Origin of the sequence: Xanthomonas sp. JAI131 (genome assembly GCF_013410075.1) — a bacterium.
In the GTDB taxonomy this organism is placed as follows: Bacteria; Pseudomonadota; Gammaproteobacteria; order Xanthomonadales; family Xanthomonadaceae; genus Xanthomonas_A; species Xanthomonas_A bonasiae.
This window is the reverse complement of the sequence record NZ_JACCCN010000006.1, coordinates 1-55,998: the sequence shown is the minus strand read 5'-3', so window position 1 is coordinate 55,998 and position 55,998 is coordinate 1. Positions and strand designations below refer to the sequence as shown.

48 protein-coding genes, 1 tRNA gene and 1 pseudogene (1 of these 50 only partly in view) are annotated in these 55,998 nt (G+C 70.0%); 28 read left to right on the top strand and 22 right to left on the bottom strand.

What is annotated here, in order from left to right; genetic code table 11:
• The 3 genes in view from HDC36_RS21635 to HDC36_RS21625 are tightly spaced (at most 9 nt apart) and all read left to right on the top strand, a layout consistent with a single transcriptional unit that may run on beyond the window.
• Positions 1 to 201: the final stretch of an efflux RND transporter periplasmic adaptor subunit gene (locus tag HDC36_RS21635; protein WP_241093151.1), read on the top strand. 921 nt of this gene lie to the left of the window's left edge; 201 of the gene's 1,122 nt are visible here — the last part of the coding sequence; its start codon lies beyond the left edge, outside the window; its stop codon occupies positions 199 to 201.
• A gap of 9 nt (positions 202 to 210) precedes the next feature.
• A complete protein-coding gene (locus HDC36_RS21630) occupies positions 211 to 3,339 on the top strand; it encodes an efflux RND transporter permease subunit (RefSeq protein WP_179570934.1) in 3,129 nt (1,042 codons plus the stop codon).
• A complete protein-coding gene (locus HDC36_RS21625; RefSeq protein ID WP_179570933.1) occupies positions 3,336 to 4,778 on the top strand; it encodes an efflux transporter outer membrane subunit in 1,443 nt (480 codons plus the stop codon). The genes HDC36_RS21630 and HDC36_RS21625 overlap by 4 nt, the downstream gene beginning before the upstream one ends.
• A 153-nt stretch (positions 4,779 to 4,931) precedes the next feature.
• Here HDC36_RS21625 and HDC36_RS21620 read toward each other — a convergent pair whose 3' ends face one another.
• Entirely contained in the window at positions 4,932 to 6,338 is a 1,407-nt protein-coding gene (locus HDC36_RS21620; RefSeq protein WP_179570932.1) for an EAL domain-containing protein, read from the bottom strand.
• Between the two features lie 184 nt (positions 6,339 to 6,522).
• Here HDC36_RS21620 and HDC36_RS21615 point away from each other — a divergent pair.
• Positions 6,523 to 6,678 (top strand): annotated as a pseudogene (locus HDC36_RS21615) (transporter); the annotation flags it as partial.
• A 405-nt stretch (positions 6,679 to 7,083) separates the two neighbouring features.
• Positions 7,084 to 7,476 (top strand): hypothetical protein, encoded by a 393-nt coding sequence (locus HDC36_RS21610; RefSeq protein ID WP_179570931.1) that lies wholly within the window; start codon positions 7,084 to 7,086, stop codon positions 7,474 to 7,476.
• Between the two features lie 126 nt (positions 7,477 to 7,602).
• On the opposite strand, the gene mnmG is transcribed toward HDC36_RS21610, so the two are convergent.
• A complete protein-coding gene (gene mnmG, locus HDC36_RS21605; protein WP_179570930.1) occupies positions 7,603 to 9,492 on the bottom strand; it encodes a tRNA uridine-5-carboxymethylaminomethyl(34) synthesis enzyme MnmG in 1,890 nt (629 codons plus the stop codon).
• Positions 9,493 to 9,992: 500 nt separating this feature from the next.
• The gene (locus HDC36_RS21600) at positions 9,993 to 10,547 is read right to left on the bottom strand and encodes a hypothetical protein (RefSeq protein ID WP_179570929.1); all 555 of its coding nucleotides are present in this window, start codon (positions 10,545 to 10,547) and stop codon (positions 9,993 to 9,995) included.
• A 165-nt stretch (positions 10,548 to 10,712) separates the two neighbouring features.
• Between HDC36_RS21600 and HDC36_RS21595 the strand changes: the two genes are divergently transcribed.
• From HDC36_RS21595 to HDC36_RS21585, 3 genes are read left to right on the top strand one after another with little or no spacing between them, the layout of a single operon-like run.
• Positions 10,713 to 11,672, top strand: a complete 960-nt coding sequence (locus HDC36_RS21595) for a pyridoxal-phosphate dependent enzyme (protein ID WP_179570928.1) — start codon at positions 10,713 to 10,715, stop codon at positions 11,670 to 11,672.
• Positions 11,657 to 12,274 (top strand): YdcF family protein, encoded by a 618-nt coding sequence (locus HDC36_RS21590; RefSeq protein WP_179570927.1) that lies wholly within the window; start codon positions 11,657 to 11,659, stop codon positions 12,272 to 12,274. The genes HDC36_RS21595 and HDC36_RS21590 overlap by 16 nt, the downstream gene beginning before the upstream one ends.
• Before the next feature lie 51 nt (positions 12,275 to 12,325).
• On the top strand, positions 12,326 to 12,754 hold the full coding sequence (locus tag HDC36_RS21585; RefSeq protein ID WP_179570926.1) for a ketosteroid isomerase-related protein: 429 nt from the start codon (positions 12,326 to 12,328) through the stop codon (positions 12,752 to 12,754).
• Positions 12,755 to 12,941: 187 nt separating this feature from the next.
• Here the strand turns inward: HDC36_RS21585 and bioC are convergent, their stop codons facing one another.
• The 7 genes from bioC to bioB all read right to left on the bottom strand — a co-directional run bounded on the left by bioC (position 12,942) and on the right by bioB (position 19,824).
• On the bottom strand, positions 12,942 to 13,832 hold the full coding sequence (gene bioC / locus HDC36_RS21580; protein WP_179570925.1) for a malonyl-ACP O-methyltransferase BioC: 891 nt from the start codon (positions 13,830 to 13,832) through the stop codon (positions 12,942 to 12,944).
• Positions 13,833 to 14,233: 401 nt separating this feature from the next.
• Complete coding sequence (locus HDC36_RS21575; RefSeq protein ID WP_179571200.1) at positions 14,234 to 15,016, bottom strand: SDR family oxidoreductase; 783 nt, start codon at positions 15,014 to 15,016, stop codon at positions 14,234 to 14,236.
• Positions 15,017 to 15,348: 332 nt separating this feature from the next.
• Positions 15,349 to 15,834 (bottom strand): hypothetical protein, encoded by a 486-nt coding sequence (locus tag HDC36_RS21570; protein WP_179570924.1) that lies wholly within the window; start codon positions 15,832 to 15,834, stop codon positions 15,349 to 15,351.
• 421 nt (positions 15,835 to 16,255) lie between these two features.
• Positions 16,256 to 17,017, bottom strand: coding sequence for a pimeloyl-ACP methyl ester esterase BioH (gene bioH / locus HDC36_RS21565; RefSeq protein ID WP_179570923.1), 762 nt, complete (start codon positions 17,015 to 17,017; stop codon positions 16,256 to 16,258).
• A gap of 47 nt (positions 17,018 to 17,064) precedes the next feature.
• On the bottom strand, positions 17,065 to 17,418 hold the full coding sequence (locus HDC36_RS21560; RefSeq protein ID WP_179570922.1) for a hypothetical protein: 354 nt from the start codon (positions 17,416 to 17,418) through the stop codon (positions 17,065 to 17,067).
• A 24-nt stretch (positions 17,419 to 17,442) separates the two neighbouring features.
• A complete protein-coding gene (gene bioF, locus HDC36_RS21555) occupies positions 17,443 to 18,648 on the bottom strand; it encodes an 8-amino-7-oxononanoate synthase (protein ID WP_179570921.1) in 1,206 nt (401 codons plus the stop codon).
• A 120-nt stretch (positions 18,649 to 18,768) separates the two neighbouring features.
• A complete protein-coding gene (gene bioB / locus HDC36_RS21550; RefSeq protein WP_179570920.1) occupies positions 18,769 to 19,824 on the bottom strand; it encodes a biotin synthase BioB in 1,056 nt (351 codons plus the stop codon).
• Positions 19,825 to 19,873: 49 nt separating this feature from the next.
• Here bioB and HDC36_RS21545 point away from each other — a divergent pair, with 49 nt between their 5' ends.
• A complete protein-coding gene (locus tag HDC36_RS21545; protein WP_179570919.1) occupies positions 19,874 to 20,599 on the top strand; it encodes a ComF family protein in 726 nt (241 codons plus the stop codon).
• A gap of 371 nt (positions 20,600 to 20,970) precedes the next feature.
• Entirely contained in the window at positions 20,971 to 21,474 is a 504-nt protein-coding gene (locus HDC36_RS21540) for a preprotein translocase subunit SecD (RefSeq protein WP_179570918.1), read from the top strand.
• A 461-nt stretch (positions 21,475 to 21,935) separates the two neighbouring features.
• Here HDC36_RS21540 and ubiA read toward each other — a convergent pair whose 3' ends face one another.
• Positions 21,936 to 22,838 (bottom strand): 4-hydroxybenzoate octaprenyltransferase, encoded by a 903-nt coding sequence (ubiA, locus tag HDC36_RS21535; protein ID WP_179570917.1) that lies wholly within the window; start codon positions 22,836 to 22,838, stop codon positions 21,936 to 21,938.
• A gap of 266 nt (positions 22,839 to 23,104) precedes the next feature.
• Here ubiA and HDC36_RS21530 point away from each other — a divergent pair.
• Positions 23,105 to 23,181 (top strand) — tRNA-Arg (locus HDC36_RS21530).
• A gap of 526 nt (positions 23,182 to 23,707) precedes the next feature.
• Positions 23,708 to 24,538, top strand: a complete 831-nt coding sequence (locus HDC36_RS21525; protein ID WP_179570916.1) for an alpha/beta hydrolase — start codon at positions 23,708 to 23,710, stop codon at positions 24,536 to 24,538.
• A 284-nt stretch (positions 24,539 to 24,822) separates the two neighbouring features.
• Here the strand turns inward: HDC36_RS21525 and HDC36_RS21520 are convergent, their stop codons facing one another.
• Positions 24,823 to 26,382 (bottom strand): YifB family Mg chelatase-like AAA ATPase, encoded by a 1,560-nt coding sequence (locus tag HDC36_RS21520; protein WP_179570915.1) that lies wholly within the window; start codon positions 26,380 to 26,382, stop codon positions 24,823 to 24,825.
• A 13-nt stretch (positions 26,383 to 26,395) separates the two neighbouring features.
• Entirely contained in the window at positions 26,396 to 26,665 is a 270-nt protein-coding gene (locus tag HDC36_RS21515; protein WP_009595755.1) for an accessory factor UbiK family protein, read from the bottom strand.
• A gap of 176 nt (positions 26,666 to 26,841) precedes the next feature.
• Between HDC36_RS21515 and HDC36_RS21510 the strand changes: the two genes are divergently transcribed.
• Both HDC36_RS21510 and HDC36_RS21505 read left to right on the top strand, forming a co-directional pair.
• The gene (locus HDC36_RS21510; protein WP_003480503.1) at positions 26,842 to 27,180 is read left to right on the top strand and encodes a P-II family nitrogen regulator; all 339 of its coding nucleotides are present in this window, start codon (positions 26,842 to 26,844) and stop codon (positions 27,178 to 27,180) included.
• 1,072 nt (positions 27,181 to 28,252) lie between these two features.
• Entirely contained in the window at positions 28,253 to 30,232 is a 1,980-nt protein-coding gene (locus tag HDC36_RS21505; protein WP_179571199.1) for a beta-N-acetylglucosaminidase domain-containing protein, read from the top strand.
• 307 nt (positions 30,233 to 30,539) lie between these two features.
• Here the strand turns inward: HDC36_RS21505 and speE are convergent, their stop codons facing one another.
• Positions 30,540 to 31,391: a polyamine aminopropyltransferase gene (speE, locus tag HDC36_RS21500; protein ID WP_179570914.1), complete on the bottom strand. Its 852-nt coding sequence runs from the start codon at positions 31,389 to 31,391 to the stop codon at positions 30,540 to 30,542.
• Positions 31,392 to 31,697: 306 nt separating this feature from the next.
• Between speE and speA the strand changes: the two genes are divergently transcribed.
• From speA to HDC36_RS21485, 3 genes are all read left to right on the top strand, one after another.
• On the top strand, positions 31,698 to 33,587 hold the full coding sequence (gene speA, locus HDC36_RS21495) for an arginine decarboxylase (protein ID WP_179570913.1): 1,890 nt from the start codon (positions 31,698 to 31,700) through the stop codon (positions 33,585 to 33,587).
• 236 nt (positions 33,588 to 33,823) lie between these two features.
• A complete protein-coding gene (locus HDC36_RS21490) occupies positions 33,824 to 34,936 on the top strand; it encodes an acyltransferase (protein WP_179570912.1) in 1,113 nt (370 codons plus the stop codon).
• 120 nt (positions 34,937 to 35,056) lie between these two features.
• Positions 35,057 to 35,701: a hypothetical protein gene (locus HDC36_RS21485; protein ID WP_179570911.1), complete on the top strand. Its 645-nt coding sequence runs from the start codon at positions 35,057 to 35,059 to the stop codon at positions 35,699 to 35,701.
• A 336-nt stretch (positions 35,702 to 36,037) separates the two neighbouring features.
• On the opposite strand, the gene HDC36_RS21480 is transcribed toward HDC36_RS21485, so the two are convergent.
• Positions 36,038 to 36,946: a LysR substrate-binding domain-containing protein gene (locus HDC36_RS21480; RefSeq protein ID WP_179570910.1), complete on the bottom strand. Its 909-nt coding sequence runs from the start codon at positions 36,944 to 36,946 to the stop codon at positions 36,038 to 36,040.
• Positions 36,947 to 37,051: 105 nt separating this feature from the next.
• On the opposite strand from HDC36_RS21480, the gene HDC36_RS21475 reads away from it, so the two are divergent.
• The 4 genes from HDC36_RS21475 (at position 37,052) to HDC36_RS21460 (ending at position 39,189) form a co-directional block, all read left to right on the top strand.
• Positions 37,052 to 37,375 (top strand): carboxymuconolactone decarboxylase family protein, encoded by a 324-nt coding sequence (locus HDC36_RS21475; RefSeq protein WP_179570909.1) that lies wholly within the window; start codon positions 37,052 to 37,054, stop codon positions 37,373 to 37,375.
• A gap of 21 nt (positions 37,376 to 37,396) precedes the next feature.
• Positions 37,397 to 37,795, top strand: coding sequence for a tautomerase family protein (locus HDC36_RS21470; protein ID WP_179570908.1), 399 nt, complete (start codon positions 37,397 to 37,399; stop codon positions 37,793 to 37,795).
• Positions 37,792 to 38,361 carry a DUF4865 family protein gene (locus HDC36_RS21465; RefSeq protein WP_179570907.1) on the top strand — a complete coding sequence of 190 codons (570 nt, stop codon included), beginning with the start codon at positions 37,792 to 37,794 and terminating at the stop codon, positions 38,359 to 38,361. Before HDC36_RS21470 ends, HDC36_RS21465 begins: the two co-directional genes overlap by 4 nt.
• Before the next feature lie 72 nt (positions 38,362 to 38,433).
• The gene (locus HDC36_RS21460) at positions 38,434 to 39,189 is read left to right on the top strand and encodes an SDR family NAD(P)-dependent oxidoreductase (protein ID WP_179570906.1); all 756 of its coding nucleotides are present in this window, start codon (positions 38,434 to 38,436) and stop codon (positions 39,187 to 39,189) included.
• A gap of 216 nt (positions 39,190 to 39,405) precedes the next feature.
• Here HDC36_RS21460 and HDC36_RS21455 read toward each other — a convergent pair whose 3' ends face one another.
• The 3 genes from HDC36_RS21455 to radC all read right to left on the bottom strand — a co-directional run bounded on the left by HDC36_RS21455 (position 39,406) and on the right by radC (position 42,784).
• Positions 39,406 to 40,239, bottom strand: coding sequence for an SPOR domain-containing protein (locus HDC36_RS21455; RefSeq protein ID WP_179570905.1), 834 nt, complete (start codon positions 40,237 to 40,239; stop codon positions 39,406 to 39,408).
• Between the two features lie 15 nt (positions 40,240 to 40,254).
• The gene (argS, locus tag HDC36_RS21450; protein ID WP_179570904.1) at positions 40,255 to 41,943 is read right to left on the bottom strand and encodes an arginine--tRNA ligase; all 1,689 of its coding nucleotides are present in this window, start codon (positions 41,941 to 41,943) and stop codon (positions 40,255 to 40,257) included.
• A 166-nt stretch (positions 41,944 to 42,109) separates the two neighbouring features.
• Positions 42,110 to 42,784: a DNA repair protein RadC gene (radC, locus tag HDC36_RS21445; protein ID WP_179570903.1), complete on the bottom strand. Its 675-nt coding sequence runs from the start codon at positions 42,782 to 42,784 to the stop codon at positions 42,110 to 42,112.
• A 97-nt stretch (positions 42,785 to 42,881) separates the two neighbouring features.
• Between radC and coaBC the strand changes: the two genes are divergently transcribed.
• From coaBC to HDC36_RS21430, 3 genes are read left to right on the top strand one after another with little or no spacing between them, the layout of a single operon-like run.
• Positions 42,882 to 44,144 carry a bifunctional phosphopantothenoylcysteine decarboxylase/phosphopantothenate--cysteine ligase CoaBC gene (coaBC, locus tag HDC36_RS21440; protein ID WP_343204367.1) on the top strand — a complete coding sequence of 421 codons (1,263 nt, stop codon included), beginning with the start codon at positions 42,882 to 42,884 and terminating at the stop codon, positions 44,142 to 44,144.
• Entirely contained in the window at positions 44,141 to 44,611 is a 471-nt protein-coding gene (gene dut, locus HDC36_RS21435) for a dUTP diphosphatase (RefSeq protein ID WP_009588584.1), read from the top strand. Before coaBC ends, dut begins: the two co-directional genes overlap by 4 nt.
• A gap of 15 nt (positions 44,612 to 44,626) precedes the next feature.
• A complete protein-coding gene (locus tag HDC36_RS21430; protein ID WP_179570902.1) occupies positions 44,627 to 46,969 on the top strand; it encodes a phosphomannomutase/phosphoglucomutase in 2,343 nt (780 codons plus the stop codon).
• Between the two features lie 595 nt (positions 46,970 to 47,564).
• Here the strand turns inward: HDC36_RS21430 and HDC36_RS21425 are convergent.
• A complete protein-coding gene (locus tag HDC36_RS21425) occupies positions 47,565 to 48,245 on the bottom strand; it encodes a hypothetical protein (RefSeq protein WP_179570901.1) in 681 nt (226 codons plus the stop codon).
• A gap of 15 nt (positions 48,246 to 48,260) precedes the next feature.
• The gene (pyrE, locus tag HDC36_RS21420) at positions 48,261 to 48,920 is read right to left on the bottom strand and encodes an orotate phosphoribosyltransferase (RefSeq protein ID WP_179570900.1); all 660 of its coding nucleotides are present in this window, start codon (positions 48,918 to 48,920) and stop codon (positions 48,261 to 48,263) included.
• A 210-nt stretch (positions 48,921 to 49,130) separates the two neighbouring features.
• On the opposite strand from pyrE, the gene HDC36_RS21415 reads away from it, so the two are divergent.
• The 3 genes from HDC36_RS21415 to HDC36_RS21405 all read left to right on the top strand — a co-directional run bounded on the left by HDC36_RS21415 (position 49,131) and on the right by HDC36_RS21405 (position 51,542).
• Positions 49,131 to 49,931 (top strand): exodeoxyribonuclease III, encoded by an 801-nt coding sequence (locus HDC36_RS21415; protein ID WP_179570899.1) that lies wholly within the window; start codon positions 49,131 to 49,133, stop codon positions 49,929 to 49,931.
• On the top strand, positions 49,928 to 51,244 hold the full coding sequence (locus HDC36_RS21410) for an MFS transporter (RefSeq protein WP_179570898.1): 1,317 nt from the start codon (positions 49,928 to 49,930) through the stop codon (positions 51,242 to 51,244). The genes HDC36_RS21415 and HDC36_RS21410 overlap by 4 nt, the downstream gene beginning before the upstream one ends.
• A gap of 70 nt (positions 51,245 to 51,314) precedes the next feature.
• Complete coding sequence (locus HDC36_RS21405; RefSeq protein ID WP_145706592.1) at positions 51,315 to 51,542, top strand: hypothetical protein; 228 nt, start codon at positions 51,315 to 51,317, stop codon at positions 51,540 to 51,542.
• A gap of 41 nt (positions 51,543 to 51,583) precedes the next feature.
• Here HDC36_RS21405 and HDC36_RS21400 read toward each other — a convergent pair whose 3' ends face one another.
• Complete coding sequence (locus tag HDC36_RS21400; RefSeq protein WP_179570897.1) at positions 51,584 to 52,714, bottom strand: anhydro-N-acetylmuramic acid kinase; 1,131 nt, start codon at positions 52,712 to 52,714, stop codon at positions 51,584 to 51,586.
• A gap of 89 nt (positions 52,715 to 52,803) precedes the next feature.
• Positions 52,804 to 54,273 carry a M23 family metallopeptidase gene (locus tag HDC36_RS21395; RefSeq protein WP_179570896.1) on the bottom strand — a complete coding sequence of 490 codons (1,470 nt, stop codon included), beginning with the start codon at positions 54,271 to 54,273 and terminating at the stop codon, positions 52,804 to 52,806.
• 167 nt (positions 54,274 to 54,440) lie between these two features.
• Between HDC36_RS21395 and tyrS the strand changes: the two genes are divergently transcribed.
• Positions 54,441 to 55,652 (top strand): tyrosine--tRNA ligase, encoded by a 1,212-nt coding sequence (gene tyrS / locus HDC36_RS21390; RefSeq protein WP_179570895.1) that lies wholly within the window; start codon positions 54,441 to 54,443, stop codon positions 55,650 to 55,652.
• The last annotated feature ends 346 nt before the right edge of the window (positions 55,653 to 55,998 follow it).

The following is a 55,998-nucleotide window of genomic DNA, read 5'->3' as shown; positions in this document are numbered from 1 at the left end:
CGGGTCGAGGAGCGCCGCATCCGCACCGGCGACGCGGTCGGCCACGACTGGGTGGTGCAGGCCGGACTCAAGCCGGGCGAACGGCTGATCGTGGTCAACGGCAGCCGCGCCGAGATCGGCAAACCGGTCGTGCCGTATGCGGTCAGCGCCGCGCAGCTCGAGGCCGCGCCCGCGGTGCCGGGCGACGCCCAGGCCGACTGAGGAGCTGCCATGTCGCGTTTCTTCGTCAACCACCCGGTGGTGGCCTGGGTCATGGCCATCGTCGTCGTCCTGGTCGGCATGCTGGCCATCCACGCGCTGCCGATCGAGCGCTATCCGCAGATGGCGCCGCCGACCATCACCGTGCGCGCCACCTACACCGGCGCCTCGGCGCAGACCGTGGAGAACACGGTCACCCAGCTGATCGAGCAGTCGCAGCAGAGCCTGGACCATCTGCTGTACATGACCTCGACCAGCGCCTCGGACGGGACCGCGCAGGTCAACCTGGTGTTCGAGACCGGCACCAATGCCGACACCGCGCAGGTGCAGGTGCAGAACCAGCTGCAGTCGGTGATGTCGGTGCTGCCGCAGGACGTGCAGCAGAACGGCATCGTCATCACCAAGTCCAGCGGCTCGCTGTTCGAGGTGGTGGCGTTCACCTCCGACGACGGCAGCATGGACAACTTCGATGTCGCCAACTACATGGAATCGAACATCGACGACCAGATCAGCCGCGTCAGCGGCGTGGGCAACATCCAGCCGATGGGCTCGGAGTACGCCATGCGCATCTGGCTGGATCCGGAGAAGCTGCGCAAGTACGCGCTGATGCCCTCGGACGTGGAGAACGCGCTGCAGGCGCAGAACACCGACGTGTCGGCCGGCGAGATCGGCGGCCAGCCGGCGCCGCGCGGGCAGCGCCTGGATGCGACCGTGACCACGCGCAGCCGCCTGCACACGCCGGCGCAGTTCGGCGCGATCGTGCTCAAGAGCGGTCCCGGCGGCGCGGCGGTGCACCTGTCCGACGTGGCCAGGATCGGCCTGGGTCCGGAAACCTACGACAGCATCACCCGCTTCAACGGCAAGCCGTCGGCCTCGCTCGGCATCGAATTGAACGCCGACGCCAACGCGGTGGAAACGTCCAGGGCGATCGACGCGCGCCTGCAGGAGCTCAAGCAGTACTGGCCGCACGGCTACACCTACCACATCGCCTTCAGCACCACGCCGTTCGTGACCACCTCGATCAAGGAAGTGGTCATCACCCTGATCGAGGCGGTGCTGCTGGTGGTGGCGGTGATGTACCTGTTCCTGCAGAACTGGCGCGCCACGCTGGTCCCGACCATCGCGGTGCCGGTGGTGCTGATGGGCACCTTCGGCGTGCTGGCCGCGTTCGGCTACTCGATCAACACCCTGACCATGTTCGCGATGGTGCTGGCGATCGGCCTGCTGGTGGACGACGCCATCGTGGTGGTGGAGAACGTGGAGCGGGTCATGAGCCAGGAAGGACTGCCGCCGAAGGAGGCGACGCTGCGCTCGATGCAGCAGATCGGCGGCGCGCTGGTCGGCATCGTGCTGGTGCTGACCGCGGTGTTCGTGCCGATGGCCTTCTTCAACGGCGTCACCGGGGTCATCTACCGGCAGTTCTCGATCACCATCGCCGCCTCGATGATCCTGTCGGTGCTGGTGGCGATGAGCCTGACCCCGGCGCTGTGCGTGACCATTCTCAAGCCGCTGCACCAGGGCGAGGAACCGATCGGTTCGCACGGCCGCCTCGGCCGGTTCTTCGCCTGGTTCAACACGCGCTTCCGTGCGCTGTCCGAGCGCTACCGTGCGCTGGTCGAGCGGGTGCTGGGCCGGCGCGCGCTGGGCCTGCTCGCCTACGCGCTGCTGCTGGGCGTCACCGGCGTGCTGCTGTGGCGCCTGCCCGGCGCGTTCCTGCCCGACGAGGACGAGGGCATGCTCAACGTGCTGGTCAAGCTGCCGGCCGGCTCCACCCTGGAGCAGACCCTGGCGGTGACCGACCGCCTGACCAAGGCCGCGCTGCACGAGCCGGGCGTGCGCTCGGTGCTGTCCTCGGCCGGCTTCAGCGTGACCGGCGCCGGCCAGAACGTCGGCATGGCCTTCGTCCGCCTCAAGGACTGGGACGACCGCGAGGACGACGCCGACACCATCGCCGCGCATCTCAACAAGGCGCTGGCCGACGTGCCCGACGCGGAGCTGTTCGTGACCTCGCCGCCGGCCATCAGCGGGCTCGGCGACGCCTCCGGCTTCACCTTCGAACTGATGGACTACGAAGGCGCCGGCCACGCCGCCCTGGTGAACGCGCGCGACAAGCTGCTGCGCCTGGCCGGGCACGACCCCAAGCTGCGCGACGTGCGCTACGCCAGCCTGGAGGACGCGCCGGTCTATGCGGTCAAGATCGACGACGACAAGGCGCAGGCACAGGGCGTGGACCCGGGCGACATCAACGCCACGCTCAACAGCGCGCTCGGCGGCGACTTCGTCAACAACTTCATCTACAAGGGCCGCATCAAGAAGGTGTTCGTGCAGGGCGACGCCGAGGCGCGCATGGCGCCGCAGGATCTGCAGCGCTGGACGGTGCGCAACGCCAGCGGCGACATGGTGCCGATGTCCGCCTTCACCACCTCGCACTGGACCAGCGCGCCGGCCGCGCTGGAGCGCTACAACGGCGTGTCGGCGATGGAACTCACCGGCCAGGCGGTGGCGGGCGTCAGCTCCGGCGCGGCGATGGACGCGATGGCCGCACTGAGCAAGCAGCTGCCGCACGGCTTCGGCTATGCGTGGTCGGACATGGCCTACCAGGAGAAGCTGTCGGCCAACCAGGCGCCGGCGCTGTACGCGATCTCGCTGCTGTTCGTGTTCCTGTGCCTGGTGGCGCTGTACGAAAGCTGGACGGTCCCGTTCGCGGTGATGCTGGCGGTGCCGGTGGGCGTGTTCGGCGCGGCGCTGTTGATGACCGTGCGCGGCCTGCAGAACGACGTGTACTTCCAGGTCGGCCTGCTGACCACGGTCGGCCTGGCGGCCAAGAACGGCATCCTGATCGTCGAGTTCGCGCGCGAGCTGGAGCAGCGCGGCGAAAGCCTGCTGGCGGCCACCCTGCACGCGGTGCAGATGCGCCTGCGGCCGATCCTGATGACCTCGCTGGCGTTCCTGCTCGGCGTGCTGCCGCTGGTGTTCAGTCACGGTGCCGGCTCGGCCGCGCGCCATTCGCTGGGCACCGGCGTGACCGGCGGCACGCTGGCCTCGATCACCCTGGGCCTGTTCTTCGTGCCCTTGTTCTACGTCATCGTGCGCAGCGTGTTCCCCGGCAGCAAGCATCCGCCGCTGGAGGCCACGCCATGAGCGCATGGTCGTCCCGCCTGCTGGCCGCAACGTGCTGCGCGGCGCTGGCCGCGTGCAGCATGGCCCCGCACTACGCGCGCCCGGCGCCGCCGGTGCCGCTGCAGTTCGATGCCGCGGGCAGCGCCCCGCCTGCGGCCGGCGCCACGCTGGCGATGCCGGACTGGCGCGAGGTGTTCCTCGATCCGCGCCTGCGCCAGGTCATCGCCCTGGGCCTGGACAACAACCGCGACCTGCGCGTGGCCATGCTCGACATCGACAAGGCGCGCGCGCAGTACCGGATCCAGCGCGCCGCGCTGGCGCCTTCGCTGGATGCCAATGCCAGCAACAGCCGCCAGCGGACCAGCGCCAGCGCCAGCGACACCGGGCAGGCGCAGATCGGCAGCAGCGACACGCTGCAGGTCGGCATCAGCAGTTGGGAACTGGACCTGTTCGGCCGCGTGCGCAGCCTGAAGGACGAGGCCCTGGAAACCTGGCTGGCCAGTGCCGAAACGCAACGCAGCGTGCGCCTGAGCCTGATCGGCCAGATCGCCGACGACTGGCTCGCGGTCGGTGCCGACCGGCAACTGCTGGCCCTGGCGCAGCAGACCCTGGACAGCCAGGAGCAGACGCTCAGGCGCAGCCGCGCCCAGCACGACAACGGGATCGGCTCCGGGCTGGACCTGGCGCAGATCCAGAGCAGCGTGGAAGCGGCCCGCGTCGATGTGGCGCGCGATGCCACCCAGCTCGTCCAGGCCCGCGATGCCTTGCAACTGGTGGTCGGCGCGCCGGTGGACGCCGCGTTGCTGGCCGGGCCCGATGCGTTCGACGGCAGCGTGGCCCTGGCTCCGCTGCCGGCGGGACTGGATGCCACGGTGCTGCTGCAGCGTCCCGACGTGCTCGCCGCCGAGCATGCGCTGAAGGCGGCCAATGCCGACATCGGTGCCGCCCGTGCGGCGTTCTTCCCGACCGTCTCGCTGACCGCCTCCACCGGCCGCAGCAGCGACGCGCTGTCCACGCTGTTCGCGGCGGGCTCGCGGACCTGGTCGTTCGTGCCCAGCATCGCGCTGCCGATCTTCCACGCCGGCGCGCTGAAGGCTTCCTTGGACGTATCGAAGATCGGCAAGAACATCGCCGTGGCGCAATACGAAAAGGCCATCCAGAGCGCCTTCAGCGACGTCGCCGATGCGCTGGCGCAGCGCGACCACCTCGCGGCGCAGCTGAGCGCGCAACAGGCGCTGGTGGACGCGGTGCGACGCAGCCACACGCTGGCCGAGGCGCGCTACCGCGCCGGCGTGGACGACTACCTGCAGGTGCTGGACGCGCAGCGTTCGCTGTACGCCGCACAGCAGGATCTGATCGCCCTGCGCCTGCAGGACGACAGCAACCGGGTCGCGCTGTACACCGTGCTGGGCGGCGGCGCGGATGCGAGCGCGACAGCCTCTGCCGCGGCGAGCCGCTGAGCGCGGGGACGCGCAGGTTCGAGTCAGCCCACGCGGATGCACGATGTGGGAGCGACTTCCGTTGCGACGGGCGTTGCCGGGAAGGCCGTCGCGACTGAAGTCGCTCCCACAGACGCGTAGCGCGCTGACGGCAGCGCAGGCTTGCGCAGCTTGCTACTCGCGGAATGGACCGCGGTCGGCATCCCCGTGGGAAACGCCCGGTGGCGAAACCAGCGTGCCCAGATGGGCCTGCGCAAACGTATCCGCGGCGACCGGGCGGCCGAACAGATAGCCCTGGTACGCCGTGCATCCCATCTCGCCCAGCCATGCATGCTGCTGCTCCGTCTCCACGCCTTCGGCGACCGTGGAGATACCCAGGATGCCCGCGATCTCGATGATCTTGCGCACCAGCTCGCGTTGGTTGCCGTCTGCGGTCATTCCGCGGACGAACGACCGGTCGATCTTCAGTTCGTCCAGCGGCAGCGCCTGCAGCAGCGACAGCGAAGAGAAACCCGTGCCGAAGTCGTCGAGCGACCACGATATCCCGTCCTCGCGCAGCGCGTTCATCCTCGCGGTGACCAAGGGCAGGTCGCTCGCCAGCGCCGACTCGGTGATCTCGAAACGGAGTCTGTTCGCCGGAGCGCCGATCCGGCCCACCACGCCGCGCACGTCTTCGACGAAGCTCGCCGACACCAGTTGCAAGGGGCTGACGTTGACCGACAGCACCAGATCCGCGGTGCCGGGATGCCGCGACCAGGCTTTCAGCTGCAGGCAGGCCTGTTCCAGCACCCACATGCCGATCTGATGGATCAGCCCGGTACTTTCGGCCAGGGGGATGAACTCGGCCGGCGGCTGCAATCCATAGCCCGGTCGATTCCAGCGCAGCAGCACTTCCGCGCCGACCAGCCGTCCGCGCGCCGACACCTGCGGCTGCAGGTGGGCGCACAACTCCTCATGCGCGAGCGCGCGGACCAGCGCCGCATGCTGGTCCAGCCGCACCTTGATGTCCTCGCTGAAGATGGCCAACACCCCGGCGGTCAGGATCATCGCGGTCGCGGTGTTCAGGCCATGGCCGATCCGGCGGATCTCCTCCGGCATCAGCCTCAGCGCAACGCCGAGGCTGCCAGGGATGATGGCCAGCGCGATCAGCAACGCAAAGCACAACGCCGGGAATGCCCAGCGCAGGTAGACCCCTTCGCTGCGGAACAGGAAAAAGGCGGCTGCACCGATCGGCAGAAGGAACAGATGCGTCGATCGCGCCGCCGCCGCGGTCGGCGTATCGGCCAGGCTGGCGAACACCGTCATGATCAGCAGCAGATGCGCGATGGCGACGAGGGAAACGCGATCGAGCCTGCGCGACATGTACAGGCAGGCCGTGCCCATCAGCATCACCGAAAAGAGAACGAGCGCCAGTGCGCTCATGCCATGCGTGATGTAGTACGCCGTCCATGCCAGGCCGTGCGCCATGCAGGCGAGCCCGCCGAACCGCAGCAGGCGTTGGACCCGCGGCCACTGCGCCTGGTCGGGGAGGTTGCGCGCCACCCAGTCGTCGCCGCCAGCCCCCAAGCCGGTTTTTTTCACATGTATCCCGTTCTTCTGCGCATCGTCATGTGATCTGCGTCGGCTCGGTCGGCACCTGCACACGCCCTTCAATAGCGAAAGTCCCGCGTGGACAAGGTGACGAAGAAGCAGGCCGGTTGCAAGGCAGGAATGCGGCAGCGGCTCCACGCGATCCGGGCTGCGCGCTGCGATGCTGCGGCCGGGGAGTGGGGCGCGCCACCGCGCCGGCGTGGACGAGGACCTGCAGGTGCTGGACGCACGGCGGTCGCCGTACGCCGCACAGCAGGCGCTGATCGCCCTGTGCCTGCAGGACGACAGCAACCGGGTCGCGCTGTACACCGTGCCGGGCGGCGGCGCGGATGCGACGGCGGCGGCTCCGCCGCACTGCGCCAATGACGGCAGCACGCCCCATGATGCCAGCCAGCCCGCGCATGGGGCCTTCTGGCGTGTAGCGCGAGACCAGCGAACGCGCTCGGTCGCCTGCGCGTTGCGCACTCTGCTGCCGTTCTGCATGGGTCCGGCGGCCGTGTTCGGCGCGAACGCACGCGTCCAAGTCGCGCTACCGCATCGAAGCATCACCAAATGTTGTGGTGGCGCAGTGCGTGTCCCATAGCGCTTGGGGTGATCGCCAAGTGCCCGATTTACAGCGGAAACTTCATGTGTTTACTCATGTGTGCAATGCAAAAATTCCATGGATAGACTCGGATTCCAGGGCAACGAAGCCTGTGCCGTTTCGGTGCGGTGTGCCCTGGAGTCGAGGCAAGTTATGAAGACGGAAGAGAGTTCGTACGAAACGCTGGTCGATCTGGTACACGATCTGCAAGCAGTCCAGGACGACGCATTGGAGTTGCTGGATAAGGCAACGGCCATTAACAACGAAAGCATCCGGCGGAACAATCTGGACGCCGACGAGTATGAAGAACTGCCGCTCGGCGAAGAGACTGCCATGCTGCGGAGCAATGTGTTGAATCCGATGCCTGAGGAAATCGCTTGCGTCGAGAAGGCGATCAAGGCGCTCGAAGCCGGAGCTATCAGCGAAGAACAGGCCGCCGCGATCGCGGTGGATGCTGCTGAAACGCTCAAGACGGCGGAAGCGACGCTCGAGGAAGTCGAACAGAGCATCTCGCGCCATGAAGACGATGGCGAGGACGAGGAGTAAAAATAAAAGCTAAAGCTTCACCGCCTGCAGCAGGCGATACCCCGTCAGGAGCCATTGCGCTCATCAATTTGCGGCTGCCGGCCTAGCCCGGCAACCGCTGCACTGCATCCTGCACGCCGCCGCCGCTTACGCCACCCGGCTGCGCCGCGCGCGCTCCAGGTGCACCAGCAGCAGCGAGATCGCCGCCGGGGTCATGCCGGGAATGCGCTGCGCCTGGCCCACGGTCTGCGGGCGCACGCGCTGCAGCTTCTGCTGCACCTCGGCCGACAGCCCGCGCACCTGCGCGTAGTCGAACGCCTCGGCGATCGGCGTGTCCTCGTGGCGCTGCTGGCGCGCGATCTCGTCGCGCTGGCGGTCCAGGTAGCCGGCGTACTTGATGCCGATCTCGACCTGCTCGGCGACTTGCGCGTCGTCCACGCCCGGGCCCAGCGACGGCACCCGCATCAGCGCGGCGTAGTCCAGTTCCGGGCGCTTGATCAGGTCGAGCACGGTGGTCTCGCGGCTGACCGCCACGCCCAGCGTCGCGGCGACCTCGCGGCCCAGCGCATTGCCGGGCGTGGCCCACAGCACGCGCAGCCGCTCGTTCTCCCGCGCCACCGCCTCCTGCTTGGCCCGGAAGCGCGCCCAGCGCGCCTCGCCGACCAGGCCCAGGTCGTGGCCGATGCCGGTCAGGCGCGCATCGGCGTTGTCCTCGCGCAGCTGCAGCCGGTATTCGGCGCGGCTGGTGAACATGCGGTACGGCTCGGTGGTGCCGTGGGTGATCAGGTCGTCGATCAGCACGCCGATGTAGGCCTGGTCGCGGCGCGGCGTCCACGGCTCCAGCCCGCGCACCTGGCGCGCGGCGTTGAGCCCGGCGATCAGGCCCTGCGCGGCGGCTTCCTCGTAGCCGGTGGTGCCGTTGATCTGGCCGGCGAAGAACAGCCCAGGCATCGCCTTGGTCTCCAGCGAGGCCTTCAGCCCGCGCGGGTCGAAGAAGTCGTATTCGATCGCGTAGCCGGGACGGGTGATGTGCGCGCGCTCGAAGCCGCGGATCGAGCGCACCAGCTCCAGCTGCACGTCGAACGGCAGCGAGGTGGAGATGCCGTTGGGATAGATCTCGGCCACGTCCAGGCCTTCCGGCTCGACGAAGATCTGGTGGCTGGCCTTCTCGGCGAAGCGCACCACCTTGTCCTCGATCGACGGGCAGTAGCGCGGGCCGATGCCCTCGATCTGGCCGGTGTACAGCGGCGAGCGGTCCAGCGCGCCGCGGATGATGTCATGGGTGCGCTCGGTGGTATGGGTGATCCAGCACGAGACCTGGCGCGGATGCTGGGCGAGCTCGCCCATGAACGACATCACCGGCAGCGGATCGTCGCCGGGCTGCTCCTCCATCGCCGCGTAGTCCAGGCTGCGCCCGTCGATGCGCGGCGGGGTACCGGTCTTGAGCCGGTCCACGCCGAAGCGGCCGTCGCGCAGCGTCTGCGCCAGCGCGGTGGCCGGCGGGTCGCCGGCGCGGCCGCCGGCGTACTGGGTCTGGCCGATGTGGATCTTGCCGGCCAGGAAGGTACCGGCGGTCAGCACCACCGCCGCCGCCTCGAAGCGCAGGCCGGTCTGGGTGACGGCGCCGCGCACGCGCTCGCCCTCCACGATCAGCGCGTCCACCGCAGCCTGGAACAGGGTCAGGTCGGGCTGCGCCTCGACCAGGCGCCGGACCGCGCCGCGATACAGGTTGCGGTCGGCCTGGCAGCGGGTGGCGCGCACCGCCGGACCCTTGGAGGCATTGAGCGTGCGCCACTGGATGCCGGCCAGGTCGGCGGCATGCGCCATCGCCCCGCCCAGCGCATCGATCTCCTTGACCAGATGGCCCTTGCCGATGCCGCCGATGGCCGGGTTGCAGCTCATCGCGCCCACCGTCTCCACGTTGTGGGTCAGCAGCAGGGTGCGCGCGCCAGCGCGCGCGGAGGCCAGCGCCGCTTCGGTGCCGGCATGGCCGCCGCCGATCACGATGACGTCGTAGCGGTAGAAGGAATCGCTCATCGGCTATTCGTCCGCCCGGTCGCGCGGACCGGGATGGGGGCGTGCGCGGGACGGCGCGCGCCGGAAAACGGAATTTTTGGAGTTCGCATCACAGTTTACGGATTCGGCCCTAAAGTTGGCACGTAGTCTGCAGATATCCCTACTGCACCCAACGTGGCATTGCGTCAGGGGCGTACGACTGGAATTGGAACAGGGGCCAGTCACGCGCACGTTGGGGGAGCTGGGGGCCGGTAGTCGGGGGACTGCCGGCCCTTTTTTATGCCTGCGATTCGGGTCCGATGCCAGCAACCGCAAGGCCCGAACGCGAAAAGCCCCGGCGAACCGGGGCTTTTCGTTTTAGGCGCCGACGCCCGACAGGGCCGGAACAGGGGGGATCCAGATTTCCCTGTCGGACATCGACATAGACGGTGGGGCGATCGCTTCGGGTCATAAAGCGACGCAGGCGGTCACCCCGTACGACGTAGAGTGCGTCTTGTGCCCGCGTGAAATCAAGCCTTTTCTTAGGGCTCTAGTGTGCGCTTCGTCCCATTGCTACGACCCAGATTGCCAGGCCGGGGCGCGGCCGGACGCGGCTGGGCGGCCGGCCGCGGCGCGCTGGCCGGACGTGGCTGCATCGACTGCGGACGCGGCTGCATCGCCTGGGGGCGTGGGCCGGCGTTGGCGGCATCGGGACGGCGCAGCCGGTCCAGGTCGCGCCACGGCGACTTGACCCGGCCGCCGCCACCGCCGATGACCGGCGGCGGACGGTCCGGCGGGCGGCCGTTGTCGTCGGGCCGCGGGCGCGGCGGCGGACGGTGCCGCGGCGGACCGTAGTAGTCGCGGTAGTAGTAAGGGCCGCCGTAGCCGTAGTAGCCATAGCCGTAATAGCCGGCGCCATAGCCATAGGGCACGGCACCGTAAGGCGCGTAGTAGCCGTCGGAGTAGCCGTCCGGATAGCGGTATTCGACCGAGGGGGCGCCGCGGTAATAGCCGCCACCGCTGTCGGCGTAGTCGTAGGTGGCGCAGCCGCTCAGCGTGGCCAGCAATCCAGCGGCCAAGATCAGGCGCATGTTCATGGCGAATCCTCTCCCTGAGGCTGACCGACAGGTTCGGCGTGTTGCATTGAATGCCCCCTTAACCCGCTTCGTCGTTGATTGAACGCTTAAGTCGCGTGCAACGGCTGCATTGCCTTGGCAGCCCGCGACACCGCGAACTTGGGACGATACGCTAACCTTTCACGCATGTTCTCATCTTCACTGCCCGTTTTCGCGGATGTGACCGCCGCCGCCGCGCGGATCGCGCCGCATGCCCAGGTGACGCCGGTCCTGCGCTCGCGGGCGCTGGACGCGTCGACCGGCGCGACGCTGTTCTTCAAGGCCGAGCACCTGCAGCGCAGCGGCGCGTTCAAGTTCCGCGGCGCCTGCAATGCGGTGTGGGCGCTGAGCGAGGCCCAGGCCGCGCGCGGCGTGGTCACCCATTCCTCGGGCAACCACGGTGCGGCCCTGGCGCAGGCCGCGCGTAGCCGCGGCATCGGCTGCCACGTGGTGGTGCCGGAGGGCGCGGTGGCGGCCAAGCTGGCCAACATCGCCCGCGACGGCGCCACCCTGTGGCGCTGCGAAGCCGGCATCGCCGCGCGCGAGGCGATGTGCGCGCAGGTGCAGCAGCAGACCGGCGCGACCCTGGTGCATCCGTATACCGATCCGGCGGTGATCGCCGGCCAGGGCACCGCGACCCTGGAATTGCTCGGCGCCAGCGGCCCGCTCGACCTGCTGGTGGTGCCGGTCGGCGGCGGCGGCCTGGCCGCCGGCAGCCGCCTGGCGCTGTCGGCGCTGGCGCCGCAGGCACGCCTGCTGCTGGCCGAGCCGGCCGGCGCCGCCGACACCGCGTGCTCGCTGGCGGCCGGCGCGCTGCGCGTGGACTTCGTTCCGGACACGGTCTGCGACGGCCTGCGCGGCACCCTCGGCGCGCCCAACTTCGCGCTGCTGCATGGCCAGGCCGAGACGATCGTGGTCGAGGACGCCGCCACCGTGGCGGCGATGCGGCTGCTGTGGCAGGTGCTCAAGCAGGTGGTGGAACCCTCGTCGGCGATCGCGCTGGCGGCGGTGCTGGCGCAGCCCGAGCGCTTCGCCGGGCGCCGGGTCGGGCTGATCCTGTCCGGCGGCAACGTCGACCTCGACACCCTGCCGTGGGGCGCGGCTTGAAGCCGCGGCGACGGCGCGGCTGGCTGGGCTGGCTCGGTCGGCTGGCCGCGGTGCTGGGCCTGTGGCTGCTGGGCGTGGCGATCTACATCGTCTGGGTCGGCGACCGCGACCAGGCGGCGCCGGCCGACGCGATCATCGTGCTCGGCGCGGCCGCCTACGACGCCAAGCCCTCGCCGGTGTTCGAGGAACGCATCCGCCACGGCCTGGACCTGTACCAGCGCGGCTATGCGCCGACCCTGATCTTCACCGGCGGCTTCGGCGGCAACGGCGCGCGTTTCGCCGAATCGCAGGTGGCGCGCCGCTACGCGCTGCGCCACGACGTGCCGGCCGACGCGATCTTGATCGAGACCGTCTCGCGCACCACCCGCCAGAACCTGCTCGAGGCGCGCGGGTTGATGCGCAGCCACGGCCTGCACCGGGCGATCGTCGTCAGCGATCCGCTGCACATGGCGCGGGCGCTGCGGCTGTGCCGCGAGCTGCAGATCGACGCGCTGGCGTCCTCGACCCCGAGCACCCGCTTCCGCAGCTTCCAGACCCGCTGGCGCTTCCTGCTGCAGGAGGTCTACTTCTTTCACCGCGACCTGCTGGTGCCGGGCGCCTGAGCGGGCCCGGCCGCCGTATCATGGGCGCCCGCATGGCATGAGGTGGTGGCGATGAAGATCGACGGAACCCGCGAGCAGGACCGCGCCATCGAACTGGTGCTGTCCTATTACGACGCGTTCAACCGCGGCGACTGGGCGGCGATGCTCGACAAGCTGACCGACGACGTGGCGCACGACCTCAACCAGGGCGCGCGCGAGACCGGCAAGGACACCTTCGCCGCGTTCCTGCAGCGGATGAACGCCAGCTACCGCGAACAGCTGCGCGACATCGTGGTGCTGGGCGGGCAGGACGGCCGCCGCGCCGCCGCCGAGTACGTGGTGCACGGCGAATACCATCACACCGACGAAGGCCTGCCGCCGGCGCGCGGGCAGACCTACGTGCTGCCGGGCGGGGCGTTCTTCGACATCCGCGACGGCAAGATCGCCCGGGTCAGCAATTACTACAACCTGCAGGACTGGATCGACCAGGTGTCGGCCTGAGCGCTGTCCAGCGCAGTCGGGTGTGCCGCGCTGGAACTGCGGCGGTGTAGGAGCGGCTTCAGCCGCGACAGGCGTTACCGGTAATGCCTGTCGCGGCTGAAGCCGCTCCTACAGGTAGTGCATCCGGTTCTGGGCTCTTACGATTCCCGATTCCCGATTCCCGATTCCCGGAGCGAAGCGCGTCGCCTCAATCGCCGCGGCGGCGGATCGGGATCGCCGACACCGGCACCGCGGCGATCTCGCTGCCGCCCTCGCGGATCGGCGCGCCCGGCGGCGGCGCCCAGGCGTGCGCATAGATCACTTCCCAACTGCTCGGCAGCGTGCCGTCGGCGTTGCGCAGCGGCTCGTAGGCGGCGCTGGCGGCGGCGAAACGGCCGCGTCCGGTCAGCGTATGGCGGCGCGCGTGCAGCGCGTTGGTCGCGCCGATCGCGCGCAATTCGCGCATCAGCGCGGCCAGGTCGGGATAGGTGAGGGTGAACAGGTCGCGGTCCAGCACCGGGTCGCGGAAGCCGGACAGCATCAGCGCATCGCCGAACTGCGCGATCGGCGCGAAGCGGCTCACGTGCGGCGCCTCGCGGTCGGCGTGCGCGAACGCCTCGCGCAGTTCCACCAGCGTGTCCGGGCCGAAGCTGGAGCACAGCAGCAGGCCGCCGGGTTTGAGCACGCGGCGGAAACCGGCGAACACCGCCGGCAGGTCCTCGACCCACTGCAGGCACAGGTTGCTGAAGATCACATCCACGCTGTGCTCGGCCAGCGGCAGCGCGCGCGCGTCGGCGCAGACGCGGCCGAACGGCTTCCACCAGCCGGCCTGGCGCTTGGCCTGCTGCAGCATCGGCAGCGCCTGGTCGAGCGCGATCACCTGCGCGCGCGGCCAGCGCTTCTTCATCGTCGCCGCGGCGTGCGCGGGGCCGCTGCCCACGTCCAGCACCACCTGCGGCACGCGGTCGCCGAGATAGTCCAGCGATTCCAGCAGGCGCTTCTCGACCTCGTGCTGCAGGGCGGCGGCGGCATCGTAGCTGGCGGCCGCGCGCGAGAACGCGCGGCGGATGTGGTTGGCATCGAACGAAGAAGGATCCATCGGCGCATTATCGCCGGCCGCGGCGCGCAGCGGCCAGCGAAAAGCCGGGAATGGGGAATCGGGAGTGGGGAATCGAAACGGCTGCGGCGGCGAGGCGGTCGCCTGGCTTGCCCATTCCCGTCGCTCCATTCCTCAATTCCCATCGCCATCGCGCATCAGTCCGAAGCGCATCAGCGGACACCGCGCGGACCGCACGCAGCCATTCACTCCGTCTCGAACCCTGTCCCTTTCCAGGATGGGCCGCGCACCGGGCAACAGGGTCTGCCCACTGACGCAATGGCCTGTGCATTGCACGCAGGCGCGCAGGCCGCACCGAACGCATCCGCACTACAAACGTCAAACACCGGAAGCCACCGCGCGCAGTCCCCCATCCCCACTCCCGAATCCCCACTCCCGGTTCTTCAGAACGTCCCCGGATAGGCCCCGCCATCGAGCAACAGGTTCTGCCCGCTGAGGTAGCCGGCCTGCGCGCTGCACAGGAATGCGCAGGCCGCGCCGAATTCTTCGGCGGTGCCGAAGCGCCCGGCCGGGATCTGCTGGCGTTTCTGCGCCGCCACTGTCTCCACGTCGGTGCCGCTGCGCTGCGCAGCATGGGCGAAGTTGCCGCGCAGCCGGTCGGTGTCGAACTGGCCGGGCAGCAGATTGTTGATGGTGACGTTGTGCGCGACGGTGCGCCGCGCCAGCCCGGCGACGAAGCCGGTCAGGCCGGCGCGCGCGCCGTTGGACAGGCCTAGGCTGTCGATCGGCGCCTTCACCGCTGCCGAGGTGATGTTGACGATGCGGCCGAAGCCGCGCGCCTGCATCGCATCGACGGTGGCGCGGATCAGCGCGATCGGCGCCAGCATGTTGGCGTCCAGCGCGCGCAGCCAGTCCTCGCGCTCCCAGTCGCGGAAGTCGCCCGGCGGCGGTCCGCCGGCGTTGTTGACCAGGATGTCGACCTGCGGGCATGCCGCCAGTGCGGCGGCGCGTCCGGCCTCGGTGGCGATATCGGCGGCCACCGCGATCACCGCGCCGGCGCCGGGCAGCGCGCGCAGGCCGTCCGCCGCCGCATCCAGTGCGGCCTGGCCGCGCGCCACGATCACCACGTTGACGCCTTCGCCGGCCAGCGCCCGCGCGCACCCCAGGCCCAGGCCCTTGCTCGCGGCGCAGACCAGCGCCCATCTGCCGGCGATGCCCAGATCCATGCGTTCGCTCCGCTCGTCGAAACCGCGATGATCGTCCATCGCCGTCGCGGCGGCCAGCCACGCGCCGCCGCGACGGTTGTTGGCGTGCGTTGTGCGGGCGCCCAGAGAACGATCCACGAGCGCGATGCCGCGAGCCGTTTTGCGAACGCCAGTATTCGCACGCAGATGCGGCAACGCGAGGCGGGGTCTCCGGTCGGGTGCTGCAGGCTGCCGATCCGGTGGAGCGGCTCTTGGCGGACTCGGGCAATCGAACGCCGAGGATCATCGGCCTGGTGAGGACCTTGCCCTGGCCCCGCATCGGGTGGCGACACTGAGGGCCCGGTCGCGGTCGTTCATTCCGGACGGCTCTCCGTGATCCGCTGCGCCAGAGCGGCGTAGTAGGCGGCAGACGCCTGGTTTCCCTCTTGGCGCAAGCGCGCGGCGGTTTCGAGCGCAGCCGCTCGCGCTTGCGCGAACACGCGGTCGTCCTCGTTTGGCCGGAGGCCGTCGCTGCTCACGACACGCAAGGCCGCATCGAAGCGAACGGCTACCATCAATCCCCCCTCGTGCAGCATGAGCAGGCCCTCGGCCGGGCGGCCCTCCTGCATCCGTCCCGCGAAGAAGGCATACGGCTCGGCGGTCCCGGCCCTGACTATGCCGAGGCCATCGGCGGCTCCATGTCGGCAACCGCCGAGCCATCGGGCGGGGGCGGCGTCCAGGTCCGCGGGCGCCTCGAACCGGCAAGGCGCTGCCGGAGGCGACGACATGGCGGGCATGCTGGCGCTTGCCGCGACCAGGAGCCCGAACATCCTGAGCATTCTGCCGAGCATCGATACCATCGTGTCGCTCTCCTGTTGCCGGAAATCTCAGGCCGCGTTCCGCCTCGTTGTCCTGTGTCGGCATCGCGTTGCCGCCTTTGATCATGACATGCGCGGTGTTCCAAACCGCCTGCGGATCTGCATGCGCTCGGGCGCGCGGTCGCAGTGGATAGTGCACGCAACGGCGGGTGTCTTGATGCACTGGAGTGCGGATGCTTCGCTGGCGCAGCGCCTGGCGACGCTGAATCCGCGTTCGGCTGCGCATCGGCGGCGCCTTGGGGAGGTTTGCCGTGCAGATCCAGCGTCTCTGCGCGCCGGGGTCGGGGAGCCGCGGCTACGCGGGGTCCCGATGGCTGCGCTTCGGATGGCGCAGTCATCATGCGAGGGTGTGCCAGGTGGCTGCCGCATCGTTCGCCAGCGGCCAGTGCCGGGGGCGTAGTCCTTACGGCAAGGCGGCAAGGAACTCGCTCAGCGCCATGGCGACGTCGTCGGCATGGCCGAGGAACGGAGCGTGGCCGCCGCCGGCGATGTGCAACGTCCGCGCATGCTGCGTCAGCGCTGCGGCGTCGTCCATGCCGGCGGGCGAAACCAGCCGGTCGCGCTGGCCGCTGATCCACAGGCTGGGCACGCGCAGGCCCGGCAATGCACGGCGCAGGTCGCTGCGCTCGAGCAGCGCCAGCCCATCCTGCAGCGCCTGCGCATCGGGTTCGCCGCGCGCGCTCAGGGTCTCGCGCAGCGTGCGCAATTCGGTGCGCGCATGCGCCGAACCCAGCGTGTCCAGCGCCAGGAAGCGGTCCAGCGTGCCGCGGTAATCCTCGGCCAGGTCGCGGCCGAACTGCGCGAACACCTGCGGTTCCACCGCATGCGGCCAGTCGCCGCCGCGCACGAACCGCGGCGTCGCCGCGAGCATCGCCAGGCCGCGCACCTGCGGCTGGGTCGCCGCGGCATGCAGCGCGAACAGCCCGCCCAGCGACCAGCCCAGCCACGCCGCCGGCGGCGTGGCCGCGGCGATCGCGCTGACCACGTGCGGCAGCGCCAGCGGCGTGTCGTCGCCGCGGCTGTGGCCATGTCCGGGCAGGTCCACCAGGTGCATGCGGAACTGCGCCGACAGGCGCTCGACCAAGGGCGCGAAGATGCCGCCGTGCAGCGCCCAGCCGTGGATCAGGACCAGATCGGGGCCGTGCCCCAGGGTTTCGATGTGCATCGTCGATCGTGTGCCGAATGGGAAAAGAGAATCGGGGAACGCCGCGCTCAGCGTCGCGCGCGCAACGCCAGCAGCCGCGGCAACAGCAAGCGCCATTGTTCGCGCGGGTAGGCGCGGGTGCGCCAGGCCGGCCAGCGCTGCACGCCTTCGCCGCGCTGGATCGCCACGCTCAGCCAGGCGGCGTCGAAGCCTTGCCAGACCCCGGCCACGCTCAACAGGTTCGGCGCCAGGCGTGGATGCACGTCGTGCAGCAGCATGCGCCGCAGCGTCTGCGGCGTGTACGGCGAGGCCGCGAGCACGGCGGCGATGTGCGCATGCCGCGTGGCGACATCGTCGTCCAGGTACAGCTCGGACAGCGCGGCCCAGACCTCGCGGCGCGCCGAGAGGTCGCCGTCGCTCACCGCGGGCCGCTCACATCGGCCCGCTCATGCCGGCAGGCCGACCGGGTGCACGGCCAGGCGGTCGCGCGCCAGCGCCAGCGCGTCCAGCAGCGCCTGCACCTGCGCCGGCGTGTGCAACGCCGACAGCGTGACCCGCAGCCGCGACTTGCCTTCGGGCACGGTCGGCGGGCGGATCGCGGAGACCAGGAAGCCGGCCTGTTCCAGCGCCGCCGACAGCGCCAGCGCGCTGGCCTCGTCGCCGCACAGCAGCGGCTGGATCGGCGTGTCCGAGGCCATCAGTTCCAGGCCATGCCGGCGCGCGCCGCCGCGGAACGCGGCGATGGTCTCGGCCAGGCGCTCGCGCCGCCACTGGTCGCGCCGCGCCAGTTTCACCGCGGCCAGCGAGGCGGCGGCCTGCGCCGGCGGCAGCGCGGTGGTGTACAGGTAGGGGCGCGCAGTTTCGGCCAGATGCCGGATCAGTGCCTCGTTGCCGACCACCAGCGCGCCGTAGCCGCCCAGCGCCTTGCCCAGGGTTACCAGCTGCAGCGGCACATCGTCCACGCCCAGCCCGGCCTCGGCCACGCAGCCGCGGCCATGCGGGCCGACCACGCCGACGCCGTGCGCGTCGTCCACGTACATCAGCGCCTGCTGCATGCGCGCTACCAGGGTCAGCGAGCGCAGCGGGGCGATGTCGCCATCCATGCTGAACACGCCATCGGTGGCCAGCATCGCCGCGCCGTCGGCGGCGTGCTTGAGCTGGCGCATCGCGCCTTCGGTATCCAGGTGCGGATAGCGGCGCAGGCGGCAACCGGCCAGGCGGGTGGCGTCGAGCAGGCTGGCGTGGTTGAGCCGATCCTGCACGCACACGTCTTCTTCTTCGCTCAGCAGCGCCTGCTGCACCGCCAGGTTGGCGAGGAAGCCGCTGCCGAACAGCAGCGCGCGCGGATAGCCGAGCCAGTCGGCGACCTCGCGTTCCAGGCTCTCGTGCAGCGCGTGGTGGCCGCAGACCAGGTGCGAGGCGGTGGCGCCGACGCCCTCGCGCGCGGCCGCGTCCTGCAGCGCGGCGAGCACTTCGAACTGCTGCGCCAGGCCCAGGTAGTCGTTGCTGCAGAAGCCGGTCAGCCAGCGCCCGTCCAGTTCCAGGCGCACGCCGTCGCGGCGGCCCACGCTGCGGCGCACGCGGATGCGGCCCTGCGCCTCGCGCAGCTTGCGCAAGAACTGGATGCGGTCGTGCAGATCGGGACGGGCCATGGGCGGCGGGGCCTGGGATCGGTTGGCTAGCGTAGCGCGTCCCCGGCCGGGCCGGGCGCCGCCGGCGATGGACGGCCGGATCGGCGGATGGACGCGCGCGCGCCGGCGCGCGCGCTGGCGTCAGACCAGCGCCGCGGCGATCGCCGGCCTGTCCGCTGTCGGCGCCGGTGCGGTGATGTCCGCATGCACGGTGCCGGGGTGGTCGTGCGCATCGGCGTCCACGTGCACCTGCATCGGCTTCAGCCCCAGCCGCGAGAACAGCGCCTGGTCGCGCGCGGTGTCCGGGTTGCCGGTGGTCAGCAGTTTTTCGCCGTAGAAGATCGAGTTGGCGCCGGCGCAGAAGCACAGCGCCTGCAGTTCGTCGCTCATGCTCTCGCGGCCGGCCGACAGCCGCACCATCGCCTGCGGCATCGCGATGCGGGCCACCGCGATGGTGCGCACGAACTCGAACGGATCCAGTTCGACCGTGCCGTGCAGCGGGGTGCCGGCGACCTGCACCAGGCGGTTGATCGGCACCGAGTCCGGATGCACCGGCAGGTTGGCCAGCGCCTGCAGCAGGCCGGCGCGCTGCTCGCGCGATTCGCCCATGCCGACGATGCCGCCGCAGCAGGTCTTCATGCCGGCGTCGCGCACGTGGGCGAGCGTGTCCAGGCGGTCCTGGTACTGGCGGGTGTGGATGATCGTGTCGTAGAAGTCCGGCGCGGTGTCCAGATTGTGGTTGTAGTAGTCCAGCCCGGCCGACTTCAGCGCCTGCGCCTGGCGCCCGTCGAGCATGCCCAGGGTGGCGCAGGTCTCCAGGCCCAGCGCCTTCACTTCGCGGATCATCGCCGCGACCTTGGGGATGTCGCGGTCCTTCGGCGAGCGCCACGCCGCGCCCATGCAGAACCGCGAGGCGCCGGCGGCCTTGGCCTGGCGCGCCTTCTCCAGCACCGCCTCGGTGCTCATCAGCTTCTGCGCGTCCACCCCGGTGTCGTAGCGCTGCGCCTGCGGGCAGTACGCGCAATCCTCCGGGCAACCGCCGGTCTTCACCGACAGCAGCGTGGAGACCTGCACCTGCGCCGGATCGAAGTGTTCGCGATGCACTGCGGCGGCGCGGTGCAGCAGCTCCGGGAACGGCAGATCGAACAGGGCGAGCAGTTCCTGGCGTTGCCAGTCGTGTCGGACGACAGCGGACATGGGGGTTTCCTGACGGTAAGCGGCTGGGAAAGCGGGCAGTCTGGTGAGCATGGATATCCCTGTCAACTTCAATGAATCGAGCCGGGTTGACGGCTGCTGGCGGCGGCTGCAGCGCTGGGTGCTGCCGGAGCGCTGCCTGGTCTGTACCGAACCCGGCGCCGCCGGCCTGGACCTGTGCCCGGCCTGCCGCGACGCACTGCCCTGGAATGCCAGCGCCTGCCAGGCGTGTGCGCTGCCGTTGCCCGCGCTGGATGCGGGCCAACTGTGCGGCGCCTGCCAACGCAAACCGCCGCCGCTGGCCCTGGTCGCCAGCGCCTGCGTCTACGCCGCGCCGGTGGATGGGCTGTTGCGTCGCTTCAAGTTCCACCAGGACCTGGCCGCCGGGCGCCTGCTGGCGGCGTTGCTGCAGGCGCGCTGCGCCGGCTTGCCGCGCCCGCAGGCGGTGCTGCCGGTGCCGCTGCATTCCGCGCGGCTGCGCCAGCGCGGCTACGACCAGGCGCTGGAACTGGCACGGCCGCTGGCGCGCGCGCTGGGCCTGCCGCTGTGCGCCGGCCTGCAGCGCGTGCGCGCGACGGCGCCGCAGTCGGAACTCGACGCGCAGGCGCGGCGCCGCAACCTGCGCCATGCGTTTGCGGTGCGGGCGCCGCTGCCACCGCACGTGGCGCTGATCGACGACGTGATGACCACTGGCGCCACTCTGCATGCCGCGGCACGGGCGCTGCGCCGCGCCGGCGTGGCCCGGGTCGATGCGTGGGTGGTGGCGCGGGTGCCGTGAGTGCGTTGGTGGCTTGCGTGCCGCCGCGGCGATTGGCCCCGCGACGGCAAAGGCGTGGCAGGTCATGTGGGTATGCGTGTCTGCTGCGGGCCGTGGTCGCGTGATCTGTCATGCACGCAGGGAGCGGTTGCTGCTGTGGTTGCCTGTGGACCACGCAACGGCAGCGAGGGCGTGCCTGATGGGGGGCGAGCGTTACGCTTCGTCGTGCGGTGCAGAAACCACGACCCGACGCAATCGGCCGCTGGCGGACGGGTTCCGCAGCGCGATGCATGGCACGTTCTTCTGCGTGACGCGGCTGGGGCAGCGGTCTGCGACAGGCCGCAACGGCCGGTTCTTCTATGATGTCGCCAAACGAACTGCGGGAGATGGCGATGCGTTGGAGAACTCTGGGACTGTCGTTGGCGTTGTGCGTGTTCGGCATGAGCGGATGCAGCTACGCCCCGTCGCCCGATGGCGCCGGCGCTAGTGCGGACGCGAGTGCGGTGAAGGCGAAGATCGAATGGCGCCTGGCCAGCAATGCGCCCAGCGCCGGCTATACCGAGGCCGCGTACCAGGGACGGCCGGTGTATCTGGCGCCGCAGCCGTTGTTGGCCGTCGATGGCGCCGCGACGGTGGCGCGCGTGGACGGCGACGATGGCAAGCCGGCACTCGATCTGCGTTTCTCGGGGCACGACGATCGCCTGACCCGGGCCACGGAGCAGAACATCGGCAAGCCGATCGCACTGCTGGCCGACGGCCAGGTGCTCACCGTGGCGACGGTGATGGCGCCGCTCCCCGGCGACAGGCTGCGCATCAGCGGTCTGCAGGATGCGCAGGAACAGCAGCGGGCGTTCGCGCTGCTGACGCATGCGCCGACGGCGGACGGGAAGCCGTAGCGCTGGCTGGCGCGATCGGGATGGGCCGCCATGTTCGCCATGGCGGGCTTGCACCGCATCGCGCGCCTGTTCGAGCCGCGCGCCGCTGTGTTGTGCAGGCAGCGTAGCGCGATGTCGCTGCTTCGAAGCGGAGCGCGCCAACGCTCTTTCCCCCGATTGCGCCTTCGGGCCAGGTCGGGGCGGGGACATGCCGATCCAGCAGGTGGGAGGCGGATTTCGCCGATCATGCGTGTCGTGATCGAAGTCGTTCCCGGCACCGGCCGTGGAAACGGCGTCGCGGCTGACGCCGCTCCTGCAGGAGTCGATCGACGGTTTTGTGGGAGGGACTTCAGTTCCGACGCTTTATTCCCGGCAACGACGGGACGAAGTGCCCTGCGGTATTGCCGTCAGCGGCCGGGAGCGCCGCCTGGCTCCTCACGACATCGTCGGGGCAGCCGCCACTGCGCGGCGACTCGCCGCGGTTACCCCGCGCGCAGCGCCAACGCCGCGACGATGCCGACGAAGACCGCCAGGCCGACCCAGTTGTTGTGCATGAAGGCACGGAAGCAGGGCGCGCGTTCGCGGGTTCGCGCGATGCGGAATTCGTAGGCGACCAGCAACGCGGCCACGCCCAAGCCCACCCAGTACCAGATCCCCAGCGCGCCGCGGGTGCCGACGAAGCCCAGCGCGACGAACATCAGCGCGTACAGGATGCCCTGCGCGACCAGGTCCAGGTCGCCGAACAGGATCGCAGTGGACTTGGAGCCGGCGCGCAGGTCGTCCTCGCGGTCCACCATCGCGTACCAGGTGTCGTAGGCGGTGGCCCACAGGATGTTGGCCGCGTACAGCAGCCAGCCCAGCGCCGGCACCTCGCCGCGGATCGCCGCGAACGCCATCGGGATGCCCCAGCCGAAGGCCATGCCCAGATAGACCTGCGGCAGGTAGGTGTAGCGCTTCAGATAGGGATAGCTGGCGGCCAGGAACAGCCCGACCACGCTCAGGCCGATGGTCAGCGCGTTCATCGTCAGCACCAGCGCGAAGGCGACGAGCATCAGCAGCGCGAACACCGCCAGCGCCTCGCGGCCGCTGACCGCGCCGGTGGCCAGCGGCCGGCTGCGGGTGCGCTCGACCTGCGGGTCCAGCCAGCGGTCGGCGTAGTCGTTGATGACGCAGCCGGCCGAGCGGGTCAGCCAGACCCCGGCGGTGAACACGAACAGCGTCCACAACGGCGGCACCCCGTCGGCGGCCAGCCACAGCGCCCACCAGGTCGGCCACAGCAGCAGCAGCGCGCCGATCGGACGGTCGCCGCGCAGCAGTTTCCAGTACTGGCCCAGGCGCGCGCGCGGCGGCAGCGCGGCGGGCGTTTCGTAGCGTTCGTAACCCATCGCGCAAGGGTAGCAGCCGGGCCCGGCCGGCGGCAGCACGCTCGCGCGGTGGCCGCTGCGACGGCGACGGCCTGCGCACCCGCTTCGGGCTGCAGACCCAGGCGCAGGAACTGGCTGTACGCACGCGATGTGCCGTCGCCGAACGCCGGCTCTCGCGGAAGCCGCGCCGCGCGGCGGCGGATACGGCGACCGCCGGGCCGGCCGTGGCGGCAATCGGGCATGGGGGAGACGCGGCGCGCGGTTTGCCGTTAGAATGCGCGTCCGTTGCGCCCGTAGCTCAGCCGGATAGAGTAGTGGCTTCCGAAGCCATTGGTCGGGGGTTCGAATCCCTCCGGGCGCACCACATCATCCCCAGCCTGCATGGCCTCTTCGACCGCGAATCCTGCCGGTGGTGGACACCGCCTTCGGCGCTGCGGCGATCGACGGCCTGCGGCGTATGACGCCGCTGCGCGTACTAGTACGGTTCGGGATGCCGCGCTGGCACCCTCTGCGTCGAAAGGCCGGCGCGTACTGCGTGTCTCTCCGCGCACACCGCATCATCGTCCATCGCGCATGGAATTCCTTCCGCCGCTGGCCTGCATCGCCTTCGGCATTGCGGCGACCGGCGGTCTTGGGCACGTGACGCCGCCGCTCCCCGGGATGCCGCGCTGGATTTCGCTGGGCTGCATCGCCAGCGCGTGCGGCGCACACAACACGACGTCCTCCGTCGCGCCGGCGCCGACGCTGAGACGCTCGCGGCCGCGGTTTCCACGTTCGCGGCGGCCCAGGGCGGGCCATCTCTTTCGCATCCTCTCCGGTGCCCGTGTCAGCGAGGCCGCCATGAATGTCGTGGGGCGGGCTCCGTTGCGGCCCCTTGCCGGAGGCTACCGGTGATCGGTCCGCGCACCCCGCTAGGCAAGCCTGCGGTCCACTTGCTGGGCGACGACGATGCGCTGGCCTACCTGCGACTCGGCGACGGCGCCCCGGTGGTACTGGTGCATGGTGCGCTGTGCGACTACCGCTATTGGGCGCCGCAACTGCGCGGCCTGTCCGAGGGCTTCGAGGTCGCCGCACTGAGCCTGGGCCAGTATTTCCCGCAGTTGCCATCGTCGCTGCGGCATCGCTTCGGCTGGCGTTGGCATGCGCAGCAGGTTGCCGGGTTCCTCGCCAGCTACGGACAACCGGTGCATCTGGTCGGTCACTCGCGCGGCGCCGCGGTAGCCTGGCAGGTCGCGCTGCAGCGGCCGGCCGCGATCGCCAGCCTGAGCCTGTTCGATCCGGGCGGGCCGCAGCCGCAGGGCCTGCCGGAGGAGGTGGTGGCGATCCGCGCGCGGGCGATCGCCTTGCTGCGCGACGGGCAGGTCGAGGCCGGCCTGGAATGTTTCGTCGATTCGGTCAGCCAGCCCGGCGCCTGGGCGCGCAGCAGCGCGACGTTCCGGCAGATGGTGCGCGACAACGCGCAGACCTTGGTGCCGCAGATCGGCGATGCGCTGCCGGCCTACGACCGCGAGCAGGCCGCGGCCCTGGCGCTGCCGGTGCTGCTGGTCAGCGGCGAACTGAGTCCGGCGCAGTACCGCGACAACGCGTCCGCGCTGGCCGAGTGGTTGCCCGAGGCGCGCCACCACGTCCTCGCCGGCGCTTCGCACGGGATGACCTTCACCCATGCGCGGCGCTGCAATGCCTTGCTGGCCGAGTTCGTGACATCGGTACCAGTAGGTTGAAGCCACGCAGGCATCCGCGGTGACAGGACCGTCGCCCGTCGCGCGGGAGTGAGCGGAAGGGGCGCTGGCCGGCATTGCCGCGATGTGCGGCCAGCAACGTGGTCAGCGGCAGGCGGCGGGATGGCGCTATCGCACAACTGCGGCGCTTTATGTCCAGCGTGTCCTGCTGCGTCGTCGCCGCATCCGCTTGCGTTATGCGCGTTGCGGTATGCGAGGCCGCTACGCGGCTCCGTGCGATGGGCGCATGCAGACCAGGCGGCTGCTGCGCCGGCGCGCTCGGCGCGCTATCGCGCCGCGTGCCGCGCTTCGCCTGCGCGCGCAAACGAACCCGGCTGCGGCGAAGCGGGCTCGCCGCGATCCAGTTGCCGGTAGCCGATCGCCTCGGTCAGATGCGCGGTGGCGATCGCGTCGCTGCCATCTAGGTCGGCGATGGTGCGCGCCACGCGCAGGATGCGGTGCAAGGAGCGCGCCGACAGGCGCAGGCGGTCGATGGCGTGTTCCAGCAGCGCTTCGTCGCGCGGCTGCAGGCGGCAGTCGCGCAAGGTCTCGCCGTGGCCGAGCTGGCCGTTGGGGCAGCCGGCGCGTGCCAGCTGGCGTTGCCGCGCCTGCTCCACCCGCTCGCGCACGGCCGCGCTGCTCTCGCCGGGAGCGGCATCGGCGCGCAGCGCCTGCGGCGGCAGCCGCGGTACATCCACATGCAGGTCGATGCGGTCCAGCAAGGGGCCGGAGATGCGCGCGCGGTAGCGGCGGATGCTGTCGTCGCTGCAGCGACAACGGCCGCTGGCGTCGCCGGCCCAGCCGCAGGGGCAGGGATTCATCGCTGCGACCAGCTGGAAGCGGGCGGGAAATTCGGCGCTGCGTGCGGCGCGCGAGATGGTGACCGTGCCCGATTCCAGCGGCTCGCGCAGCACTTCCAGCGCGTGCCGGTTCCATTCGGGCAATTCGTCGAGGAACAGCACGCCGCGATGCGCCAGCGAGATCTCGCCCGGGCGCGGATGGGTGCCGCCGCCGACCAGCGACACCGCGCTGGCGGTGTGATGCGGTGCGCGGTAGGGCCGCTGCCGCCAGCGCGCCGGGTCCAGACCGCGGCCGCTGACCGAGGCGATCGCCGCCGCTTCCAGCGCCTCGGCCTCGCTGGCCTCGGGCAGAATCCCGGGCAGGCGCGAGGCCAGCAGGGTCTTGCCGCAGCCCGGGCTGCCGATCAGCAGCAGGTGGTGGTGGCCGGCGGCGGCGATCTCCAGCGCGCGCCGCGCCTGCGCCTGCCCGCGCACGTCGCTCAGGTCGGGAAACGGCGTGGCCGCGGCCGGCAGGGCTTCGGCGGCGGGCAAGGTCTTGGTGCCGTTCAACAGCGCGCAGACCTCGAGCAGGGTGCGCGCGGTGAACGCCTGCACGTGCTGCGCCAGCGCCGCTTCGGGACCGTTGCCCGCCGGTACGATCAGTGTGCGTCCGGCCTGCGCGGCGGCCAGTGCCGCCGGCAGCACGCCGTCCACCGGGCGCAGTTCGCCGGTCAGGGCCAGTTCGCCGAGGAATTCGTAGTGGCCCAGCGCCTGCGGGTCGAGTTGCCCGGCGGCGGCGAGGATGCCCAGCGCGATCGGCAGGTCGAAGCGGCCGCCTTCCTTGGGCAGGTCGGCCGGGGCCAGGTTGACGGTGATGCGCCGCGCCGGGAACTCGTATTGCGCACACAGGATGGCGGCGCGTACGCGATCGCGCGATTCGCGTACCGCGGCCTCGGGCAGGCCGACGATCTGCGTCGCCGGCAGGCCGCCGGACAGATGGACCTCGACCCGAACCGGAGGCGCAAGCACCCCCGCGCGGGCACGGCTGTGCACCAGCGCCAGGCTCATGGTGGCGGGTGGGTCAGGCTTGCGCGGACGGCGCGTCGCCGCTGCGCGCGGCTTCCAGCGCGGCGACGCTGCGTTCCAGCGCTTCCAGCTTCTCGCGGGTGCGCAGCAGGACCGCGCGCTGCACGTCGAATTCCTCGCGGGTGACCAGGTCGAGCTTGCCCAGCCCGGCCTGCAGCGCGCTCTTGAAGGTGCTCTGCAGTTCGTCGCGGGATTCGCGCAGGCCTGGCGGTACCAGGTCGCTGAGGCGGCGGGCGAGGTCGTCGAGGTGATTGAGGTCGATCATGGCGATGCTCCGGCAGGGAGCGCCAGACTGCGGCACCCTGCGGTTCGGGGCCATCGGTATCGGGCGCGGCGCGCTGTCGGAAAATTCCGGCGATGGGGCGCGTGAGCATTTGAACCCGGCGGCCGGGCATCGCGCAACCGCGCTATCCTGACGCCATTGTGATTGGAGAAAGCCGCATGAAGATGATCATGGCCGTCATCAAGCCGTTCAAGCTCGACGACGTGCGCGAAGCGCTCGCCGCGCAGGGCGTGGCCGGCATCACCGTCACCGAGGTCAAGGGCTTCGGCCGGCAGAAGGGCCACACCGAGCTGTACCGCGGCGCCGAGTACGTGGTCGATTTCCTGCCCAAGGTGAAGCTGGAAGTGGCGGTCACCGAGGACCAGGTCGAACGCGTGCTCGAGGCGATCGTCAAGGCGGCCGGCACCGGCAAGATCGGCGACGGCAAGGTGTTCGTGTACGACCTGGGCACGGTGGTGCGGATCCGCACCGGCGAACTGGATGCGGACGCGCTGTAGGGTCTCGGTACGCGCTGCGCTCCTGGCGACAGGGCTGCATCGCGAGAATTCAACGGTGAGGTGCGCGGCAGCGCGGTCGTGCATCGTAGATCGCGGCGCGTCTAGCCGCAGCTTCGACGTCGCACCGCGCCGCCCGGCACTTCGCCGATCTCCATTGGCAAAGCATCTCGGTCTAGCTTGGCCCACGCTGTTCTCTGCGCCGCGATGGAGCTGCTCTCACTTCGCAACATTCGTCCGGTGCAGGGCCGCTGCGCCAGCGCGCAATGCCGATGGGTGCCTTGCCGCGGCCGCACTGGCTTCGCTGATCGAATACTCCTCGGCCTTGTCGCGCTCCACGCCGTTGAACGAACGGAGCCCGGAATTGCCCGGCTTCGGCGAATCTCTGGGCTGAACCCCTCCTGCAGTGCACCAGGCGGGCATCCGAAGCTCCCTGTGGGAGCGACTTCAGTCGCGACGAGCGAAGCGGTGGATTTCCGGCTGCGGATGCAGTCGGGACTGGAGTCCCTCCCGCAGTGCACCCAGCTGCTTGCCGCAAGGTCGTTGTAGGAGCGGCTTGAGCCGCGACGAACGCAGCTCGGAGCTGCGCCGGTTTCGGCGAATCTCGGGGCTGAAGCCCCTCCTGCAGTGCACCAGGCAAGCATCCTAAGCTCCTTGTGGGAGCGACTTCAGTCGCGACGAGCGAAGCGGTGGATTTTCCGGCTGCGGATGCAGTCGGGACTGAAGCTCCTCCCACAGTGCACCCAGCCGCTTGCCGCAAGGTCGTTGTAGGAGCGGCTTGAGCCGCGGCGAACGCAGCTCGGCACTGCACCGGCTTCGGCGATTGTCAGAGCTGAAGCTCTTCTCGGTCTCCAACAGGGCAGTGATAGCTCAGGGCGATCTGCTCGCGTTGCCGCGCATACCATTTAAATACCGAATTGGGCGCAAACCTGCGCCGCCGTTTGGCCTGACGCGAGCCAAGCCGGAATTCGACAATCCACAGCGCGCGAATCCCCGCCGCGGCCGCGCAGCTTGTCGCGGCGTAGCGACTTGCCTACTCTGTGTCGTAATACCATTCCAATACCGGAGATCCGGAATGACGCGACGCGCTACACGGGCGGGCCTGAGTCTGCTCTCGATGACGGTGGCGCTGGGTCTCGCGCTGGCGGTCCCGGCCGCGGCGCAACCGGTCACGCGGCCGGCGCTGTTTCCGAGCCCGGTGTCGATCCGGCTGGAGGCAGGTACTGTCGCGCTCGGCCGGAAGGTCGTGCTGGTCGCCGCGCCGGGCGCGGACCCCGCATCGGTCGCACTGGTCCGTCGCAGCCTGGTCTCCGCGGGGGTCGAGCACATCGCCACCGCGTCGCGCCTGCCGGCCACGCTCGAACAACCGTACATCGTCGTCGGAACCGGCGAGGCGGCGGTCGTCCGCGAGGCGCTGGCGCGCAGCAAGGCCGTGCAGGAAACGCACAAGGAGGGCTACACCCTCGCCAGCATCGCCACCGGCCAGGGCAGCCTGATCACGCTCGCCGGCCACGACGCCGACGGCCTGTTCCATGCCGCGCAGACCTTGCGTCAGCTTGCCGAACGCCCGGTCATCCCGACCCTGGTCATCCAGGATTATCCCGCGATGGCCATCCGCGGCACGATCGAGGGGTTCTACGGGGCGCCATGGTCGATGGCCGATCGCGCCAAGCACATCGATTTCCTCGCCCGCGCCAAGGCGAACACCTACATCTACAGCCCGAAGGACGACCCCTATGCGCGCGACCGCTGGCGCGAGGCCTATCCGGCGGCCACGCTGAAGGCGCTGGGCGGCTTGGCGGCGACGGCCAGGCGCAACCATGTCGATTTCGTCTACGCGATCTCGCCGGGGCCGTCGGTCTGCTTCTCCGATCCGGCCGATGCCAAGGCGCTGCTGCGCAAGTTCGACGCGTTTCGCGCGCTGGGCGTGCGCAGCTTCTATGTCGCGCTCGACGATATCGAATACACCAAGTGGAATTGCGAGCGCGACAAGGCCACCTTCGGTCCGTCGGGTGCGGAAGCGGCGGGCGTCGCGCAGTCGTACCTGCTCAACCTGGTGCAGGCGGATCTGGTCGCCCGGCACGCTGCGGCGTCGGAACTGATCATGGTCCCGACCGAGTACTACGACGCCAAGGAAAGCCCGTACAAGGCCGCATTGCGCCAGCATCTGGATCCGAAGATCGTCGTGCAATGGACCGGCACCGACGTCGTGCCGCCGGCCATTTCCATCCCCGATGCGCGCGCGGCGACCAAGGCGTTCGGGCGCAGGACGCTGCTGTGGGACAACTACCCGGTCAACGATTACGAAACCTCGGCCGGCCGCTTGTTGCTGGCGCCGTACACGCGGCGCGAAGCCGGCCTGTCCGCGGAGTTGGCCGGCATCGTCGCGAATCCGATGAACCAGGAGGCGCCGAGCCGTGTCGCGGTGATGGGGCTGACCGCGTTCGCATGGAACGACAAGGATTACGACGCCGAGCGGACCTGGCATGCGGCGGCGCGCGAACTGGCGGCGGGCGATGCGCGGGTGACTGCGGCGCTGCTCACCTTCTTCGATACCCAGCACCTGGCGCCGACCTTCGGCAGCCAGCCGTGGCAGGAGCAGGCGCCGCGGCTGAAGGCCGGGCTCGACCGGGTTCGCGAAGCGCTTGCCGGTGGCGACGCCGACGCGCGCGGCCAGGCGCTCGCCGAGCTCGCGCGCAGCGCGGACGAGATCGCGGCGGCGCCGGGCATCATCCGCGCAGGCGTGGCCGATCCTGGATTCGCCGAACAGTCACGCCCCTGGCTGGATGCGATGCAGGTCTGGGGGCGTGCGCTACAGGCGACGGCAGCCGGTCTGCAGGCCGCCAACCGAGGCGACGCCGCGGCGTCAGGCTCGTTCGCCGATGCGACCCGGCTCGCCGCCGAGGCCGCGGCGATCCAGTCGATCCCCGGCGCGACGCGTTTCGGCGGGCCGGTCAAGATCGCCGATGGCGTGCTCGATCGCTTCGTGGCGGACGCCCCGACGCTGATCGCGCTGGGCGCACCGGCTGGATCGGCTCCGACGGCTGCGCGTTGAAGGTTCGGCGGGCGGTGGCGGGGGGCGCTTCTCCGGCCGCCGCTTGAACCTTGCACCGGTGCCGCGCGGTACATCGTCCGCGATCGGCAAAATTTCCGGAGGCCCGCCAGCCGCTGCAGTGCAACGGGGGACGGAACGAAAACGCGCCAGTCGACGTGATGTCGACCAAGGCCGCTGCGCCTAGGAGGCTCTGCGCTCGTGATGTCTTGCGGGACGTGCATGCGGGTGACGCGCCGGCGCATGCACGCTCAGTCCGCGTTCGCCCGGGCGCCGCGAACACGCAGGCGCCCGGTTCCACCTGGGCCGATTACTGGCCCAGCGCCTCGGCCACGAACGGCGGCAGCACCTGGGTGCCGGTGTGCAGGTGCGCGCTGTAGTAGCGGGTGGCGAACGGCTTGGCCGCCGCGTCGGCCTGGCGGAAGTCGAAGCCGCCCTGCTTGCGCGCCAGGGTCACGCTCCACCAGCCGGTCGGGTAGCACGGCTGCGGGAACGGCACGGTGTGGAAGCTGGCGAAGCCGGCCTTGCCCATCTCCGCGCGCATTTCCTTGATCAGGTCCAGCAGCGCCAGCGGCGATTCGGACTGCTGCACCAGGATGCCGTCGTCCTTCAGCGCCTTGAAGCAGCTGGCGTAGAACGCCTTGTTGAACAGGCCTTCGGCCGGACCGACCGGATCGGTCGAATCGACGATGACGATGTCCACGCTGCCGGCCGGGCAGTTGGCCATGTAGGCAATGCCGTCGTCGAACAGCAGCTCGGCGCGCGGATCGGCGTTGGATTCGCACAGCTCCGGGAAGTACTTCTCGGCCATGCGCGTGACCTGCTCGTCGATGTCGCACTGGGTGGCGCTTTCCACGCCCGGGTGCTTGAGCACTTCGCGCAGGGTGCCGCAGTCGCCGCCGCCGATGATCACCACGCGCTTGGGCGCGGCGTGGGTGAACAGCGCCGGGTGGCTGATCATCTCGTGGTAGAAGAAGTTGTCGCGCGTGGTCAGCATCACCGCGCCGTCGATCACCATCAGCTTGCCCCAGTCGGTGGTGTCGTAGATCTCGATCTTCTGGAACGGCGACTGCACCTCGTCCAGCTTGCCGGTGATGCGATAGCCGATGGCCGAGCCGGTGGGCTGGAAGTGTTCGATGTACCAGTTGTCGTTGGCGGTCATGCAGAAGATTCCTAGGAAAGCAAGAAAGAAGACGGACGCATCCTTCTCCCACCGGGAGAAGGTGGCGCGACGCGCCGGATGAGGGTGGGGCGCAGCCTCACGCAGCTAGACCGCGCGACGCCAGACACCACCCTTCGCCGGATGAGGGCAGGGCGCGGCCTCGTGCACCCGAACCGCGCGGCACGCGAACCCTCACCAGACCCGGCTCCGCCGGGGACAGGGGCGTCAGGTCGGCGCGGATTGTAACGGAGCCCACGCGTAGCAGGCGTTACAATCCACGCCCCTTTTCCCCGCCGAGCCGCCACGATGAGCGATTGGTCCCTCGACCAAGCCCGCAAGACCTATTCGATCCCGCATTGGGCCGATGGGTATTTCGACGTGGATGCGGCCGGCCGGGTGGTGGTGCGCCCGCAGGGCGCAGACGGCGTGGCGATCGCGCTGCCCGAGGTGGTGGACGCCGCGCGCGCGGCCGGCGCCAAGCTGCCGATGCTGGTGCGCTTCCCGGACATCCTGGGCGAGCGCCTGGGCAAGCTGCAGACGGCCTTCGCCCAGGCCCAGGCCGACTGGGACTACGCCGGCGGCTACACCGCGGTGTACCCGATCAAGGTCAACCAGCACCGCGGCGTGGCCGGCACCCTGGCCAGCCACCACGGCGAGGGCTTCGGCCTGGAAGCGGGCAGCAAGCCGGAACTGATGGCGGTGCTGGCGCTGTCGCGGCCGGGCGGGCTGATCGTCTGCAACGGCTACAAGGACCGCGAGTACATCCGCCTGGCGCTGATCGGGCGCAAGCTCGGCTTGCAGACCTTCATCGTCATCGAGAAGCCGTCGGAGCTGAAGCTGGTGCTGGAGGAAGCGCGCGCGCTGGACGTCAAGCCGGGCCTGGGCGTGCGCATGCGCCTGGCCTCGCTGGGCGCGGGCAAGTGGCAGAACAGCGGCGGCGACAAGGCCAAGTTCGGGCTGTCGCCGCGGCAGGTGCTGGACCTGTGGAAGGCGCTGCGCGACACCGAGTACGCCGAGTCGCTGAACCTGCTGCACTTCCACATGGGCTCGCAGATCTCCAACGTGCGCGACATCGCCAACGGCATGCGCGAGGCCACGCGCTATTTCGTCGAGCTGTCCAAGCTGGGCGCCAGGATCAGCCACGTCGACGTCGGCGGCGGCCTGGGCATCGACTACGAAGGCACCCGTTCGCGCAGCTACTGCTCGATCAACTACGGCCTGCATTCCTACGCCAGCAACATCGTGCAGCCGCTGGCCAACGCCTGCGAGGAACACGGCCTGGCGCCGCCGCGGATCGTCACCGAGTGCGGCCGCGCGATGACCGCGCACCACGCGGTGCTGATCGCCAACGTCTCGGAAGTGGAGCAGGCGCCGGAAGGGCGCGTGCCCGACGCGCACGCCGACGAACCGGCGGCGATCCGCCACCTGCGCGAGATCCACGACGAACTGGACGTGCGCCCGGCGGTGGAGCTGTTCCAGGAAGCGCAGCATTTCCATGCCGAAGGCCTGTCCAGCTACGCGCTGGGCCAGATCGACCTGCCGCAGCGCGCGCGCATCGACGACCTGTTCTACGCCATCGCGCACGGCGTGCGCGCGCGCCTGAGCCATGAGGAAAAGAGCCACCGCCCGGTGCTGGACGAGCTCAACGAGCGGCTGGTGGACAAGTACTTCGTCAACTTCAGCGTGTTCGAATCGATCCCCGACGTGTGGGCGATCGACCAGGTATTCCCGATCGTGCCGATCGAGCGGCTGAACGAAGCGCCGGCGCGGCGCGGGGTGATCTGCGACATGACCTGCGACTCCGACGGCATGGTCAAGACCTACGTCGAGAACGAGAGCCTGGACAGCTCGCTGCCGCTGCACGAGCTGCGCCCGGGCGAGAGCTACCGGCTCGGCTTCTTCCTGGTCGGCGCCTACCAGGAGATCCTCGGCGACATCCACAACCTGTTCGGCGACACCGACGCGATCGAGGTCAGCGCCGATGGCGACGGCTATCGCATCGCCCAGCAGCGCCGCGGCGACACCACCGACGTGATGCTGGATTACGTGGGCTATGCACTGGCCGACCTGCGCGCGGCCTACGCCGAGCGCGTGGCCGCCGCGCAACTGCCGGCCGAGCAGGCGCAGGCCTTGTCGGCGGCGCTGGAAGCGGGGCTGACCGGCTACACCTATCTGTCGGACGAACCGCTGGGCTGAGTGCCGGCATGCGCTCCTTCGCCAGCAGGCGAGGAGCGCGCTCCGCGGCTGCGTGTCGCCGCGTTGTCGAACGCGCGCAGGAACGTACCGAGCGCGACCGTCGCTGCAGCGCATCCCGCGCAGACGCGACGCGCCTTGTCGTCATCGCGGCACCGCTCGCATTCGCCGCTGCGGATGGACGAGCGCTGGCACCGGCCCATAAGCTGAGCGCCCCTGCCATCCCCCCCCCCGACGCGATGCGCTACCCCGGACTGGACTTGCTGCGCGCGCTGGCGATCGTGTGGGTGATGCTGTTCCACTCGTTCGTGGTCGGCGGCCTGGGGCCGGACTGGGCCTGGCTGTCGCGCTATGGCTGGATGGGCGTGGACCTGTTCTTCGTGCTCAGCGGCTTCCTGATCGGCGGCCAGGTGCTGGCGCCGCTGGCACGCGGCGAACCGCTGCGTTATGGCGATTTCTACCTGCGTCGCGCGTTCCGCATCCTGCCGGCCTTCGCCGTGGTGCTGGCGCTGTACCTGGCCTGGCCCGGTTTCCGCGAAGCGCCGGGCATCGCGCCGTGGTGGATGTTCGCCAGCTTCACCTTGAACCTGGGCATCGACTACGCCAACCAGCAGGCGTTCTCGCATGCCTGGTCGCTGTGCGTGGAGGAGCATTTCTACCTGGTGTTCCCGCTGTTGGCGGCGCTGTCGCTGCGGCGGCCGTCGGCGCCGCGTTTCGTCGCGGTGTGCGCCGCGGTGGTGCTGGCCGGCATCGCGTTGCGCACGGCCGCCTGGCTGCACGACAGCGCGCTCGAGCGCATCGGCGACGGGCTGCAACGCAACTGGTTCATCGAGGACATCTACTACCCGACCTGGAACCGGCTCGACGGCTTGCTGGGCGGGGTGGTGCTGGCCGCGATCAAGGTGTTCCGGCCGCAGCGCTGGCAGTGGCTGCAGGCGCGGGCCAACGCACTGCTGCTGGCCGGGTTGGCGGTGTGCGCGCTGGCGATGTGGCTGTTCCGCGAACGTACCGGTCTGCTCGGCAACGCGATCGGCTGGCCGGTGTTGTCGCTGGGGTTGGCGCTGCTGGCGATCGCCGGTGCCTCCACGCGCAGCTGGATCGGCCGGCGCGCATTGCCTGGGGCGGGGTGGCTGGCAGCGGTCTCCTACAGCCTGTACCTGTCGCACAAGGCCGTGTTCCATCTCACCCAGCACTGGTTCGGCGCCGCGCTCGACGGGCGCGGGCTGCTCGCCTTCGCGAGCTACGCGGCGATGGCGCTGCTGGCCGCCGCGCTGCTGCACTACGCCGTGGAGCGGCCGTTCCTGCGCCTGCGCGATCGCCGTATCCGGCGTCGCACCGCGGCCGGCGCCTGAGCGACCCTCCGCGCACGGCCCCGGCGCAGGCATGGGCGTCTTTGGAGGCAGAGCGAATCATGCTATTTTCCGCCGTTTCATGGAATGAAGAGGGGTGCTATGCGAACGAGGGCTTGCGGATTGATCGTTGCGGCGTGCTGCGGCTTGGCCGCCGGTCAGAGTGGCGCGCAGGTGCGTACATCGCCCACCGTCGACACGAAGCCGAAGGTGCGCGAAACCTCGCCCAGTGTCCCCTTCGACAAGCCGTCGGCCGAAGCCGCGCTGGCCAAGGGACGAGCGACCATCACCGGCGTGGCCTGCGCCTACCACGACAGCCGAATTTTCCTTGCCGATAACCGCAAGGTGATGCTGTTCCCGGCAACCCCGTACTTCTCGGAGTGGGTCGCCATGCGCAAGAAGTCGGACCGGAGCAAGGAAGCGGTGCTGATGTCCAACGAGGCCTTCAACATGCGCGTGGAGACCGAGACAGACGCCAAGGGCGCGTTCCAGTTCACCGAGATGCAGCCGGGTCGCTACTACCTGGTGCTGCCCTTCCAGTTCGATCAGGCCAAGTCGCGCGATGTCTACGCGGGCAGCAGCTACGCCGGTTCGACCGAAGTGGACCACTACGAGCGTCAGGACTATACGGTCGCGCGCGACGACGAACTGTTCAAGGAAGTGGAAGTCAAGACCGATGGCAGCACGGTCAAGACGGCGATTACCGGCGGCGCCGGTATGCTCAGTGGCGGTGGTGGGCTGCTCAGCAAGATGCTGCCATGCAAGTGACGCGCACTCAGGCGCCGGGCTCGCCCACGATCGGCATGCGCCGCGCGCATGCGGTCCGGCGGGATGTCCTCCCAGGTACGGCCGCGACCGCCGGCGACGTTCGCTGAAGGCATGCTGCCGCGCCGACTCCGGCGCGGCGCCGGCTGTCCGCGTTCGCCCATCTGTGCGGTGATGGCGCTGCTGGCCGCCGCGCTATGCGGTGGAGCGGCCATTCATGCGCCTGCGCGGGCTGCTGGGGCGCAAGCTCGGGGAAGTACCGGCGGGGCTGCATGGGCCACCCCTGCCGACGCGCATCGGCGCAGCGAGCCGGTCGTGCGCGGTCTGCACGCGGCCGCCTCACCCGGGATCGGCGTACGCCACGCGCGCCTCGTGCAGGCGCTGCTGCAGGATCTCCGCCAGGCGCGTCACTGCCGGTGCCGGCTCTGCGTCGGCACGATGCAGGTTCAAGCCCAGCGCCGGCAGCGTCGGCAGGCCGCCGGCCCCAGGCGGCAGCAGCGCCAGCGACTCGGGCAGGCCGGCCGGCGTGCGCAAGGTCAGGCCCAGGCCGGCGCGCACCGCCGCCCAGACGCCGCCCAGGCTGGCGCTGGTGAAGGCGATGCGCCACGGGATGCCGGCGCGGTCCAGCGCCGTGGTCGCCGCGGTGCGCAGCAGGCAGGGCGCCTCCAGCATCACCAGCGGCAATGGCATCTCGCTGTGCCAGCCGCTCGGGTCCGGAAGCGGCGCCTGGGCCGCGGCGATCCAGCGCATCGGCCAGGCCGCCTGCGGCGCGCGATGCGCCGTCGCGGTGCCTGCGTCCCAGACCAGCGCCAGGTCCAACTGGCCCGCGTCGACCCGGGCCAGCAGTTCCTGATGGCGCGCGATGCGCGCTTCGATACGCACCTTGGGATGGGCGCGGGCGAAGCGTCCCAGCACGTCGGGCAACATGTGCTCGCCGAAATCCTCCTGCAGTCCAAGCCGTACCCAGCCCTGCAGGACCGACCCGTGCAGCGCACCGGTGGCTTCGTCGTTGAGGTCCAGCAGGCGCCTTGCGTAGGCCAGCAACACCTCGCCAGCGTCGGTCAGCGCCAGTCCGCGGCCGCTGCGGCGCAGCAGCGTGTGGCCGGCCTGCGCTTCGAGCTTCTTCAGCTGCGCGCTGATCGCGGACGTGGAGCGCCCGTGCCGATCTGCCGCCTTGGCGAAGCTGCCCAGTTCGACGCCGGCGACGAAGCTGCGCAGCGCATCGAGATCGAAGGTGACGCGGCGCATGCTGTCGATCCTGTTTTATCGAAGATTTGATGCTGAATTTCCCGATTTTCAGGAACATCTTCGGTGGCTAGGCTATGCGCAGTCAATCTCCAGCGCGAGACGCCAATGTCCGATACATGCCAGCCTTCTGCATCCTTGTTCGGCGACATCGCGCCGAAATTCGCGCAACTGACCGATGACGTGCTGTTCGCCGACCTGTGGCAGCGCTCCGCGCTGTCGCCGCGCGAGCGCAGCCTGGTCACGGTGGCGGCGCTGGTGGCCCTGTACCGGCCGCAGCAACTGCCGTTCCACCTGAGCCGCGCGCTGGACAACGGCCTGGGCCGCGACGAACTGGCCGAAGCGATCACCCATCTGGCGTTCTACGCCGGTTGGCCGTGCGCCGCCTCGGCGCTGCCGCTGCTGCGCGCCGCGACCGCGTCGGCCGCCTGATTCCCAAGCAGGAGACATCCCATGCCCTACGCCCGTATCTCGCTGCATCGCGGCGCCACGCCCGACCATCTGCGCGCCTTGTCCGCCAGCGTCTACCAGGCCATGCACGAGGCCTTCGAGGTGCCGGCCGGCGATTGCTTCCAGGTCATCCACCAGCACGATCCAGGGGAACTGGTGTTCGACCGCCACTATCTCGGCGGACCGCGCTCGGATGGCTTCGTGCTGATCGCGATCACCGCCGGGCGGCCACGCAGCGAGGCCCGCAAGCGCGCGTTCTACCGGCGCCTGGTGGAGCTGCTGGCGATCGCGCCGGGCATCGCGCCGGAAGACGTGATGGTGAACATCGTCACCACCGAGGCGCAGGACTGGTCCTTCGGCGGCGGCCGCGCCGGGATCGTGGCCGCGGAGGCCGGCGCATGATCGCCATGCAGTACTGCATCGCGTTGCCGGCCGACTACGACATGGCCATCATCCAGCGCCGCATCGCCGACAAGGGGCCGTTGCTGGACGGCCTGCCGGGATTGGTGTTCAAGGCCTATCTCAGCGCCGACCGCGCCGATCGCGCGCTGTCCAGCCGCAGCAACCTGTATGCGCCGTTCTATCTGTGGCGCGATGCCGAGGCGATGCGCGATTTCCTCGCCGGCGCCGCGTTCCGCGCGCTGACCGCGTCGTTCGGGCGGCCCGCGGTGCAACTGTGGACGGTGTGCGCTGCACATCTGCACGCAGACCTGCGCGGCGCCCGCTACGCCCGGCGCGAGATCGTCGCGATCCCCGATGCCGACGCGCTCGACACGCTGGGCCAACGCGAGGCCGAGCGGGCGAGGGACGATCTTGCCGCAGGCGCGCTCGCCGCGGTGAGCGCCTACGAGCCGCATGGCTGGAACCTGCTGCGCCTGCGGCTTTGGCGCGATCTGCCGCCGTCCGCGCCGGACGTCGGTCAAGCCTATGCCGTCGGCCACGTGTCCATGCCGGCAAGCGGCGGTTGAGGCAACAGCACCCCGGCTTTGCCTGTTTGCTTTTACCATTCCGATTCCCCACTCCCCATTTCCGGCCTCTCAATGACCCAGACTGCCCTGATTACCGGTGCCACCTCCGGTTTCGGCGCCGCCGCCGTGCGCCGCTTCGTCAACGCCGGCTGGCGCGTGATCGCCACCGGGCGCCGCGCCGAGCGGTTGCAGCCGCTGCTGGCCGAGTTCGGTGCCGAGCGCGTGCACGTGGCCGCGTTCGACATCCGCGACGAAGCCGCGCTCGATGCGATGCTGGCGGAGCTGCCGGACGCGTTCCGCGGCATCGACCTGCTGGTCAACAACGCAGGCCTGGCGCAGGGCACCGCCCCGGCGCAGGCCGCGTCGCTGGACGACTGGCGCACGATGATCGACACCAACATCACCGCGCTGGTGACCCTGACCCATCGCCTGCTGCCCACGCTGATCCAGCGCCGTGGCGCGATCGTCAACATCAGTTCGGTCGCCGCGCTGTATCCGTATCCGGGCGGCAATGCCTACGGCGGCACCAAGGCCTTCGTCAGCCAGTTCTCGCTGGGCCTGCGTTCGGACCTGCACGGCACCGGCGTGCGCGTGACCGCGATCGAGCCGGGCATGGCCGAGACCGAGTTCACCCTGGTCCGCACCCACGGCGACCAGGGCGCGTCGGACAAGCTGTACCACGGCGCGCAGCCGATGACCGCCGAGGACATCGCCGAGCAGATCTTCTGGGTCGCCACGCTGCCGCCGCACCTGAACATCAATCGGCTGGAGATCATGCCGGTGACGCAATCCTTCGCCGGGTTCCAGGTGGCTAGGGGCCGGGAGTAGGGAGTAGGGAGTGGGGAATCGGGAATAGGAAAAGCGAAAGCGAAAGCAGGCGTCGACGTGCTCCGCCTGCCCTGGGTCACGGTGGCCAGGCGGCCATCAGTCGCGCTTGCGCGACTGGCGAGGCAATGAAGCGGCTGGCCTACGCAGGCCAGTCGCAAGGAATGCAGGAGAAGCCGCTTCTCCCCATTCCAGTTTCCCCATTCCCGACTCCCAGCCTCACTGCGCCTTGATCGCGATCGCCGGCAGCCCGCTGCCGGTGAGCTTCTGCTTGGCCGCGGCCAGTTCGCTGGCCGTGCCATACGGCCCCATGCGCACGCGGTACACGGTCTTGCCGCTGATCTGCGCCGATTCCACGCGCGCCGACAGGCCCAGCATCGCCAGCTTGGCCTTGGTCGATTCGGCATCGCCGGAGGCGCCGAACGAGCCGGCCTGCAGGATGTAGCGGGCGTTGTCCGGCGCGGCGGCGGCAGCGGCGGGCACGGTCGATGCCGCGGCTGGCTTGGTCGCCGTGGCCACCGTATTGGCGGGTGCGCCCGCTGCTGCCGTTTCGGGTAGCGGGGTCGGGTTGGACGCTGCCGCCGTCGTTGCCGGCGCGGTGGCGGCCGCAGTTGCCGCAGTTGCGGTGGTCGGCGTGGCGGCGGCAGCCGGCTGCGGCGCGCGCGCCTGGCGCGCGGCCTCGGCGCGTGCGCTGGCGGCCAGTTCGGCGTCGGACATCTGCACTTCCTTGCCGGGCAGCAAGGTGTAGAAGTCGTACTGGGTCTGTGCGTCCTTCTTGGCGTCGGGCTTGGTGCTGCCGGCCGCTGTCGCCGCCGGCTTGGGCAGTTCCGGCGCCGCGTCCACGTCGGCATCGGCCACCGGCGCCGGCTGCGCATCCGGATTGGCGCGTGGACCGCCCACGCGCAGGAAGCCGTCGCCGTCCTTCTTGAACAGGCCAGGTGCCGCCAGGAATACCACTGCCGCGATCGCCACGCCGGCGATCAGCCATACCCATCCGGGCGTGCCGTTGCCGCTGTTGCGTCGCGCCTGGGTCTTACCGCGTCGTGCTGCCATCTACCGCTTCTCCACTCACATTTTTTCCGGGGCGGACACGCCCAGGAGGTTCAGGCCGTTGGCCAGCACTTGCTGCGCCGCCACGGCCAGGGTCAGCTTGGCGTTGCGCTCGCCCGCATCGTCCACCAGCACCGGGGTGCCGTGGTACCAGGTGTGGAACGCGGTCGCCAGTTCGCGCAGGTATTGCGCGATCAGGTGCGGCTCCAGCACATGCCCCGCATTCTCCACCACTTCCGGGTAGCGCGAGAGTTCCAGCATCAGTTCCAGCGAGGTCGCATCGTTCAGCCGGTTCAGCTGGCCCAGGCCGTCGGCCTGGTCGTAGTCCAGTTTCTTCTCCTGCGCCTGGCGCAGCAGGCTGCACACCCGGGCATGCGCGTACTGCACGTAGAACACCGGATTGTCGTTGCTCTGCTGGCGCGCCAGGTCGATGTCGAAGGTCAGCTGCGAATCGGGCTTGCGCGCGATCAGGAACCAGCGCGTGGCATCGCGGCCGGCTTCCTCGATCAGGTCGCGCAGGGTCAGGTAGCTGCCGGCGCGCTTGGACAGCTTCACTTCCTCGCCGCCGCGCATCACCGTGACCATCTGGTGCAGCACGTACTCGGGCCAGCCCTTGGGGATGCCCAGGTCCATCGCCTGCAGGCCGGCGCGCACCCGCGCCAGCGAGCCGTGGTGGTCGGCGCCCAGTTCGGTGATCGCACGCACGTAGCCGCGCTGCCACTTGCTCAGGTGATAGGCCACGTCCGGCACGAAGTAGGTATAGCTGCCGTCGGACTTGCGCATCACGCGGTCCTTGTCGTCGCCGAAATCGGTCGATTTCAGCCACAGCGCACCGCCTTCCTCGTAGGTGTGGCCGGAGGCGACCAGCTTCTGCACCGCCTCCTCGACCTTGCCGTCGCGGTACAGCGAGCTTTCCAGGAAGTAGATGTCGAAGTCCACGCCGAACGCGGCCAGGTCGTGGTTCTGCTCGTTGCGCAGGTAGGCCACGGCGAAGCGGCGGATCGCCTCCAGGTCGTTCGGATCCTTGGAGCCGGTGACCAGGTTGCCTTCCAGGTCCACCGAGTCGCCGGCCAGGTAGGCGTTGGCCACGTCCTGGATGTAGTCGCCGCGGTAGCCTTCTTCCGGCCAGTCGGGACTGTCGGGGGTCTTGCCCTGCGCGCGCGCCTGCACCGAGCGCGCCAGGTTCTCGATCTGGCCGCCGCCGTCGTTGTAGTAGAACTCGCGCTTGGCGTTCCAGCCGTTGGCCTCGAGCAGCCGCGCCAGGCAGTCGCCGATCGCCGCAGCGCGGCCGTGGCCCACGTGCAGCGGGCCGGTCGGGTTGGCCGAGACGTATTCCACGCCCACGGTGCGGCCATTGCCGACCAGGCTGCGGCCGTAGTCCTCGCCCTGCTTGAGCACCGCCAGCACTTCGCGCTGGTAGGCGCTGGGGCTGAGGTGGAAGTTGATGAAGCCGGGGCCGGCGATCTCGACCCGGGTCACCTCGTCGCTGGCCGGCAGCGCGGCGACCAACTGCTGCGCCAGCGCGCGCGGATTGCCGCGCGCGGCCTTGGCCAGCAGCATCGCGGCATTGGTGGCGAAGTCGCCGTGCTCGCGGGTCTTGGGCCGTTCGACCACGAAGTCCGGCGGCAGGGTGTCGGCCGGCAGGGTGCCGTTGGCGCGCAAGGCTTCGATGCCTTGACCGATCAGGGCGCGGAGTTGGGATTTCACGTGATCTCTGCTTGAAGCGCGGAACCGGCGATTTTACCCGACCCGCCGCCTCCCGGCCCGTGCCGGGTTCAGCCCGACCTCAGGCCGTCCGACGATGGCGGATCGGGATTGGGCCTCTGCGTTGGGCAACGCCGCCGCCGCGCTGCCACGGTTCCCGGATTCCGGCTCAGGCCCAGCCGCGCGCCGCCATCGACACCGGCGCCCCGTCGCCGACGATGAAATGGTCCAGCAAGCGGATGTCCACCAAGCCCAGCGCCTGTTTCAGCCGGTGGGTGACGGCGCGGTCGGCGGGTGAGGGTTCCGAGTTCCCCGATGGGTGGTTGTGGCCGATGATCACCGCGGCCGCGTTGTGCGCCAGCGCGCGCCGCACCACTTCGCGCGGATGCACCTCGGCGCCGTCCAGGGTGCCATGGGACAGTTCCTCGAACGCCAGCGAGCGGTGCTTGGTGTCCAGGAACAGCACCGCGAACACTTCGTGCGGCCATGCCCGCAGCCGTTGCGCGAAGTAGCGGCCGGCCGCCCCCGGATCGGTCAGGGTGGTGCCGCGTTCAAGCTCGGCGGCCAGGTGGCGCTTGGCCAGCTCCAGCGCCGCCGACAGCTTGCAGGCCCGTGCCGGGCCGAGCCCCGGCAGGCGGACCAGCTCGCGTGGCGGGCGGTCCAGCAGCATGCGCAGCGGTCCATGCCGATGCAGCAGGTCGCGCGAGGTCCGCACTGCGTCGCTGCCGGGCAGGCCGGAGCCGAGGAAGATCGCCAGCAGTTCGGCGTCGGAGAGGGCGCCGGGACCGCGTGCCAGCAGCTTTTCCCTGGGGCGTTCGGCATCGGGCCAGTCGTTTATGTGCATATCGCCAGATTGGCGGGCGATATGGCGCAACGGTATCAGGGCCGCAAAGGGCCATCGGGTAAGCTAATCGTTCTTGCATGGGTAGGACATTCCCGACGTGACCGGTACTTTCGAGGGGCCCCTGCAGGGGCGGCGTGTGCTGTTGTGCGTGGGCGGCGGCATCGCTGCCTACAAGGCGCTGGAGCTGGTGCGGCGGCTGCGCGAGGCGGGTGCCGAGGTGCAGGTGGCGATGACCGCCGGCGCGCAGCAGTTCGTCACGCCGCTGAGCTTCCAGGCGCTGTCCGCGCACCCGACCCGCACCAGCCTGTGGGACAGCGCCGCCGAGCAGGCGATGGGCCATCTGGAGCTGGCACGCTGGGCCGATCGCGTGGTGGTGGCGCCGGCCACCGCCGACCTGCTGGCGCGGCTCGCCCACGGCCTGGCCGACGATCTGGTGACCACGCTGTGCCTGGCCACCAACGCGCCGCTGACCGTGTGCCCGGCGATGAACCACCGCATGTGGCTGCACCCCGCCACCCAGGCCAATGTCGCCACGCTGCGCCAACGCGGCGCCAGCGTGGTCGGGCCGAACGACGGCCCGCTGGCCGAGGGCGAGTCCGGCCCCGGACGCCTGGCCGAACCGGAAGAGATCGTCGCCGCGCTGGCCGCTGGCCGCGCCGCGGCTGCGGCGCCCCTTGCGGCGCCCACGCCGGTCGCGGCCAGCGCCGGTGGCGGCGCGCTGCACGGCCTGCGCCTGCTGATCAGCGCCGGCCCCACCTACGAAGACCTGGATCCGGTGCGCTACCTCGGCAACCGCAGCAGCGGCAAGATGGGCTATGCCCTGGCCGCCGCGGCCGCGCGGCAGGGCGCGTCGGTGGTGCTGGTCAGCGGCCCGGTGCACCTGCCCACGCCCGACGGCGTGCAGCGCATCGACGTGCGGTCGGCGGCGCAGATGCGCGAAGCGGTGCTGGGCGCGCTGCCCGCCGACATCTACATCGGCACCGCCGCGGTCGCCGACTACACGCCCAGGCAGGTCGCCGCGCAGAAGATCAAGAAGAGCGGCGAGATGCTGACCCTGGAGCTGGTGCGCACGCCCGACATCCTGGCCGAGGTCGCCGCCCAGACCCAGGCGCTGAAGCTGGTGGTCGGCTTCGCCGCCGAGACTCACGACATCGAGCGCTACGCGCGTGGCAAACTCAACGACAAACACCTGGACCTGATCATCGCCAACCAGGTGGGGGTGGCCGGCAACGGCTTCGAGAGCGACCAGAATGCCGCCACCGCCTACTGGCAACAGGGCGCGCGCAGCTTCCCGGCCGTGTCCAAGGCGCAACTGGCCGAACAATTGCTGGCCCTGATCGCGGAGCGACTGCACGCATGACCATTCCGACGCCGTACCCGCTGCAGGTCAAACTGCTCGACCCGCGCTTCGGCGACAGCTGGCCGCTGCCGGACTACGCCACCGAAGCCAGCGCCGGGCTCGATCTGCGCGCGGCCACCGAGGCGCCGCTGACCCTGGCGCCGGGCGATACCGCGCTGATCCCCAGCGGGCTGTCCATCTACATCGCCGATCCGCAGCTGTGCGCGGTGGTGTTGCCGCGTTCCGGGCTGGGCCATCGCCACGGCATCGTGCTCGGCAACGGCACCGGCCTGATCGATGCCGACTACCAGGGGCCGCTGCTGATCAGCGTCTGGAACCGCGGCCGCGAGCCGTTCACCATCGCCCCCGGCGACCGCATCGCGCAACTGGTGGTGATGCCGGTCGTGCGCGTTGCCCTGCAGGTGGTGGATACTTTCGCCGACAGCGCCAGGGGAACGGGTGGATTCGGCCATACCGGAGTGCGCTGACAGGGGATCGTCTGCATGAGCGAGGCAACACAACGGCCGCCGGCGCCGGAGGGTTTGCGCAAGGCGGCGCCGCTGCTGGCGCTGCTGCTGGCCGCGCTGGCCGGCTGGTTCGGCTGGAGCGGCGCGCAGCAATGGCGCAACGAACAAAGCGCCACGGAACTGCAGCAGGCGCGCGACGCAGTGGTGGCGCAGACCTCGCAGGCGCTGGCGGCGGTCGCCAAGCGCTTCGCCGCGCAACTGCAGCAGCCCGCGGTGCAGGCGGCCCTGGCGCGCGGCGACGCGACCGCGGCGGCGCAGGCGTTGCGCGAGGGCTGGAAGGACGCGGAAGACGCACACGTGCTGCCCGCCGACCTGAGCGCCGGCTACGCCGACGCGGGCGGCTTCGGCTATGGCCGCCTGGCGCTGCTGGAAAAGGCGTTGCTGACCGACGCCGTCGCCAGCGCGGTGGTGCGCGACGGTGGTGGGGCGCGACTGGGGCTGGCCGCGCCGGTGAGCCTGGACACGGGCGCCGGCGTCGCCTACCTGCGCCTGCCGCTGCGCGTGCTGACCGCACCGGTGGCGCAGGCCGCGGTTCCGGCCAGCGGCTATCTGGCGCTGCGCCAGGGCAGCTACGACGTGGTCGGCGCCGGCGATGCCGGCTTGGCCGACCATGGCGACGCGTTGTCGCGGCCGATCGGCACGACCGGGCTGCGGGTGGTCGCGGCGTTGCCCGACGCCGAGCTCGGCCCGCTCGGCCTGGACGCGCTGCCCTGCCTGATCGTCGCCGGCCTGCTCGGCTTCTTGGCCTTGGCGGTGCTGCTGGCCGCGCGCGGCCGCCTGCCGCGGCCGCGCCGCGCCAAGGCCGCCGCCGCGGCGGCCGAGCAGGAGCCCACCCTGCGGCAGAGCCTGCAGCACCGGGAACCGCCACCGGCACCGCCGCTGCCCGAAGGCGAGAGCGCGCCGGCCAGGGCGGTTCCGGCACTGACCGTGCCGGCCGCCATCTTCCGCGCCTACGACATCCGCGGCGTGGTCGGTCGCGATCTCAGCCCGCAGGTCGCCGCCTTGATTGGCCAGGCGATCGGCGCGGTGATGCAGGAGCAGGGCCTGAACGAGGTGGTGGTCGGCCGCGACGGCCGCCTGTCCGGCCCGGAACTGTCGGCGGCGCTGATCGACGGCCTGCGCCGCGCCGGCTGCCACGTCACCGACATCGGCCTGGCGCCGACCCCGGTGGTGTATTTCGCCAGCTTCCACCTGCGTGCCGGCAGTTGCGTGGCGGTGACCGGCAGCCACAACCCGCCGGACTACAACGGTTTCAAGATCGTGGTCGGCGGCGAGACGCTGTCCGGTGCGGCGATCACCGACCTGTACGCGCGGATCAGCGAAGGCCGCCTGCCGACCGCCGCCGAACCGGGGCGGCTGGAGCAGCGCGACGTCGGCGACGACTACATCCAGCGCATCGCCGACGACGTGCAGCTGGATCGCCCGCTCAAGGTGGTGGCCGATGCCGGCAACGGCGTGGGCGGCGAACTGGCGCCGCGGCTGCTGGAGGCGATCGGCGCGGAGGTCATCCCGCTGTACTGCGACGTCGACGGCACCTTCCCCAACCATCACCCCGATCCCAGCGAGCCGCACAACCTGGAAGACCTGATCCAGACCGTGAAGCGCTTCGACGCCGACCTGGGCATCGCCTTCGACGGCGATGCCGACCGGCTCGGCGTGGTCACCAAGGAAGGCACGGTGATCTACCCCGATCGCCTGCTGATGCTGTTCGCTGCCGACGTGCTGCAGCGCAACCCCGGCGCGCTGGTGATCTACGACGTCAAGTGCACCGGCAAGCTGTCGGACTACGTGCTGCGCAACGGCGGCAGCCCGATGGTGTGGAAGACCGGGCATTCGCTGATCAAGGCGAAGATGCGCGAGACCGACGCCGAACTGGCCGGCGAAATGAGCGGCCACTTCTTCTTCAAGGAACGCTGGTACGGCTTCGACGACGGCCTGTACGCGGCGGCGCGGCTGCTGGAGATCCTGGCGCAGCGCGAGGAGAGCCCGTCCGAGGTGCTGGCCGAGCTGCCCGACAGCGTGTCCACGCCGGAGATCAAGCTGCCGCTGGCCGACGGGCAGGACGCGCATGCGCTGGTCGCGCAGCTGGTCGCCATCGCGCAGCAGGAAGGCTCGGCGTTCGCCGGTGCGCGGCTGCTCACCATCGATGGCCTGCGTGCGGACTTCGCCGACGGCTGGGGCCTGGTGCGCGCGTCCAACACCACGCCGGTGCTGGTGCTGCGCTTCGAGGCCGACACCACTGCCGCGCTGGAGCGGATCAAGGACCTGTTCCGCAGCCAGTTGCAGGCGCTGCTGCCGTCGCTGGCGGCGGGGTTCTGAGGCGCATGCCGTGTACGCCCGGCGCAGTGCCGGGCGAGGCGGCGTAGCGCGGCCGGCACGCGGAGTGGTGTGGAAACGGCTTCAGCCCGCGACAGGGTTGCCGAGAGCGCAGCGATTCCGGGCGGCGCTCGTCGCGGTTGAAACCGCTCCTACTGGAAGCGCGGCCAACTCGCTGGGTGTGCTGCAGGAGGGGCTTCAGCCCCGACTCCAACCGAAGCCGCGCAGACATCCGGGCTTCGCTCGTCGCGACTGAAGTCGCTCCCACAAGGGACTCGCGGCCAACTCGCTGGGTGCACTGTAGGAGGGACTTCAGTCCCGACTCCAGCCGAAGCCGCCCAGGCGTCCGGGCTTCGTTCGTCGCGACTGAAGTCGCTCCTACAAGGGGCTCGCGGCCAACTCGCTGGGTGCACTGTGGGAGGGACTTCAGTCCCGACTCCAGCCGAAGCCGCCCAGGCGTCCGGGCTTCGTTCGTCGCGACTGGAGTCGCTCCCACAAGGGACTTGCGGCCTACTTGCTGGATGCACTGTGGGAGGAACTTCAGTCCCGGCATCCCTGCCGCGGCGACCTGGCTAGCGCCGCTGGCCGCGCGCTGCGCTTAGCCGCTGTTCGCCGGCGCAGCCGGCGCCGTTCCGGTCCCGGGCCGCTTCGCCGCACGATAGCGTTGCAGCGCGTCGTCGATTTCCTGGTTCAGGCCGAGCCGCTGCTGTTCGAAGTTCTTCTGCATGCGCAGCTGCCACAGCAGCGCGCGATGCCGCTGCTGCACGTCCTCGACGATCTTGCCGGTCACCTTCTGCCCGGCCAGTTCGCGCGCGCCGGCGTTGGCCAGCAGGCCGACCAGCCCTTCGCGCAGGCTGTTGACGTTGTAGCGCGCGGTGTTGATGTTGTTGTCGACGATGCCGATGCGCTCGGAGAACACCCGGCGCAATTCCTCTTCGGTCTGGAACGACAGCAGCATCGCCTGGTCGGTGCGCTTGCGCGTCTCCAGCGCCGCCTGGTCGGCGCGCTGCTGCGCGGCATCGGCGGCGGCCGCGGCGCGCTCCTCGGCATTCAGCGCACGGCCGACCGCGCCGCTGCGCATCCCGCTCTTGGCGTTGAACTCGTCGCGCGCCTGGTTCACCGCTTCCGGCGGCAGCGCATCGCTGCATACGCGCTGCCCGCCCTGGTTCCAGCAGTACAGCTTCTTGGATGGCGCCGGCTGCGCTGCTGCCGGCAACGCAATCAGCGCGAGCAGGACCGGCAACGCGGCCCGGCCCCACGGTCGTTGGATCGGCATCATGGCAGCCCCCTGCTGTCAGCCTGACGGATCGCAGCCGTAGCGTGCCCGGTAGGCCAGCAGCGGTTCGCGGAAGCCGACAAGGTCCGCGTTTCCATCGATGAATGCAAGCAGATCGCCCAGGTGCGCGACCGACACCACAGGAACGCCGGCCTCCGCCGCCACCGCCTGCGCCGCCGAGCGCCGGTCGTGCTCGCCGGCGATCTCCTGCCGGTCCAGCGCGACCAGGATCGCCGCCGGGATGCCGCCGGCCTCGCGGATGATCGCCAGCGCCTCGCGGATCGCGGTGCCGGCGGTGATCACGTCGTCCACGATCAGCACCCGGCGCCCGGCCAGCGGCGCGCCGATCAGGCTGCCGCCTTCGCCATGGGTCTTGGCTTCCTTGCGGTTGAACGCCAGCGGCAGGTTGCGGTCGCGCTGCGCGTACTCGCAGGCCAGCGCGGTCGCCAGCGGAATGCCCTTGTAGGCCGGGCCGAACAGCAGATCGAAGTCGAGCCCGGCGGCGTCGGCCGCATCGGCGTAGCACGCCGCCAGGCGCGCCACCGTGCTCCCGGAATCGAAGCGCCCGGCATTGAAGAAATAGGGGCTGACGCGCCCGGACTTCAGCGTGAACTCGCCGAAGCGCAGCGCCTGCGCATCCAGGGCCAATTGCAGGAAACGTTGCCGGTAGTCGGTCATTGGGGAGCCGGGATTCGGGATTGGGGATGACGGGATTCGTGAAAGCATAGCCGGTCGCGGCCATGCGGCGTCCACGCATGGGTACGCTTTCATGAATCCCCGATGCAATGCCTGGATTGGTGAACACATAGCGGGTTACGACCATGCAGTGTCCACGCATGGGGTACGCTTTCACGAATCTCCAATCCCTCCATCCCGAATCCCCGCTCTATGCGTATCGTCAGTTTCAATGCCAACGGCCTGCGTTCGGCCGCCACCAAGGGCTTCTTCGAGTGGTTTTCCGGCCAGCACGCCGATGTGCTGTGCGTGCAGGAAACCAAGGCGCAGGAGCATCAGCTGGCCGGGCCGGCGTTCCTGCCGGACGGCTACCGCGCCTGGTTCCGCGATGCCAGCACCAAGAAGGGCTACAGCGGCGTGGCCATCTACAGCAAGCGCGAGCCGGACGAGGTGCGTACCGCGCTGGGCTGGCCCGAGTTCGACGAGGAGGGCCGCTACCTGGAGGCGCGCTTCGGCAACCTGAGCGTGGTCTCGTTCTACATTCCCTCCGGCTCGTCCGGCGAACTGCGCCAGGGCTACAAGTTCCAGGTCATGGACTGGCTGCGGCCGATCCTGGCCGAATGGCTGGCCAGCGGCCGCGACTACGTGCTGTGCGGCGACTGGAACATCGTGCGCTCGGCGCTGGACATCAAGAACTGGAAGTCCAACCAGAAGAATTCCGGCTGCCTGCCGGCCGAGCGCGACTGGCTCAACGGCCTGTGCGCCGATCGCGCCGAAGACGCCGATCCGGCCAGCGGCCGCGGCTGGGTCGACGCCTACCGCGCCCTGCACCCGGAGGGCCAGGACTACACCTGGTGGAGCAACCGCGGCGCCGCGCGCGCCAACGACGTGGGTTGGCGCATCGACTACCAGTTCGTGACCCCGACGCTGCGCGAGCGCCTGCAGGGCTGCGCGATCTATACCGCGCAGCGCTTCTCCGACCATGCGCCGTTCGTGGTGGACTACCGCGAATGAGCCAGGCCGCGTCCGCGCCGGCCTCCTACAAGGGCTGGGCCGGGATCAAGCGCGCCTTCGCCACGCCGTCGGCGGCGACGATGGCGCTGCTGGGCTTCGGCAGCGGCCTGCCGTTCCTGTTGATCGCCTCGCAGACCCTGTCCACGCGCTTGCGCGACGTCGGCCTGGACCTGGGCAGCATCGGCCTGATCAGCCTGGCCAGCTTCTTCTACCTGCTCAAGTTCCTGTGGGCGCCGCTGCTGGATCGCTATCCGTTCCCGTTGGTCGCGTTCCTGGGCCGGCGCCGCTCGTGGCTGCTGGTGTCGCAGCTGGGGGTCACGATCGGCCTGGCGGCGCTGGCGCTGATGCGTCCGGAGTTGAGCATCGGCGGCCTGGTGCTGTGGGTGCTGATCGCCTCCTTCGCCGGCGCCACCCAGGATTCGGTGGTCGATGCGTACCGGATCGAGATCGCCCCGGCGACGGCGCAGGCCGCGCTCGCCGCGACCTACACCTTCGGCTACCGCATCGGCCTGATCCTGTCCGGCGCCGGCGCGCTGTACCTGGCCCAGTTCGGCGACTGGACCCTGGCCTATCTGGTGATGGCCGGGCTGATGCTGCTGCCGATCGCCACCACCTTGCTGTGCCGCGAACCGGAGGTGCCGGCGGCCACGGTGGTGCGCAAGATCGACGTGGTCGGCGCGTTCTGGCAGCCGATTTCCAGCTTCTTCACCAGCAACGGCCTGGCGCTGGGGCTGGGGCTGCTGCTGTTCGTGGGCCTGTTCAAGTTTCCCGACCAGGTGATCGGGGTGATGTCCGGCCCGTTCTACCTCGATTCGGGTTTCAGCAAGGCCGACATCGCCACCGTCTCCAAGCTGTTCGGGGTGTGGATGGGCATCGCCGGCGCGTTCGCCGGCGGCCTGGCGGTGGCGGCGTTCGGCTTCCGGCGCATGCTGTTCGTCGCCGCGCTGGGTGTGGCGCTGTCGAACCTGGCGTTCCTGCTGATGGCCCACCATCCCGGGCAGCTGTGGTCGTTCTACGCCGCGCTCAGCGCCGACAACCTGTTCCAGGGCTTCGCCGGCACCGTGCTGGTCGCGTTCATGTCGTCGCTGACCGACCGCAACTTCACCGCCACCCAGTACGCGCTGCTGGTGTCGCTGGCCAACCTGCCGGGCAAGTTCGTCGGCGGCGCTTCCGGCTACATCGTCGAGGCCACGTCCTACAGCACCTTCTTCGTGCTCAGCGCGTTCACGGTGATTCCGACCCTGCTGCTGCTGGCCTGGCTGTGGCCGCGGATCCGCGAACAACCGGCCCCCGCCGCGCCGCAGGCGGATTGAAAGCCCGCTCGGAGTTGCGGATGATGCACGGCAGCGCATGGGGTGCGCCGCCGTCCGTCAGGGAGTCCGCATGACCGATCTGCTGTTGCGCGACATCGACCCCATCCTGGTCGATCGGATCCGCCGCATCGCCGTGGCCCGCGGTTGGACCCAGCACCAGACCGTGCTCAACCTGATCGAGCAGGGCCTGTTCGCCAGCGAGCATGAAGTGCGCAGCGGCTTCGAGAACCCGGAAGTGGATGCCTTGTCCGAGGCGATCGCCGCGTTGCGCGAACTGCCGGCCGGCGCCGGCTTCTGAGCCGCGCGTCGGTGCCGTGACGCGGGCCGCTGCCGTTGCGGTCAGGCCAGGTGGATCGCCCCGAGGATGCGCGGCCCACGCGCGCCGCTGACCGAAGGCAGATTGCCGGGCAGCCCGGCCAGGGTCTGCCGCGCCAGCCAGGCGAAGCCCATCGCTTCCACGTAGTCCGGATCCAGGCCAAGCGCCTGCGTGGACAGCACCTGCACGCCCGGCAGCCGTGCCTGCAGCCGCGCCAGCAACAGCGGGTTGTGCACGCCGCCGCCGCAGACCAGCAGTTGCCGGGTCGCCGGCTGCTGCGCCAGCAGCGCGTCGGCCACGGTGGCCGCGGTCAGTTCCAGCAAGGTCGCCTGCACCGCCGCGGCAGGATGCGCGGTGGGCTCCAGCAGCGCATCCACCCAGCGCAGGTGGAACTGTTCGCGCCCGGTGCTCTTGGGCGGGGCCAGCGCGAACCAGGGATCGGCCAGCAAGCGCTGCAGCAGGCCGTCGTCGACCTGGCCGCTGGCGGCGAAGGCGCCGCCGGCATCGTAGGGCTGGCCCAGATGCCGCTGGCACCAGGCATCGAGCAGTGCGTTGGCCGGGCCGGTGTCGAACCCACGCACGCTGCCGTGCGCCGGCAGCAGGGTCAGGTTGCCGATCCCGCCCAGGTTCAGCACCGCGCGGTCCTCGTGCGCATCTCCGAGCATCGCCGCATGGAAGGCCGGCATCAGGGGCGCGCCGTGGCCGCCGGCGGCCACGTCGCGGCGGCGGAAGTCGCACACCGTGGCGATGCCGGTCAGCTCGGCGATGCGGTTGCCGTCGCCCAGTTGCCAGGTGAAGGCCGGATCGGCCAACGGCCGGTGGCGCACGGTCTGGCCGTGCGAGCCGATCGCGCGCACCTCGGCAGGCGCGACGCCGGCCTCCTCGAGCAGCCGCAGTGCGGCCTCGGCGAAGGCGATCGCCACCTCCGCATCGAGCCGGCCCAGCGTGTCCAGCGAATCGATCTCGCCGCCTTCGCTCAGCGCGATCAGCGCCTCGCGCTGACGCGGCGCCCAGGCATAGGTGCGGCCCAGGCGCAGCTGCGCCTGGCCATCGGCGCCGAAGCGCACCAGCGCGGCGTCGATGCCATCGGCACTGGTGCCGGACATCAGACCGAGAAACAGGGACGCGTCGTCGATTGCGATCGGATCGGGCATTGCGGGCACCAGGCAGCGTCAGTAGCGCAGCGTGGGCGAGGGGCGGCGGCGCGTCAATCCGCGCCGCCGTGGCGGGGCCGCTTTGCGGCTCAGCCGGCGTCGCTGGACTGCGCCGACCTGGCCGAGGCGACGGTCTTCTTCTTCTTCGCCGGGGTGTCGCCCTTCGCCGGTGCGGCGTCGGCGTAGATCAGCTTCTCCACGCGCTGGATGCGCGCCAGTGCGGGCGAGGTCTGCGCACGGAACGCGGCCAGCTCGGTGCCGGCCAGCGGCGTCGGCGGCGGCATGGTCACCGAGGCCGGATTGCGCTGCACGCCGTCCACACGGAATTCGTAATGCAGGTGCGGGCCGGTGGCCATGCCGGTCATGCCGACGAAGCCGATCACCGTGCCCTGGTTGATGCGCTGGCCGGGCTTGATCCCGCCGAAGCGCGACATGTGCCCGTACAGCGTGCTGTAGCCCTTGCCGTGGTCCAGGATCACCACGTTGCCGTAGCCGCGCTGGGTGCCGACGAACTGCACCCGCGCATCGCCGGCGGCCATGATCGGCGTGCCCGACGGCGCCGCGTAGTCGATGCCCTTGTGCATGCGCATGGTGCCCAGCACCGGATGCTTGCGCGCGCCGAAGGTCGAGCTGATGCGGCTGTAGGACACCGGCATGCGGATGAAGCTCTTCTTCAGCGGCCGCCCGCTGACGTCGAAGTACTCGGCCGGCTTGCCGTCGCGCTCGAAGCGGAAGCCGCTGTAGGTCTTGCCGCGGGTGGTGAAGGTCGCCGCCAGGATCTTGCTGGTGTCGATCCGCTCGCCTTCGCGCCAGGTCTCGTCCATCACCACGCTGAAGCGGTCGCCCGGCTGCAGGTCCTTGTCGAAGTCGATGTCGTACTTGAAGATCTCGTCGGTCATCGTCGCGATCGCCGACGGCGACAGCCCCGCCTTGCGCGCGGCCACGTACAGCGAGCTGGTGATTTCGCCGCTGATGACCGCGGTGCGGGTGCTGGTCTCGCGCTCGGTCACCTTTTCGCGGATGTCGTCGCCGAGCAGCGACAGTTCCACGCGATGGGTGGCGTCGCGGTCGAAGCGGATGCCGCGCAGGCTGCCGGCCACCGGCAGGTCGAAGCCGATCTCGGCGCCGGGGCGCAGCTTGGTCAGCGCCTCGCGCGTGCCGGGGTGGTCCAGTACCTGATGCATCACCGTGGCCGGGATGTCGAGCTGTTCGAACACCGCGCCCAGGGTCTGCCCGGGCTGGATCCGCACCACCTGCCAGCTGTCGCCGGCCACGCCCTGCTGCTGGGCCAGCGAGATCGGCGGCAACGGCAGCGCCAGGGTCGCGTGCGTGGTCTGCAGCGGCACGTCGATCGCATTGGAGAAGCCGGGCACGATCGTGGCCACCAGCGCGCCGATGGTGGCGAACAGGCTGGCGTGGATCCAGTGGCGGCGCGTCCAGCGGCCGGCGGGGAAGTGCTGCGTCAGCTGCCGATGCAGTGCGGTGTCGTGAAGCACATGGAGACGTTGCTGGAAGCGCTGCTTGCGCGCGCGTTCCTGTTCGGTTTCGCTGTTCTGCATCAAGGCTTCCTCATGAGCTCGAAGCGCGAGCTCAAAACTCGGCTACCATAAACATCGATCAACAGCGCGTCAAACCATTGAACCGGCTCAGGTTTTCGCTGGGCGCGCGGTTAACTCGCACTTAACGTCATTCATGTTGCCTGGCGGCAACCCGTCGGAGTTCCGTTTTGTCCACGATTGAAGAGTCTCTTGCCCTGATCGGCCGCGGTGCCGACGAAATCCTCAAGCGCGAGGAACTGGAAGCGCGGTTGCGTGCCGGCCGCCCGTTGCGCGTCAAGGCCGGTTTCGACCCGACCGCGCCGGACCTGCACATCGGCCATACCGTGTTGCTGAACAAGATGCGCCAGTTCCAGCAGCTGGGCCACCAGGTGATTTTCCTGATCGGCGACTTCACCGGCATGATCGGCGACCCCACCGGCAAGAACGTCACGCGCAAGCCGCTGACCCGCGAGGACGTGCTCGCCAACGCGCGCACCTACGAGGAGCAGGTATTCAAGGTGCTGGACCGCGAGCGCACCGAAGTGCGCTTCAACTCCGAGTGGTTCGGGCAGATGAGCGCGGCCGACATGATCCGCCTGGCCGGGCAGCACACGGTGGCGCGCATGCTCGAGCGCGACGACTTCGCCAAGCGCTATGCCGCGCAGCAGTCCATCGCCATCCACGAATTCCTGTATCCGCTGGTGCAGGGCTACGATTCGGTGGCGTTGAAGGCCGACGTCGAGCTGGGCGGCACCGATCAGAAGTTCAACCTGCTGATGGGGCGTGGCCTGCAGGAGCATTACGGACAGCCGGCGCAGATCGTGCTGACCATGCCGTTGCTGGAGGGCCTGGACGGGGTCAACAAGATGTCCAAGTCGCTGGGCAACTACATCGGCATCAGCGAGCCGGCGATCGACATCGTCACCAAGACCATGAAGATCGGCGACGAGCTGATGTGGCGCTGGATCGAGCTGCTGTCCTTCGATATAAGCCTGAACGAAGCGCAGGAACTGAAGCGGCAGGTGCAGGCTGGCGCATTGCACCCGCGCGAAGTGAAGCTGCGCCTGGCCCGCGAGCTGACCACGCGCTTCCACGACGCTGCGGCCGCCGAGCAGGCCATCGTAGGCTGGCATGCGGTGGTGACCGGGCAGGGCGACACCAGCGCATTGCCGCTGCAGGACGTAGCGGTGCCGGCGGAAGGCCTGCGCATCGCCGCGCTGCTGACCGCCGCCGGGCTGACCGCCAGCAACTCCGAAGCCAACCGCAAGCTCAAGGAGCGCGCGGTACGGGTGGAGGGCGAGGTGGTGGAAGATCCGCAGCACAGCTTCGTGCCCGGATTCGAAGGCGTGTTGCAGGTCGGCAAGCGCACCTTCGCGCGCGTGCGCCTGGTCGCGGCCTGAGCACGATGGCGGCCAAACGCCGCCGTCGCTTGGGCTGAAAGGCTCTGGCAGCAGGTTCCACGCCGCGAGATGCTGCGAGCTTATTAGTGTCACGCATCGCATCGGCGCCGACCTGCATCGGCGGAGTGAAAAAATCTTTCACACCCCCTTCCCAAGCGACAGGTTTGCAGCCATACTTTCCCTCCCCCGACGCAACGCCTTGCGGCAACGCAACAGCAACGCGGCGGGGTCGTCAAAAACCTCCTCAAAAAGGTATTGACGGCAACAAAAAAGCCGCTATGATGGGCGGCTCGGTTCAGCGAAAAGCCTTCGGGGTTTGAGCGGAACCGGCGGCAAGACCTCCGAA

Excerpts from the sequence above, each read along its gene's own strand:
- HDC36_RS21630 (WP_179570934.1), top strand. The coding sequence starts at position 211 with ATGTCGCGTTTCTTCGTCAACCACCCGGTGGTGGCCTGGGTCATGGCC.
- ubiA (WP_179570917.1), bottom strand. The coding sequence starts at position 22,838 with ATGGGTTACGAACGCTACGAAACGCCCGCCGCGCTGCCGCCGCGCGCG.
- HDC36_RS21595 (WP_179570928.1), top strand. The coding sequence starts at position 10,713 with ATGTTCTCATCTTCACTGCCCGTTTTCGCGGATGTGACCGCCGCCGCC.
- HDC36_RS21490 (WP_179570912.1), top strand. The coding sequence starts at position 33,824 with ATGCGCTACCCCGGACTGGACTTGCTGCGCGCGCTGGCGATCGTGTGG.
- HDC36_RS21570 (WP_179570924.1), bottom strand. The coding sequence starts at position 15,834 with ATGGTATCGATGCTCGGCAGAATGCTCAGGATGTTCGGGCTCCTGGTC.
- HDC36_RS21470 (WP_179570908.1), top strand. The coding sequence starts at position 37,397 with ATGCCCTACGCCCGTATCTCGCTGCATCGCGGCGCCACGCCCGACCAT.
- HDC36_RS21455 (WP_179570905.1), bottom strand. The coding sequence starts at position 40,239 with ATGGCAGCACGACGCGGTAAGACCCAGGCGCGACGCAACAGCGGCAAC.
- bioB (WP_179570920.1), bottom strand. The coding sequence starts at position 19,824 with ATGTCCGCTGTCGTCCGACACGACTGGCAACGCCAGGAACTGCTCGCC.
- speA (WP_179570913.1), top strand. The coding sequence starts at position 31,698 with ATGAGCGATTGGTCCCTCGACCAAGCCCGCAAGACCTATTCGATCCCG.
- bioF (WP_179570921.1), bottom strand. The coding sequence starts at position 18,648 with ATGGCCCGTCCCGATCTGCACGACCGCATCCAGTTCTTGCGCAAGCTG.
- HDC36_RS21510 (WP_003480503.1), top strand. The coding sequence starts at position 26,842 with ATGAAGATGATCATGGCCGTCATCAAGCCGTTCAAGCTCGACGACGTG.
- radC (WP_179570903.1), bottom strand. The coding sequence starts at position 42,784 with ATGCACATAAACGACTGGCCCGATGCCGAACGCCCCAGGGAAAAGCTG.
- pyrE (WP_179570900.1), bottom strand. The coding sequence starts at position 48,920 with ATGACCGACTACCGGCAACGTTTCCTGCAATTGGCCCTGGATGCGCAG.
- HDC36_RS21410 (WP_179570898.1), top strand. The coding sequence starts at position 49,928 with ATGAGCCAGGCCGCGTCCGCGCCGGCCTCCTACAAGGGCTGGGCCGGG.
- HDC36_RS21395 (WP_179570896.1), bottom strand. The coding sequence starts at position 54,273 with ATGCAGAACAGCGAAACCGAACAGGAACGCGCGCGCAAGCAGCGCTTC.
- HDC36_RS21575 (WP_179571200.1), bottom strand. The coding sequence starts at position 15,016 with ATGGATCTGGGCATCGCCGGCAGATGGGCGCTGGTCTGCGCCGCGAGC.
- mnmG (WP_179570930.1), bottom strand. The coding sequence starts at position 9,492 with ATGAGCGATTCCTTCTACCGCTACGACGTCATCGTGATCGGCGGCGGC.
- HDC36_RS21460 (WP_179570906.1), top strand. The coding sequence starts at position 38,434 with ATGACCCAGACTGCCCTGATTACCGGTGCCACCTCCGGTTTCGGCGCC.
- speE (WP_179570914.1), bottom strand. The coding sequence starts at position 31,391 with ATGACCGCCAACGACAACTGGTACATCGAACACTTCCAGCCCACCGGC.
- HDC36_RS21625 (WP_179570933.1), top strand. The coding sequence starts at position 3,336 with ATGAGCGCATGGTCGTCCCGCCTGCTGGCCGCAACGTGCTGCGCGGCG.
- HDC36_RS21430 (WP_179570902.1), top strand. The coding sequence starts at position 44,627 with ATGAGCGAGGCAACACAACGGCCGCCGGCGCCGGAGGGTTTGCGCAAG.
- HDC36_RS21600 (WP_179570929.1), bottom strand. The coding sequence starts at position 10,547 with ATGAACATGCGCCTGATCTTGGCCGCTGGATTGCTGGCCACGCTGAGC.
- HDC36_RS21540 (WP_179570918.1), top strand. The coding sequence starts at position 20,971 with ATGCGTTGGAGAACTCTGGGACTGTCGTTGGCGTTGTGCGTGTTCGGC.
- bioH (WP_179570923.1), bottom strand. The coding sequence starts at position 17,017 with ATGCACATCGAAACCCTGGGGCACGGCCCCGATCTGGTCCTGATCCAC.
- dut (WP_009588584.1), top strand. The coding sequence starts at position 44,141 with ATGACCATTCCGACGCCGTACCCGCTGCAGGTCAAACTGCTCGACCCG.
- HDC36_RS21515 (WP_009595755.1), bottom strand. The coding sequence starts at position 26,665 with ATGATCGACCTCAATCACCTCGACGACCTCGCCCGCCGCCTCAGCGAC.
- HDC36_RS21520 (WP_179570915.1), bottom strand. The coding sequence starts at position 26,382 with ATGAGCCTGGCGCTGGTGCACAGCCGTGCCCGCGCGGGGGTGCTTGCG.
- HDC36_RS21425 (WP_179570901.1), bottom strand. The coding sequence starts at position 48,245 with ATGATGCCGATCCAACGACCGTGGGGCCGGGCCGCGTTGCCGGTCCTG.
- HDC36_RS21465 (WP_179570907.1), top strand. The coding sequence starts at position 37,792 with ATGATCGCCATGCAGTACTGCATCGCGTTGCCGGCCGACTACGACATG.
- HDC36_RS21585 (WP_179570926.1), top strand. The coding sequence starts at position 12,326 with ATGAAGATCGACGGAACCCGCGAGCAGGACCGCGCCATCGAACTGGTG.
- HDC36_RS21505 (WP_179571199.1), top strand. The coding sequence starts at position 28,253 with ATGACGCGACGCGCTACACGGGCGGGCCTGAGTCTGCTCTCGATGACG.
- HDC36_RS21475 (WP_179570909.1), top strand. The coding sequence starts at position 37,052 with ATGTCCGATACATGCCAGCCTTCTGCATCCTTGTTCGGCGACATCGCG.
- HDC36_RS21545 (WP_179570919.1), top strand. The coding sequence starts at position 19,874 with ATGGATATCCCTGTCAACTTCAATGAATCGAGCCGGGTTGACGGCTGC.
- HDC36_RS21405 (WP_145706592.1), top strand. The coding sequence starts at position 51,315 with ATGACCGATCTGCTGTTGCGCGACATCGACCCCATCCTGGTCGATCGG.
- bioC (WP_179570925.1), bottom strand. The coding sequence starts at position 13,832 with ATGGATCCTTCTTCGTTCGATGCCAACCACATCCGCCGCGCGTTCTCG.
- HDC36_RS21610 (WP_179570931.1), top strand. The coding sequence starts at position 7,084 with ATGAAGACGGAAGAGAGTTCGTACGAAACGCTGGTCGATCTGGTACAC.
- HDC36_RS21415 (WP_179570899.1), top strand. The coding sequence starts at position 49,131 with ATGCGTATCGTCAGTTTCAATGCCAACGGCCTGCGTTCGGCCGCCACC.
- HDC36_RS21480 (WP_179570910.1), bottom strand. The coding sequence starts at position 36,946 with ATGCGCCGCGTCACCTTCGATCTCGATGCGCTGCGCAGCTTCGTCGCC.
- HDC36_RS21400 (WP_179570897.1), bottom strand. The coding sequence starts at position 52,714 with ATGCCCGATCCGATCGCAATCGACGACGCGTCCCTGTTTCTCGGTCTG.